A 55,293-nucleotide genomic window follows, 5' to 3' on the forward strand; every position below is an offset into this window, starting at 1 on the left:
TGCGCCAGATGGTCAGGCGGATCGAGCGGGCCGGCTACGAGACCCGCGTACGGCGCGTCCGTGATCTCGGCGACCAGGAACTGGACCGGATCCGGAGAGCCGTCGACGACTGGCGCGGCACCGACACCGAACGCGGGTTCTCCATGGCCCTCGGACGCGTCGGCGACGCCGCCGACGGCGACTGCCTGATCGCGACGGCGCACAGAATCGAAGGGGCGGCGCGATGGGGGTCCCCCCAGGCTTTCGGCTCTGGGGGAGCCTCGGGCAGGGCGGTGGTGGGAGACGGGCGGGACGACCCGGCACCGGGGTCGTACGGCGACCTGAAGGCCGTACTCCACTTCGTCCCCTGGGGTACGGACGGCGTCTCGCTCGACCTCATGCGCCGCGACCGCGCCGCGGATCCCGGCATGAACGAACTGCTCATCGTGGCGGCACTGCAGGCCGCCCCGAGGTTCGGCATCGAGCGCGTCTCCCTGAACTTCGCCATGTTCCGCTCGGCCCTCTCGCGCGGCGAGAAGCTCGGCGCGGGCCCGGTCCTGCGCGCCTGGCGCGGTCTGCTGGTGTACCTCTCGCGCTGGTTCCAGATCGAGTCGCTGTACAGGTTCAACGCGAAGTTCCACCCGCGCTGGGAGCCGAGGTTCGTGGTGTTCCGCAGCACCCGCGACCTGCCGCGCATCGGCTTCGCCGCGCTGCAGGCGGAGGGCTTCGTGACACCGAGGCTGACCCGGCTCACCGGGATCGGCGCGCAGGCGCGGCGGCAGTGCGCGCATGGGGCGGGGGTGGAGCGGAGGCGGGGTGTCGAGGCGGCCCATTAGGGGCGCGGAGTTTCGGGCGCGTTCCGCCGGGCAGGCCGCGGAGCGGCCGGACACACCCCGCCGGAGGCGGGCAAAAAAAGGGCGAGTGGGTGGAAACCGGCCACGGAGCGGCCGAAATCCCCCGCCAAAGGCGCCAAAGGCAGAAAAGCCCCGCCACAGGCGCATCGGGGCGCCCCGCCCCTGGCCGCAACGGTGATCCCCCGCCAAGGCGGGGAGACCCAAGCACCCCGCCCCCGGGCCTAGGCTGGAAGCCATGAGTACGTTGCGTAGCCACCGCCAGGTGACGGGTCTGCCCAAGTGGGACCGCTGCGCGGTCATGGGCGTCGTCAATGTGACCCCCGACTCGTTCTCGGACGGCGGCCGCTGGTTCGACACGACGGCCGCCGTCAAGCACGGCCTCGACCTCGTCGCGCAGGGCGCGGACCTGATCGACGTCGGCGGCGAGTCGACCCGTCCGGGCGCGACCCGCGTGGACGCCGACGAGGAGCTGCGCCGGGTCATCCCCGTCGTCCGCGGCCTCGCCTCCGAGGGCGTCACCGTCTCCGTGGACACGATGCGCGCCTCCGTGGCGGAGCAGTCCCTTGCGGCCGGTGCCGCGCTCGTCAACGATGTCAGCGGCGGTCTCGCGGATCCCGCGATGGTCCCCGTCGTCGCCGAGGCCGGCGCGCCGTTCGTGGTCATGCACTGGCGCGGGCTTCTGGAGGGCCGGAACATCCCCGGGACGTACGACGACGTGGTCGCCGAAGTCGTATCGGAGCTGCACGCGCGCGTGGAGGCCGTCATCGGGGGCGGCATCGCCCCGGACCGGATCGTCGTCGACCCGGGCCTGGGCTTCTCCAAGGAGACCGCGCACGATCTGGCGCTGCTTGCGCACCTGGACCGCCTGCACGCGCTCGGCTACCCGCTGCTCGTCGCCGCGTCCCGCAAGCGGTTCCTCGGCCAGGTGCTGAGCGGCCCCGACGGCGCCCCGCCGCCCGCCCGGGAGCGGGACGCCGCCACCGCCGCGGTTTCGGCCATCGCCGCCCACCAGGGCGCGTGGGCGGTACGTGTCCACGAGGTCCGGGCCACCGCGGACGCGGTCCGCGTCGCCCGTGCCGTAGAAGGAGCCCGGTGACCGGCCCCCGTACCGACGTCGAGCAGGTCGAACGCGCCAACACCGCCTTCTACGAGGCGATGGAGCGCGGCGACTTCGACGAGCTGTCGGCGCTGTGGCTGACAGCGTCGGACACCGAGGACGGACCGGGTGCCTCGGTCACGGCGGACGAACTCGACGAGACCGACATCACCGACGGGGAGGACATGGCGGACGCCGTGGTCTCCGCGCGGCCCGAGATCTCCTGCGTACATCCCGGCTGGCCGGTGCTGACGGGCCGCGGTGAGGTCCTCAGGTCGTACGCGCTGATCATGGCGAACACCGAGTACATCCAGTTCTTCCTGACCGATGTGCACGTCTCCGTCAGCGGTGACACCGCGCTGGTGACCTGCACCGAGAACATCCTCAGCGGCGCCCCCGCCCCGGACGGCGGGCCCGAACCCGGCCCGCTCGTCGGCCAGCTGGTCGTCGCCACGAACGTGTTCCGCCGCACATCCGCCGGCTGGAAACTCTGGTCCCACCACGCCTCTCCCGTACTGGCCGAATCCAACGGGGACGAGGACGACGAGACCCCCGCCTGAGTGGGTAGGGGCCTGGCAGGGACGAGGAGTGGTTGGAATCACGTCGGCCCGGGTATGGACGGCTACCACCCCGGTCGTGGCCACGTCCGGCCGCCCGGAAGGCCCATGATCCAGCCCGCCCTGACCCTCGTGGGCTGGGATTGTCGGTGCTCACGGGTAGATTCGACCGTGCTGGTGAGCCGACCGCTCTCGGACGAGGCGGTTCGGATCACGGGCGATGACCCCACCCCGGCCGGGCGCCCCGGCCGTGGGGAACAGGTCGTGTCCGCCAGATGAAAACCGTCCGATGACTGCAGGAGTGATTCGCGTGGATCGTGTCGCGCTGCGCGGCCTCAAGGCCCGTGGGTACCACGGCGTCTACCCGAAGGAGCGCGAGGAGGGCCAGGTCTTCATCGTGGACCTGGTGCTGGGGCTCGACACGCGGCCTGCCGCGGCCGACGACGACCTGGCGAAGACGGTGCACTACGGCATCGTGGCGGAGGAGGTCGTGGCCGTCGTCGAGGGCGAGCCGGTCGATCTCATCGAGACGCTTGCCGACCGCATCGCGCGTACCTGCCTGAAGCACGACGGGGTCCAGGAGGTCGAGGTGTGCGTCCACAAGCCGGACGCCCCGATCACCGTGCCCTTCGACGACGTGACCGTCACGATCAACCGGAGCCGAGTATGACTTCGTTCGTCAGCTGGGGACAGAGCGACCCGACCGTCCAGCCGGTTCCCGTTTCGGTGGTGGAGCAGGTGGACGCCGCCGACACGACCCTGAGCAATCCGAAACGGGCCGTGATCTCGCTGGGGTCGAACCTCGGCAACCGCCTGGAGACGCTGCAGGGCGCGATCGACGCCCTGGAGGACACGCCGGGCGTCCGCGTCCGCGCCGTCTCGCCGGTCTACGAGACCGAGCCCTGGGGCGTCGAGCCGGGCAGCCAGCCCGCCTACTTCAACGCGGTGGTCGTCGTGAAGACGACCCTCCCGCCCTCCTCGCTCCTGGAGCGCGCGCACGCGATCGAGGAGGCCTTCAGCCGCGTACGGGACGAGCGCTGGGGCCCGCGCACGATCGACGTGGACATCGTCGCCTACGCCGACGTGGTCTCGGACGACCCGACGCTGACGCTCCCCCACCCGCGCGCCCATGAGCGCGCCTTCGTCCTCGCGCCGTGGCACGACGTCGAGCCGGAGGCCCAGCTGACCGGCCGCGGCCCCGTCGCCCAGCTGCTGGCCGGCGTCACCCAGGCGGGTGTGACGCCGCGCGCCGACCTGGAACTCCGGCTGCCCGAATAGTCGTCAGGGTCGAGCGGACCCACGTTAGGGTCGAGCGGACCAAGCTTTCGCCGAGGGCGGCGAAGGCCGGTGGCGACGAAGGGACGACGTGAAACAGCTGCGCATCAGGGTGCTGGCCGGCCTCTTCGTGGTGGCCGGGGTGCTGTCCTGGGCAGGCGCCCGGCTGTGGGACTCGGTCGGCACCCTGCCGCGGGTTCCGCTGGCCGCGCCCATCGTGCTGGCGCTGATCGCCGTCGTCCTGCTGGCGACGGCGCTGTCCATCCGGACGCGGCTCCGGGCCCAGCGCGAGCGCCGCCCGGGTGCGAAGGGCGTCGACCCGCTGATGGCGGCCCGCGCCGTCGTCTTCGGCCAGGCCAGCGCGCTCGTCGCGGCTCTCGTCTCCGGGATGTACGGCGGGGCGGGCGTCTTCCTGCTGGAGTCCCTCGATGTCCCGGCCCGCCGCGACCAGGCGATCTACGCGGGCTTCTCGGTCCTCGCCGGTATCGCCGTGATCGCTGCCGCGTTCTACATGGAGCGTGTGTGCAAGCTTCCCGAGGACGAGGACACCCCCGGCCAGGGCGCTACCCCGGCGACGTAAACCGCCGCGCGGGCCCCGGAACCGAGCGGCACCCGGCACCCGGCACCCGGCACCCGAGCGGCACCGGACCAGGTTCCTCGGTGCGATGGGGAGACGCCTCTCACGAGGCACCTGCAAGCGTGCTCACTTCGCCATGATCAGGCTCATCGCCTCAGCGCGCGTGGCCGGATCCCGCAGCTGGCCACGGACCGCCGAGGTGATCGTCTTGGCCCCGGGCTTGCGTACGCCCCGCATGGTCATGCACATGTGCTCGCACTCGATGACCACGATCGCCCCGCGCGGCTCCAGGATCTCCATCAGCGAGTCGGCGATCTGCGTGGTCAGACGTTCCTGCACCTGCGGGCGGCGCGCGAAGACATCCACGAGCCGTGCCAGCTTCGAAAGCCCGGTGATCTTGCCGTCGTTGGACGGGATGTACCCGATGTGAGCGAACCCCACGAAGGGCACGAGATGGTGCTCACAAGAGCTGAGCACCTCGATGTCCTTCACCAGGACCATCTCGTCATGCCCCAGGTCGAACGTCGTCGTCAGGACGTCCTCGGGCTTCTGCCACAGACCGGCGAATATCTCCTTGTACGCGCGCGCCACGCGCCCCGGCGTATCGCGCAGGCCCTCCCGGTCCGGGTCCTCGCCGACCGCGATCAGCAATTCGCGTACGGCGTTCTCGGCGCGCTTCTCGTCGAACTCGCCGATGGTGCCCTCGCCGTCCAGCGTCACGGGGTCGGTCATGTGTGCCTCGTTCCTGTGGTGTCGCATACGGGCATACGACAATGCCGCGCCCCCCAAGGCTAAAACCTTGGGGGGCACGGCATCATTCCGGTACAGCTGTGAGCTGCGCGACCACCGAGGTGATCACCCTCGGTGCGGCCGAGGCGGTCAGCTGTCGGTGCGCTCCTCCGGGGCCGGAGCGATCTCGGTCGGCGACACGGGTGCCGCCTCCGATGCCGCGCCTGCCGCCGTCACCGCGGGCGTGGCGCCGTTCGTACCGGTCGTCAGCGACAGCTCCTTCGGGGAGAGCACCGGCGGACGGGTCGAGGGCGTACGCCGGGAGGAGCCGGTCCACGCGGGACGGGCCGGACGCTTGACGATGGGAGCGAAGATCTCGGCGATCTGCTCCTTGTTCAGCGTCTCCTTCTCCAGCAGCGCGAGGACCAGGTTGTCGAGGACGTCACGGTTCTCGACGAGGATCTCCCAGGCCTCGTTGTGCGCGTTCTCAATGAGCTTCTTGACCTCTTCGTCGACGAGCGCCGCGACCTCTTCCGAGTAGTCCCGCGGGTGCGACATCTCGCGGCCCAGGAACGGCTCGGTGTTGTCGCCGCCGAACTTGATCGCGCCGAGCCGCTCGGTCATGCCGTACTGCGTGACCATGGCCCGCGCGGTCGCGGTCGCCTTCTCGATGTCGTTGGCCGCACCCGTGGTCGGGTCGTGGAAGACGAGCTCCTCGGCCGCCCGGCCACCCAGCATGTATGCCAGCTGGTCGAGCATCTCGTTGCGCGTGGTCGAGTACTTGTCCTCGTCCGGCAGGACCATCGTGTAGCCCAGCGCGCGGCCACGCGACAGGATCGTGATCTTGTGGACCGGGTCGGAGTTCGGCGAGGCCGCCGCGACCAGGGCGTGACCGCCCTCGTGGTACGCGGTGATCTTCTTCTCCTTGTCCGACATGATCCGGGTCCGCTTCTGCGGGCCCGCCACGACGCGGTCGATGGCCTCGTCCAGCATGTGGTTGTCGATCAGCTTCTTGTCGCTGCGGGCGGTCAGCAGCGCCGCCTCGTTCAGCACGTTGGAGAGATCGGCACCGGTGAAGCCGGGGGTGCGCCGGGCGACGGCCGAGAGGTCGACGTCCGGTGCGACCGGCTTGCCCTTCTGGTGGACCTTGAGGATCTCCAGACGGCCCTGCATGTCCGGCCGGTCGACGGCGATCTGCCGGTCGAAGCGGCCCGGGCGCAGCAGCGCCGGGTCGAGGATGTCGGGCCGGTTGGTGGCGGCGATCAGGATGACGCCGCCCTTCACGTCGAAGCCGTCCATCTCGACGAGCAGCTGGTTCAGCGTCTGCTCGCGCTCGTCGTGGCCACCGCCGAGGCCCGCACCGCGGTGGCGGCCGACGGCGTCGATCTCGTCGACGAAGACGATCGCCGGGGCGTTCGCCTTGGCCTGCTCGAAGAGGTCACGGACACGGGAGGCACCGACACCGACGAACATCTCGACGAAGTCGGAACCCGAGATCGAGTAGAACGGCACGCCCGCCTCGCCGGCGACGGCGCGCGCGAGCAGCGTCTTGCCCGTACCGGGCGGGCCGTACAGCAGCACGCCCTTGGGGATCTTGGCGCCGACGGCCTGGAACTTCGCCGGCTCCTGCAGGAACTCCTTGATCTCCTGGAGCTCCTCGACGGCCTCGTCCGAGCCCGCGACGTCGGAGAACGTCGTCTTCGGGGTGTCCTTGGTAATGAGCTTGGCCTTGGACTTCCCGAAGTTCATGACCCGGGAGCCGCCGCCCTGCATCTGGTTCATCAGGAACAGGAAGACGACCACGATGAGGACGAAGGGGAGCAGAGAGAGCAGGATCCCGACGAACGGGTTCTGCTTCGACGGCGACACGGTGTAGCCGTCGGGAATCTGCTTGTCCTCGAACTTGGCCTGCAGGTCCTTGGCGAGGTCGACGCCCTGGTCGCCGATGTAGCTCGCCTGGATCTTGCCGCTGTTCTCGACCTTCTGGCCATCCTTCAGCTCGACCTTGATGGTCTGCTCGTCACCGGTGGTCAGCTTGGCCGACTTCACCCGGTTGTCGTTGATGGCCTGGACGACCTGACCGGTGTCCACTGTCTTGTAGCCGCCGGACGAGCCGACGACCTGCATCAACACGACCACGGCAAGGACGGCCAGCACGATCCACATGACCGGCCCACGGAAGTATCGCTTCACGTCCATCCATACGGAGCGGTGCCGCTCCGTCCCTCCTGCCATAGTGAGTTTGATAAAGACTGTTCTTCGGACGGTACCCCAGGATCGTCACCCGACGCTGCGGAGAAGACCGGCAATACCGCCTCGGATGGTCCAACGGCGGAAAACGCCTGGGGGTTCCCGAATGTCCTGTGGGCCCGGGCACACCCGGACCACCGGCTGGGGGGAACACCCGTCGCCGCTCAGGAACCGCCGTAGACGTGGGGCGCGAGCGTACCGACGAACGGGAGGTTGCGGTACTTCTCGGCGTAGTCCAGGCCGTACCCGATGACGAACTCGTTGGGGATGTCGAAGCCGACCCACTCCACGTCGATCGCGACCTTGGCCGCCTCCGGCTTGCGCAGCAGCGTGCACACCTTCAGCGACGCCGGCTCGCGCGAGCCGAGGTTCGAGATGAGCCAGGACAGCGTCAGCCCCGAGTCGATGATGTCCTCGACGATGAGGACGTGCTTGCCCTTGATGTCGGTGTCGAGGTCCTTGAGGATCCGCACGACACCGGACGACTGGGTGCCCGCGCCGTACGACGACACGGCCATCCAGTCCATGGTGACGGGGGTGGACAGCGCACGGGCCAGATCGGCCATGACCATCACCGCGCCCTTGAGGACACCGACGATCAGCAGGTCCTTGCCCGCGTACTCCGCGTCGATCTTCGCGGCCAGCTCGGCCAGCTTCGCGTCGATCTCTTCTTTGGTGATGAGCACCGACTTGAGATCGGCACCCATGTCTTTCGCGTCCACCCGCATCACTTTCGGTCGTGTCCGCCGACGTCCCGGTCGTCTGCCGTACCAGGCGTACCGGGGCTCTTCGTCAGCCTTGCCGAATCACCAGTCTGCCACCCTGCCGCTGGGCGACGACGCGGCCGGGGAGATTGATGGCGCCCTGACCGCGCCACCCGGTGATCAGCCGGTCGACTTCCTCGATGTGGCGGGCGAACAGCGAACCGGCCGGGGCGCCCGCGGCGATGGCGGCGCGGCGCAGGATGCGGCGGCGTACGGCGGGCGGCAGCGCGTAGAGCTTGGCGCATTCCAGCAGGCCGGAGGCGTCGCGGACGGAGGCCTCGGCCTCGGCGGCCCAGGCGTCGAGCGCGTCGGCGTCGTCGCGGGAGAGCTGGGCCGTGCGGGCGAGGGCCTCCACGACGCCCTTGCCGAGCGCCTTCTCCAGGGCGGGCAGGCCTTCGTGGCGCAGGCGCGAGCGCGTGTACGCGGGGTCTGTGTTGTGCGGGTCGTCCCAGACGGGCAGCGACTGGACCATGCAGGCCTTGCGGGCGGTCTGCCGGTCGAGGTGCAGGAAGGGGCGGCGGTAACGGCCGGCGGCCCCGGGTCCCCCGGAAACAGCAGCCATTCCGGACAGGGAACGGATGCCGGAGCCGCGGGCGAGGCCCAGCAGGACGGTTTCCGCTTGGTCATCGCGGGTGTGGCCGAGCAGGATCGCCGCGGCGCCGTGGCGCTCTGCGGCGGCGTCCAGCGCGGCGTACCGGGCCTCGCGGGCGGCAGCCTCGGGACCGCCGTCGCGGCCGACCGACACGACGACGGAGTCGACGGGGTCCAGGCCGAGGGCGGTGAGCCGCGCGACGACTTCGGCGGCGCGGAGGTCAGAGCCGGGCTGCAGACCGTGGTCGACGGTGATGCCACCGGCGCGGATGCCGAGTTTGGGGGCTTCGAAGGCGAGGGCGGAGGCGAGCGCCATGGAGTCGGCGCCGCCGGAGCAGGCCACGAGTACCAGGGCGTCCCCGGGCGCGCGCTCGGTGTGGGCCGCATGGGGCTCGGGAGTGCGCTGGGCGCTGAGGTCGATGAGGACGTCGTGGAGGACGCGGCGGACCGCCAGGCGTATCGCCGCGACCGCTGGATGGGGACCCATGTCCGGTTCCCTTCGGGAGTTCGGGAGTGTGCCTCGGAATCTGTCACTCGGTCACCGAGTGCCTGCGCCGGCCGCCCGTCTCGCACGGGCCGTTCAGTCACTCAGAGTGGTTCGATGGTGACAGAGCCGAGCCGTTACCCGAGCATTGCACGCCTTCTCAAGCCTCACGGTCCCTCGGACGGGTGATAACGGGCGTTCTTCGCGGTCGGTGCATCCAGATCGTCGCTGCCCGGCTCATCCCAGCTCACGACTCCGCTTTGCGGTGCACCCGCGCGACCCAGTCCGCCGGTTTGGAGATCTCGGACTTGGTGGGGAGCGTGTTGGGCGAGGTCCAGATCCGGTTGAAGCCGTCCATGCCGACCTCTTCGACGACGGACCGTACGAACCGCTCGCCGTCCTTGTACTGCCGCAGTTTCGCGTCGAGGCCCAGCAGCTTGCGCAGGGCCACGTCCAGGCGGGAGGCGCCTCGGGCGCGGCGCTGCTGGAACTTCTCGCGGATCTCGCCCACGGACGGCACGACCGCCGGGCCGACGCCGTCCATCACGAAGTCCGCATGGCCCTCGAGGAGCGACATCACGGCGGTCAGCCGGCCGAGGATCTCCCGCTGGGCGGGGCTCTGCACCAGCTCGACGAGGGAGTGGCCGCCGTCGTCCTCCTCGCCCTCCGGGCGGCCGCCGGCCAGCGACTGCGCGGCCTCCCTGATCCGCTCGAGGACGGTCATGGGATCGACGTCCGTCTCGGCAAGGAACGACTGGATCTCGCCCTCGAGGTGGTCGCGCAGCCAGGGAACGGCCGTGAACTGGGTGCGGTGCGTCTCCTCGTGCAGGCACACCCACAGCCGGAAGTCGTGCGGGTCCACGTCGAGCTCGCGCTCCACGTGGACGACGTTCGGCGCCACGAGCAGCAGCCTGCCCCCGCCGTTGCTGCCGGCCGGGAGCTCGCGCGTCGCCGGGGCGAAGGTCTCGTACTGGCCGAGGACCCGCGAGGCGAGGAAGGACAGCAGCATGCCCAGCTCGACGCCGGTGACCTTGCCGCCGACGGCGCCGAGGACGGCACCGCCCGGGCCGCCGCCGCGGCGCTGCTGCATCTTGTCCAGGAGGGGCTTGAGGAGTTCGCGGAACCCGGCGACGTTGGCCCGGACCCAGCCGGGCCGGTCGACGACGAGTACGGGGGTGTCGTGGGCCTCGTCGGTGCCCAACCGGGTGAAGCCCCGGACGTGCTCCTCGGAGGCCTTGGCATGCCGACGCAGCTCCGCGACGACGGCGCGGGCCTCGTCGCGGGTCACCTCCGGGCCCGGCCGTACGAGCCGGGTCGCGGTCGCCACCGCGAGATTCCAGTCGACCATCTCGGCACCACCGATGCTCGTCATGCGTCAACGGTACGTGAGCATGTCCGGCTGCGGAGGTTGTTGGAGCCCCCAGCCTTGGCTGGACCTCCGGGTCGACGGCACCGTGCGCCGTGGTGCTGTGCCCGCCCTCCCCCATTGCCTTAAGGGCATGGGAGGTACCCCCATCGTCTGGGGCACCTCCTGGGGGCCCCAGCGGTAGCTGGGGGAGGAACGATTGCCCACAGCGGTATCGGTCAGTTGCAGCCGCAGGCCGCCAGTGCTGACGCTGCTCTGTCCAGCGTTGACTGGGCCGTCTTCGGGTCTGTCGTGCCTGTCGTCAGGAAAGCGAATGCCAGGAGGCGGCCGTCTGTGTCGACCACTGTGCCTGCGAGGGTGTTCACGCCGGTCAGGGTGCCGGTTTTGGCGCGGACGAGGCCGGTGCCAGGGGCGTCCGCGTCGTCGGCGTAACGGTTGCGCAGTGTGCCGGTGAAGCCTGCGACGGGCAGGCCTGTCAGGACCGGGCGGAGCTCCGCGTGGTCCGGGTCGGCGGCGCGGGCGAGGAGCGCGGTGAGCAGGCTCGCGCTGAGCCTGCCGGCACGGTTCAGGCCACTGCCGTCGGCGAACTGAGCGCCGGACAGGGGGAGTTTCAGCTTCTTCAGCTGCGTACTGATCGCCTTCGCTCCGCCGTCGAAGCTCGCGGGTTCGTCCGTGGCGAGCGCCGTCTGCCGGGCCAGCGCCTCGGCGATGTCGTTGTCGCTGTTCGTCAGCATCCGCTCGACCAGCGCCGCCAGGGTCGGGGACTGCACCGAGGCCAGTGACTCGGCATGGTCCGACGCCTTGGCCGAGGACGGGTCGGGCGTCTCGGTCTTGATGCCGCGGTCGCGCAGCAGCTCCGCGAACGTACCCGCCGCATCCGCCGCCGGATCCCCGCTGCGCGGCGCCGGACCGCTTGCGGAGTCGTCGAGGCGGCCTTCGTCGGCCATCAGCGCGCTGACCGGCGCGATGTTCCAGTTCGGGCCGATGGGGTGCAGCAGCGGCCCCGAGTACAGCGACGTGTCGTAACCGAGGGAGATCTTCTCCACGCCCTTGGCCTTGAGCGCGCGGGCGGTGTCGTCGGCCAGAGTGCGCAGGCTCGCGTTGCCCTCCGCGTCCTTGCGGGCAGTGAGCGTCGGGTCGCCACCGCCGACCAGCACGACTTTCCCGACCTTGTCGGAGCCGGGCTCGACGACCGCCCGCGTCGTGATGCGGTGGTCCGGGCCCGCCGCGGTCAGCACCGCCACAGCCGTCGCGATCTTGGTGGTCGACGCGGGCGTGAGGGCCTCGCCCGCCCCCTTGCCGTACAGCTGCTTGCCCGTGGCGGCGTCGACGACGGCGGCCGTGCGCTGGGCGCCCAGGGAGCCGCTGTTCAGCAGCGGGGCGAGCACCTTGGCGAGTGCGCGCTCATCGGGGACCGGTGCGGAGCCCGTGCCCGTGGGTGCCGCGAGCGCGGCCAGTACGGATGGAGCGCTCGGGGCGGCCGCCGGTGTCTTCCGGGCTCGCGTGTCCTTCCCGTTGCCGTCCTTCCGGGAGGCAGGGCTGCCGTGATCTGTGCCACCCCCGTCCTCCAGTGCGGCGGCCCGGTCCCGCTCGGCCGTACGCTGGCCGGAGTCCCAGGGACCGGCCGCGGCAACCGAGCCGACCGCGAGGGCCAGGCCGACCACGGCCGCGCCCCCCGTGAGCTGCCAGGTTGTGAGTTTCGCGAACCGTACCCCGCACCGCCTCGCGAAGCGCCCAGCCGTCAGCTCTGGCACGAGCACCAGCCCCTTTCGCGATCACACACTTGCGTGAGGGACACTTAATCACTGCGTCTTGCCGCGGGACCGCACCACGGCAGGCCCGGCCACACGTCCGGCCGGGTGTCCGGGGGCCCTGCGGCGGAGCCGTTGACACATACGGCCCCGGGAGGATGCAGCACCACCCGATGTATGTGCATGTATGTGCTGATCATGGAGGAGCCACCGGTGGAGTTCGACGTCACGATCGAGATTCCGAAGGGATCGCGGAACAAGTACGAGGTGGACCACGAGACCGGTCGGATTCGCCTGGACCGTCGGCTCTTCACCTCGACCAGCTACCCGGCGGACTACGGCTTCGTCGAGAACACTCTCGGCGAGGACGGCGACCCGCTGGACGCCCTGGTCATCCTGGACGAGCCGACGTTCCCCGGCTGCCTCATCCAGTGCCGCGCCATCGGCATGTTCCGGATGACGGACGAGGCGGGCGGCGACGACAAGCTGCTGTGCGTCCCGGCGCACGACCCGCGCGTGGAGCACCTGCGTGACATCCACCACGTGTCGGAGTTCGACCGCCTGGAGATCCAGCACTTCTTCGAGGTCTACAAGGACCTGGAGCCCGGCAAGTCGGTCGAGGGTGCCAACTGGGTCGGCCGCACGGACGCCGAGGCCGAGATCGAGCGTTCGTACAAGCGCTTCAAGGAGCAGGGCGGTCACTGACCCCCGCGTTCCCGAACGGGCCGCGTGATCCCTTACGGGACCGCGCGGCCCGTTCGTGCGTCCGCACCCATCCGGGGACGCCCGTAATAGTGCGCATACTAGGGCGTACTGGTTGTGCAGACGAGACGTACGAAAGGCGGGGCAAAGGTTCGTGGCTCACCCCGAGGCGGAGGACCGCAAGCCGCAGTCGGACGAGGCGAGGAGCGCCTTCACACAGCCGATCGGCGTGGTGTCCCAGGCACCGGCGGCCGAGGACGAGTCGCAGACGACGTCCGAGTTCGCCATTCCGGACGGGCTGGCCGCTCCTCCGGCCGCCACGCAGGAGCCGGAGGGCTCGGCGTTCAGCACACCCGACACGTACAGCGTCCGGCACAGCATCCCCACGTTCACACCGCCGTCGGGCATCCCCATGGTCCGGCTGACCAAGGAGGCTCCCTGGCAGGACCGTATGCGCACGATGCTGCGCATGCCGGTAGCCGAGCGCCCGGCGCCGGAACCCGTACAGAAGCACGACGACGAGTCCGGGCCTGCGGTACCGCGTGTGCTGGACCTGACCCTGCGTATCGGCGAACTGCTGCTCGCCGGCGGTGAGGGCGCCGAGGACGTGGAGGCGGCGATGTTCGCCGTCTGCCGCAGTTACGGCCTGGACCGCTGCGAGCCGACCGTCACGTTCACGCAGCTGTCGATCACGCACCAGCCGTCGCTCGTGGACGATCCGGTGACGGCCTCGCGAATCGTCCGCCGCCGGGGCACCGACTACACGCGGCTCGCGGCCGTCTTCCGGCTGGTCGACGACATCAGCGACCCGGACACCGAGATCTCCCTGGAGGAGGCCTACCGACGCCTCGCGGAGATCCGCCGAAACCGGCACCCGTATCCGGGCTGGGCGCTGACCGCGGCGGGCGGCCTTCTCGCGGGTGCCGCGTCGATTCTGGTCGGCGGCGGCTTCATCGTCTTCGTGGCGGCGGCGGTCGGCGCGATGCTGGGCGACAGGCTCGCCTGGCTCTGCGCGGGGCGTGGGCTTCCGGAGTTCTACCAGTTCGTGGTGGCCGCGATGCCACCCGCCGCGATGGGCATCGCCCTGACGCTGGCACACGTCCCGGTGGCGGCCTCCGCGGTGGTCACCGGTGGCCTCTTCGCACTGCTGCCGGGGCGGGCCCTCGTGGCGGGCGTGCAGGACGGGCTGACCGGTTACTACATCACCGCTTCAGCGCGTCTGCTGGAGGTTCTGTACCTGTTCGTCGGCATCGTCACCGGCGTCCTGGTGGTGCTCTACTTCGGCGTGAAGTTCGGCGCCAAGCTCAATCCGGACGTGGCGCTGCTCACCGTCGAGCGCCCGGTGTGGCAGATCGCCGCGTCGATGCTGCTGTCACTCGCCTTCGCGGTGCTTCTCCAGCAGGAACGGTCCACCGTTCTGCTGGTGACGCTCAACGGCGGCGTGGCCTGGGTGGTCTACGGCGCGCTGCACTACGCGGGGGGCCTCTCGCCCGTCGCGTCGACGGCGGTCGCGGCGGGCCTGGTGGGCCTCTTCGGCCAGCTCCTGTCGCGCTACCGGTTCGCGTCCGCGCTGCCGTACGTCACGGCCGCGATCGGCCCCCTGCTGCCCGGTTCTGCCACGTATTTCGGCCTTCTGGCGATCGCTCAGAACAACGTCGACAAGGGCATGGTCTCGCTCACCAAGGCCGCCGCGCTCGCGATGGCCATCGCGATCGGCGTGAACCTGGGGTCCGAGATCTCCCGGCTGTTCCTCCGAGTGCCGGGCGCCACAGCGGAGGGCCGCCGCGCCGCCAAGCGAACCAGAGGTTTCTGAGACCAAGGTCGCATCAGCCATCAATTGAGGAACCACGACGGCGAGCAACCAGGTCCGCGAGAGCGGCGCCGGCTTAGGCGCAAAAAGGGCCGTCAGCGCTTGGCGTGGCGGCCGCGCTCCCGATCCCTGTTCGCCCACGCCGGTGTGGTCTCCGCCCCGGCCGCCGGGGCCTCGGCGGCGAGGCGCTTCTTCTTGGCCCGCTCGCGCAGGTACTCGATGGCGATCGGCACCACGGAGACCAGCACGATCAGGATGAGGATCGCCTCGACGTTCGTCTTGATGAACTCGATCTGACCCAGCCAGTAGCCCGCGACCGTGACGCCGGTGCCCCAGGCGATACCGCCGATGACGTTGTACGTGATGAATGTGCGGTACTTCATACGGCCGGCGCCCGCCACGATCGGGGCGAACGTGCGCACGATCGGCACGAACCGGGCAAGCACGATGGCCTTGGGGCCGTACTTCTCCACGAACTCGTGCGCCTTCTCGAGGTTCTCAGGCTTGAAGACCTTCGAGTTCGGCCGGTTGAAGATCTTCGGTCCGAAGAACTTGCCGATGAGATAGCCGACCTGGTCACCGATGACGGCCGCCAGCACGATCAGGAAGCAGACCAGCCACAGCGGCTCGCTGATGTACTTCCCCTGGGCCACGAGGAGGCCCGCGGTGAACAGGAGCGAGTCACCAGGCAGGAACGCGAAGAGTCCCGACTCGGCGAAGACGATCAGCAGGATGCCCGGCAGGCTGAAGGTCTCGATCAGGTAGTCCGGGCTGAGCCACTCCGGGCCGAGGGCAAGCGTGTTCACGGGTTCCGGGCTCCTGGGGCGTCATGGGACAGTCGGGCGTCCTGGCGGGCGGTCTTGCCGCACAAAGCTACCAACGCGCGGTGACTCCGCCAGGTTCCACCGGCAGCCTCGGGGTGCACTGTGAGCGAACTGGGGCACACCTGTGGTTGCCCCAGTTCGCATAGTCTGCCCGTTACATCCCCTCCGTGCGCCGGGCCGGCAGTCTGCCGGCAGCCCCCGACCCGGTACGGGTCAGGCCTGGCGCCGTGCGGCGTTGGCCAGGATCGCGTCGTGCAGATACCGAGCCGCGTCGGGGCGGAGCTGCTCGTAGTAGCGAGTGAAGCGTTCGTCGGTCACGTAGAGGTCGGCGAGGCCGCAGTGGATCTCGTAGGTGCAGTCGTAGAACCAGCGGACGATCTGCAGCCGGTGCTCCTCTGCAAGGTCCATGGCCCGCTCGCTGTCGGCGGGAGTGCCTTCTGCCATGAGCGAGGCGAGACGGCGGCCCCAATCGACGCTCTCCTCCTTGTATCGCGCCCAGTCCTGCTTCGAGTACGAGGCCGAGCGGCGCTGCGACTCGGCAAAGGGTTCGTTGCCGCCCCAGCGGCGTTCGGCCTCCTCCGCGTACTGGTCGGGATCGTGGTCCCCGAAGACCTCGAACTTCTCCTCGGGCGTGAGATTGATGCCCAACTTCCTCGCCTCCATGGCGTGCTCCACGGCCTCGGCCATCTTCTGCAGCTCGGCGATCCGGGCGGTCAGCAACTCGTGCTGGCGCCGCAGGTGCTCCCGCGGGTCCGCGCCCGGGTCGTCGAGAAGTGCCGCGACCTCCTCGAGCGGAAATCCGAGCTCCCGGTAGAAGAGGATCTGCTGCAGCCGGTCGAGGTCCGCGTCGCTGTACCGGCGGTGGCCGGCGTGACTTCGCTCACTCGGTACGAGCAGCCCGATCTCGTCGTAGTGGTGCAGAGCGCGCACGGTGATCTTCGCGAACCCGGCCACCTGTCCCACGGAGTAGCTCATCGTTCCCGCTCCTTTCTCGGTACGCCTCTCACGATGAGCCCTCACGCGACGTGAGGCGCAAGCCCCATTCCGACGAGCACGGCCACCCGTTGCCGGCAGCGCCGTCCCCCGGTCTGCGACGAACGGCAACTGCCTCTGGTGCGCCGGGGACCGACTCCGGGTTCCCCCCTGGCGGGGACTATTTGCTGAGCGCCCCGAACCTCCGTACCGCCAGCGGGAAGAACACCGCCACCAGCACCAGAGGCCAGGCCACGGCCAGCATTCCCGCATGCTCGGCCGCCCATGACGCCCCCGAGGACCCCGCCGCGCCAGGGCTGCCGAAAAGGTCCCTTACCGCCGTCGCCGTCGCCGACATCGGGTTCCACTCGACCGCCGCGCCCAGCCAGCCGGGCATCGACTCAGGCGTCGCGAACGCGTTGGACAGGAAACCGACCGGCCAGACCAGGATCTGCACTGCCTGCACCATCTCCGGGCGGCCCGCCACCATCGCCAGGTGGATCCCGATCCAGAGCATCGCGAACCTGAGGAGGAGCAGAAGCCCCACGGCCGCCAGAAAGGCGCCGAACGAGGCGTGCGGCCGCCAGCCGATCGCGTAACCGACCCCGATCAGCAGGGCCAGACTCAGCGCCGACTGCAGCATGTCGGCGGCCGAACGGCCGACCAGGACCGCGCCGTTGGTCATCGGCATCGACCGGAACCGGTCGATCACCCCTTTGTTGAGGTCCTGGGTGACGGCCAGCATCGTCGACTCCAGGCCGAACGCCATGGTCAGCGCGAGCATGCCCGGCACCAGGAAGTCGACGTAGTCGCCCTCGACGCCCCGGCCGCCACCGATCAGATAGCCGAACATCAGCAGCAGCATCACCGGGAAGACAAGCCCGACGACGACCTGCACGGGCTGCCGCCCCCAGTGGGCGAGCTCGCGGCGGGTCATGGTCCAGCAGTCGGCGAGCGCCCAGCCCAGTGGCGTGCCCTTCACGCTCGCGTCGACCGTTCCGCTCATGCCGCTCATGCCGCGACTCCCTTCGTGAGGTGCAGGAAGACCTCGTCCAGCGTCGGCCTCCGCACCGCGATGTCCTCCGCTTCGATTCCGGCCTCTTCCAGGGCCCGTACGGTGCCCGTGAGCGCGGCCATGCGGTCGGCGACCGGGGCGCTGAGCAGCCGGCGGTCCGTGTCCACCGAGACGTCGCCCGTCTCCGCCGGCAACAGAGCGACGGCCGCGCCCAGTTGGCCCGCGTCCCTCAGCACCACGTCGATCCGGTCGCCGCCCGTCTTCGACTTCAGCTCGTCCGCCGTGCCGTCCGCGATGACCCGGCCGTGGTCCACCACCGAGATACGGTCGGCGAGCTGGTCGGCCTCTTCGAGGTACTGGGTGGTCAGCAGCACGGTCGTACCGCCGTCGACCAGCGAGCGCACCGCACCCCACACCTCGGCGCGGCCGCGCGGGTCGAGCCCCGTCGTCGGCTCGTCCAGATACAGCACCTCGGGTTCGGTGATCAGCGACGCGGCGAGGTCCAGGCGGCGCCGCATGCCGCCGCTGTACTGCTTGACCGCCTTGCGCCCGGTGTCCGCGAGCCCGAACCGCTCCAGGAGCTCGCCGGCGCGCACGCGCGCGTGGCGCCTGCCCAGGTGGTACAGCCGTCCGAACATCTCGAGGTTCTGCCGACCCCCGAGGTCCTCGTCCAGGGCGGCGTGCTGCCCCAGCAGTCCGATGCGGCGGCGCACCTCGTCGGCACGCGTGCGTACGTCCTGTCCCGCCACTTCGACACGGCCCTCGTCGTGCCGCAGCAGCGTGGCCAGGACCCGCACCAGCGTCGTCTTGCCCGCGCCGTTCGGGCCGAGCACGCCGTGGACGGTGCCGCGTCCGACCGTCAGGTCGAGGCCGTCCAGTGCGCGCTTGTCTCCGTAGTTCTTCCGTACCCCTTCGACGAGGATCGCCGAGTCGGCCACAGAGGCCTCCCTAGATATTAGTCAAACTTGACTACCAGTTTACCAAGCAGGCTAGTACCCGAGCAGTGACTGGTCAAACTTGATTAATCGCACGGATGAACTACGGATGAGCTACCCGCGGCAGCACGCGCCGGAGCGCCGGGAACTACTGGCGGTCTCCCGGATGGGACTCACCCGTCGCATACGGGTTCTCCACACCCTCCGCCAACACGCCCATGAACGGCTCACCCTCGCCCGCGAACGTGTACGCCCCGCCCTTGATGCGCTCGATCAGACCCCGGGTCCACTCGGCCCCCCGGTCCGCCGAGTACACCCAGAAGTTCATGATCTCGCCGATGTGGCCGAGCTGTTCGGGGCCGTCCACCGGGGTGTAGTACTCGGTGACGGACGCGCGCCACTCCTCTATGACGCGCACCCGCTCCTCGAGGAGTTCGAGCGCCTCCTCGCGCTCCAGATCCACCATGAACCCGAGGGCGGCCGACAGGACGTCCGGCTTCTGGTCGTACGCCGTCAGGGCCTCGCGCAGCAGCTTGAGGTATTCCCGGATCCCCTTGTCGGTGATCTCGTACTCGGTGCGCGGCGGGCCGCCGGCCGTGGAGGGCGCGATCTCGTGGGCGAGCAGCAGCCCCTGCTTGGCCATCTGCTTGAGGGCGTGGTAGATCGACCCCGGCTTGGCGTTCGACCACTCGTGGGCGCCCCAGTACTCGAGGTCGTTGCGCACCTGGTACCCATGGGCCCGTCCGTGCTGGCGGACCGCACCGAGCACCAGCAACCGGATCGCCGACATCCCCACGCCCCTCGCTTCCACGCTGGTCAACTTTGACCAGCGTAGCCCTGCTCCACGGCGACCAGCTCGAAGGCCGTCCTGCCGTCGAGCGACTCGCGGATGATGTCGGCGTGTCCGGCGTGCCGGTCCATCTCGCTGATCAGCCGGAGCAGCAGCCAGCGCATGGAGACGCGCTCCTTGGGGAACCAGGGCTGGTCCGGCAGCGCGAACGTGTCGTTCAGACTGGGCACCGCGCGGATGAACTCCTCGGTCTGACCGGCGATCTCCGCCCAGTGCGCGAGCTGCTGCTCGACCGTCTCCTCGCCGACAAGCTGGAAGCACTCGTGCCAGTTCTCCTCGGTGCGATGGACCGGCGGCTCCTCACCCTTGGCCCGGGCCAGCCAGCTCTGCTCGACCTCGGCCACGTGCTTGAGCAGTCCGGACAGCGACAGCTCGCTCGCGCTGGGCTTCTTCGCCGCCTGCTCCTCGGTCAGGCCGAGGAGGGCCCGACGGATGCCACCCCGCGCCTCCTCCAGGAAACCGAGCAGGGCTCCGCGCTCGTCGCCGTGTGCCTCTGCGGAAACGTGCATGACCATGAGGGGCCGCCTTTCGTCGTTGCGTCGCGCTTTGCGTACGTACGACGTTAGGAACCCTTGCGGTCAGCTTCGGTCCGTAACTTCGCGCCGGGCGAAGGAACGTGGACTCTGCGAAAGTACGCAGGATAAGCGAACAGAACGCGGGCTCACTGACGGGACAAGCGAACGGAACACGGGCTCACTGATGGCAATGCGGGTTCAGAGCGGGAACTCGCTCCGCCCGTGCTGCACCGAGATCCACCTCTTCGTGGTGAACGCGTCCACCGTGGACTCGCCGTTCAGCCGCCCCAGCCCCGAGTCCTTCTCGCCACCGAAGGCGACCAGCGGATCGTCGTGCACCGTACCGTCGTTGACGTGGATCATGCCGGTCTCGATGCGCCGTGCGAAGTTCACCGCACGCTCGATGTCGGCGGCGTGCACGGCGCCGCTGAGCCCGTACGGGGTGTCGTTGGCGATACGTATCGCCTCCTCCTCGCTGTCGAACGGGATGAGGAGGGCCACCGGGCCGAAGATCTCCTGGCGCAGCACGGGCGAGTCCTCCGGCAGGCCGGTGAGGACGGTCGGCTCGACCAGGTTGCCCATGGTCCGCCCGCGTACGAGCGCCGTGGCGCCGCCGTCGATCGCCTGGTCGACGAGGGCGGTGAGCGCGTCTGCCTGGAAGGCGTTGATGAGCGGGCCGATGTGGGTGTCCGGATCACGTGGGTCGCCGGTCTTCAGCGCCTTGACCCGGGCGGTGAACTTCTCCGTGAACTCCTGTTCCACGGCGCGGTCGACCAGGATGCGGTTGGCGGCCATGCAGACCTGCCCTGAGTACACGTAGCGGCTGAAGACCGCGGCGTCCACGGCGTAGTCGATGTCCGCGTCGTCGAGGACGACCAGGGCGCTGTTCCCGCTCATCTGGAGGACGACGCGCTTGAGGTGACCGGCGGCCACGGAGGCGATGTGCCGACCCACCTTGTCCGACCCCGCGAACGAGATGACCTTCGCGAGCGGATGCTCGATGAGGGCGTCGCCGATCTCCGCTATGTCGGTGACGATGACGTTCAGGAGCCCGGCCGGCAGGCCCGCGTCCTCGAAGATACGGGCGATGAGTCCGCCGCCGACGACGGGCGTGTTCTGGTTGGGCTTGACGACGACGGCGTTGCCCAGGGCCAACGCCGGCGCGACCGACTTGAGCGTGATCAGGAAGGGGAAGTTGAAGGGGCTGATCACCGTCACGACACCGACCGGCTGCCGGAAGACGCGGCTCTCCTTGCCGGGGACGGGCGAGGGCACGATCTGCGCCTCGGGCCACATCGAGACCTGCACCGCCTCGCGGATGAACTCCTTGGCGAGATGCACCTCGTACCGCGCCTTGGACCAGGTCCCGCCGAGTTCGTCGACGATGGCCTCGACGATCTCGTCCTCGCGGGCCTCGGTGATCCGCAGGGCCTGCTCCAGCACCTGCCGTCTCGCGTAAGGGCCCGCCTCCGCCCAGGACTTCTGGGCCCGCGCGGCCGCACGGAAGGCGTCGTCGACCTCGGAGACGGTCGCCACCGTCAGCGCGGCGAGCTTCTCACCGTTGTACGGATTGAAGTCGATGATGTCCCACGAGCCGCTACCGGTCCGCCACTCGCCGTCGATGTACTGCTGGGCCAGGTCGGTGAAGAAGGACATACGATCCCCAACTGCGAGAGGCAGGCGCCTAATGAGACGTCATCGTACTTGTGTCTTATATGAGTTGGAGCAGTCCTCGGAGAACGTCCCGTGACCGGGCCGGATCCGGACTCTCGCTCTGCAGCCGATCCATGGCCTTTGCGTACTGTGTGACGTCTTCCCGCTTGTCCAGATACAGCGCACTGGTGAGCTGTTCGAGATAGACGACATCGGAGAGATCGGACTCGGGGAAGCTGAGCACCGTGAAGGCACCGCTCTCCCCCGAGTGTCCGCCGAAACTGAAGGGCATCACCTGGAGCTTGACGTTCGCCCGCTCGGACACGTCGATCAGATGCTGGAGTTGTCCGCGCATGACGTCCCTGCTCCCATAGGGCCGTCGCAGCGCGGCCTCGTCCAGTACGACGTGGAAGTCCGGGGCGCGTTCGGACACGAGCAGTTTCTGGCGCTCCAGGCGCAGCGCGACGCGCCGATCGACATCGGCCGGATTCGCGCCCTCCCCCATGCCGCGCTCGACCACCGCGTGCGCATACGCCTCCGTCTGCAGCAGGCCGTGCACGAACTGGACCTCGTAGACACGGATGAGGGAGGCGGCACCCTCCAGACCCACATATGTCTGGAACCAGCCAGGCAGCACGTCCGAGTAACTGTGCCACCAGCCAGCGACGTTGGCCTCTTTCGCCAGAGCGAGGAGCGCGTTGCGCTCGGCCTCGTCCGTGACGCCGTACAGCGTCAGCAGATCCTCCACGTCCCTCGCCTTGAAGCTCACCCGTCCCAACTCCATGCGGCTGATCTTCGATTCGGACGCGCGGATCGAATAGCCGGCCTTCTCGCGCGTGACGCCGCGCGCCTCCCGCAGCTGCCGGAGCTGTGAGCCCAGCAGGATGCGCCGCACCACGGAGCCTCCCCCAGGACTCAACGCCTGGGGAGACCCCCATGACTCGCCTGCGGTCACTTCGTCACCCTTCCCAACGTCTCCAGAGCCCGAAGTCTGCCACTAAAACGCTCCAGCCCGTACTCGTCCGGTTACAGAAATGGAAAGGCTTTCGAGGAGTGACAGAAGTAGAGAGAGGAAGAAATACGCAAGAAGCGGTACTAGAGTGCTCAACTCCGGCGCGTGCACGTGCATCTGCCCTTGCATCTGCCGTACGCATTCGGAACCATGGTCTCGCACCACCGCAGTATCGCCGCGACCGCGAATCCCGGGAGTGCCTCGCATGGGGATGAATGGATCGACCATGCTCGAGCCGTTAAGGCAGGGGCTTCCCCCGATCGACCCCGCAGCCGTCGCCAGCGCGGCGTCCTGCGCACTGCCCGCCCGCTACGAAGCGGTGCGCGAGGCGCGGCAGTTCACCGGTCGAACCCTCAACCAGTGGAACCTGTCGGAAAGATTCGACGACGTCGCACTGGTGGTGTCCGAGCTGGTCACCAACGCACTGCGGCACGCACTGCCGTCCGACACCCCGCGCGACGACGAGCCGCCCGTGCGGCTGCACCTCATGCACTGGACCTCGCGCCTGGTGTGCGCGGTGCGCGATCCCAGCCGCCAGAACCCCGTCGCCCGCGAGACGGAGGAGGACTGCGCGGCCGAGTCGGGCCGCGGTCTTCTTCTCGTGGACTCGTTCGCCGACAGCTGGGGCTGGCATCCCTCCCCAAGCTCTCCATTCGATTCGAGCAGGGCATACCCCAACGCAGGCACGCTGGGCGGCAAGGTGGTCTGGGCGCTGTTCCGCCTGGGGACCGACTAGCCGTACCCGACGGATTCGCGTGTCGGTTGTCTACGCGCGTTGTTACGATGAGTTGCTCCCTGATTGCGGTCAGTTGCCCGCAATCAGATGGTCGAACTCGCCGTCCTTGATCCCCAGCAGCATGGCCTCTATCTCTGCGCGTGTGTAGATGAGCGCGGGACCGTCGGGGAACCGCGAGTTGCGAACGGCCACGTCGCCGCCCGGCAGTTTCGCAAACTCCACGCATGATCCCTGTGAGTTGCTGTGCCGGCTCTTCTGCCAGGCCACCCCGTGAAGCTCTGTGGCCGCCATGCCGTTGTACACGTCGTGCACAGATCGCTCCCCGGTGAGGCTGGGCTGATGACAGCGGTCAACGTTCCGGATCATAGCTGTGTTCACGTGCGGCTGCATGGGCAAATGCACGTGCACGGCGGGTGGTGCTTTGGTTACAGCTGGGGCTGCGTCTGCCCCCGTGGGCGCATTGCATGCGGGAAGGGACCCTTGGCCCCCGACCGTGCGTGGCCCTCGGTCGCATACGTGCTGCACAAGGAAGAGACGTGTGCGGGGGCGTTCTTGTTCCAACGGGCGGGCCGCTGCCGGCCGCGGGGCCGGCCACGCCGCCGCTCCGCGGCGGGTTCTCCCCCACCCGCCCGCAGTTCGTTGACGGCGACCAGCCGTCGGGGGCGCCCGCCCACCATCTGTGCACATGCCGTACACGAGGCACCGTACGTCGTGGGTTGTGCCCACCCTCCCCCAGCTACCGCTGGGAGGTGCCCCCAGCCCTGCGGAACGCCTGCCCACAACGGACAGGAACGGCCTGCCCGCCTGCCCCCACCGGCCGATGGCCGCGTACGTGCCGAAGGGGACGTGCCCCCACCAACAGACGCCGCCGCAGCCCGCGGCAGGTGCGGGCTGCGGCGGCGGCATTCGGCGGCGCCGTCGCTGGGGCTACCGCCCCGAGGTCCCGTACGGCAGCAACGCCATCTCCCGCGCGCTCTTGATCGCGCGGGCCAGCTGCCGCTGCTGCTGCGCGGAAACCCGCGTGACCCGCCGGCTGCGGATCTTGCCTCGGTCGGAGATGAACTTCCGCAGCAGGTCAGTGTCCTTGTAGTCGATGTACGTGACACCGGCCTGGTCCAGCGGATTGGGACGGGACTTGGGGGACTTGGGCCCCCGGTCGCTCTTGCGTCGCATGTCAGACCTCCAGGAGTGAGTCGAAGGCGGGCGGCAGCCGCTTCCAGGCGTCCCGCCCGGCCGCGTACTCCGCATCGGTCAGCAGGCAGGACTCGAGGAGCTGTTCGAGCCCCTCGCGGTCGAGCCCGGGCGAGGTGAAGACGAGGTGCTGGCAGCAGTCCCCGTGCTCCGGGTGCCAGTCGAGCGCGGCGGCTGCCCGGCGCATCGGCGGCACCATGTCCCACGCGGCGTCCGGTAGCGAAGCGAGCCAGGGGCCCGCGCTCTCGACGCACAGGGCGCCACCGGCCGCATCCCAGGCGAGCAGCGTGTCCGGCTTGTCGGCGAGCCAGAACCGTCCGCGGCTGCGTGCCGCCGCGCAGGTCAGGTCCTCCAGAGCCGCGTACAGCCGCTCCGGGTGGAAGGGCCGGTCGCGGTGCCATACGAGGGTGGAGACCCCGCTCGCGTCCGCCTCGGTGGGCAGCAGGGCGCACGACGGGTGCTGCGCGGCCGCGGCGGCCTCCACGTCGAAGCCAGCCAGCGCCACACCCGCCAGGTCCCCATGGCCTATGGAGACATGACGGGCCGTCGGGTGGAGCTGGGCGAGAAGCGCCCGGTCCTCGTCGTCGGCCTCGTCGGAGTCGGCGACGGCGAGCACGGGGGCGTACTCGAGCTGACGGGCCCAGGTGTCGGCGACGGTGCGCTGGTCGGTGGCAGCCGCGGCGAGCCCCGCCTCCATGAGGTCGTCGCCGTTGGCCAGGTAGGGCAGCAGCAGGGCCGGGTCGACCGCGGTGATCACCGCGGTCACGGTGAGGCCGCTCGCGACGACGACTTCGGCCATCGCCTTGGGCTCGACCGAGTCCCACAACTCGACGATCGCCAGCCGCCGGTGGCCACCGGCGGCACCAACCGCGAGCGGGGGCGTACCGCCGGCAGGCTCGTCCGCGAGCCGCTCCAGCTCCGGCACGAGGTCCTCGCGCAGCGCGCAGCACGCGCAGTCGTTGACCAGCGGCGCCTCGCCGGTGGAGTGCACACCGGTCGCGTCGCGGACGGTCCGGAGAACCGTTCCGCCCACGGCCGTCGAGAGGTCGTGATGGAGCGCGACGCTTCCCGGGACGGTGGCGAGCAGCCGCTCGACGGCCGCCTTCCGGGCGTCCGCGTGCAGCCCGCCGACGATCGCGACGGCCGGCGAGCTCCGCCTCTCCATCAGCGGGCCTCGCGGCGGCCGTAGCGGCGCTCGAAGCGCTCCACGCGGCCCGCCGTGTCCAGGACGCGGGCCGTGCCCGTGTAGAAGGGGTGGCTGACGTTCGAGATCTCGACGTCGACGACGGGGTACGTGTTGCCGTCCTCCCATTCGATCGTCTTGTCGCTCGTCATGGTGGACCGCGTCAGGAAGGCGTGGTTCGCGGCGCGGTCGCGGAACACGACAGGGCCGTACGCGGGGTGGATACCGGGCTTCATCTCTCCAGGCCTCCCGTTCAGCGCTCTTCGCGGAAGTCGACGTGCCGGCCGACGACCGGGTCGTACTTGCGCAGGGTCATGCGGTCGGGGTCGTTACGGCGGTTCTTGCGGGTGACGTAGGTGTAGCCGGTCCCCGCCGTGGACCGGAGCTTGATGACGGGGCGGAGTTCGTTACGGGCCATGTGGCTAGTATATGAAAACGAATCCCATTTCCAAATGAGGATCGGGGGCACGTTCCGCCCCTCGCCGACCAGACGACCAGACGACCAGACGACCAGAGAGGTGCATCACCTTGTCCGCCCACTGCATGCTGACCGGCGCACAGCCCGGATTCGGCAACAACATCTCCCACTCGCACCGGCGCACGTCGCGCCGCTTCGACCCCAACGTCCAGCGCAAGCGCTACTGGCTGCCGAGCGAGGGCCGGTACGTCCGGCTGCGGCTCAGCGCGAAGGGCATCAAGACCGTCGACACGATCGGTATCGAGGCCGCCGTGGCCCGTATTCGCGCGCGCGGGGTGAAGGTCTGATGGCGAAGAAGAGCAAGATCGCGAAGAACGCCAAGCGGCAGGAGATCGTCGCCCGGTACGCCGCGCGGCGCGCCGAGCTGAAGGAGATCATCCGGCGTCCGGCCGGCAGCGAAGCCGAACGTCTGGCCGCTCAGCGGGAACTGCGCAGGCAGCCGCGTGACGCCAGCGCGACGCGGGTGCGCAACCGCGACAGTGTGGACGGGCGGCCGCGCGGCTACTCGCGCACCTTCGGGCTGTCCCGTGTGAATCTGCGCGCGCAGGCGCACGCCGGATTCCTGCCGGGAGTACGGAAGTCGTCCTGGTAACGGCCGCAGGGGCTCCTGGTAGTTTGCTGCGGTCTGCTGAGCAAACACCAGTGCCATAGGGGGACACCAGTGACCACCGCCGCTACCGCGTCTGCCGCGTCTGCCGCGCTTGGGCGGATGCGGATCGCCGCTGCCGCGGCAGGAGTCGCGGCAACGCTCGTTCTGACCGGCTGCAGCAGCGACGGAGGTGACGGCGGCGGCGCGGGCAAGAGCTCGGACACCAGCTCCTCCGCGTCCGCGTCCGCGTCCGCGTCTCCGGACTCGGGCGACGGCAGCGGTGGCGGTTCGGGTTCGTCCGGTGGAGGCCTCGAGGGCAGTTGGCTCGCCACGACCGACGGCAAGGCCATCGCACTGGTGATCAACGGCAAGCAGGCCGGCCTCTTCACGAGCGGCGGGACGGTGTGCCACGGTACGGCCGGTGAGCAGGCGGGCATGCAGATGATCGCGCTCACGTGCACGGGCGGCAACGACGACCGCAGCGAAGGCATGGTCGGCTCCGTCACGGACGCGACGCTGAAGGTCACGTGGGAGGGCGGCCTCGGAGAGGAGACCTACCGGAGGGCCGAGGGCGGGAAGTTGCCGGAGGGACTGCCGACGGCTTCGTTGTCGGCGTCCTGACGGCTGCGCCTGTGCTCTGACAACTCGGGCTGCGTCCCGACGGCTGCGCCTGCGTCCTGACGGCTTCGGCTGCGGTCCTGCAGCCGCGCAGATGCCGCGCGCGTGCGGTGCCACGTGGCGCGCGTATCCGGGAGCCACGTGCGCTTCGTCTGTACGGGGCGCGCGTGCCCGACATGACACGCGCTTCATCCGCCGTACGGAGCGCACGTGCTCTTCCGTGCGTCGGCTTGGCCTGCGTCCTGATGACTGCTTGGCCTGCATTGGCAGGCAGGCAGAAGGCCTCAGGCGGACCGGAAGCTCAGCGGGCCGCAGGATTCTCCGGGTTTCGCGGCCCGTCCGCGTTCCCGGGCCCGTTGGGCCGCTGCCGTGTCCCGGTCCCGGTCCCGGTCCCGCTTCCCGTCCCGGTCTCGGTTCCCGTCCCGGAGCCGGTCTCCGTCCCAGACCCGGGCCCGGTCCTCGTCCCGGAGCCGGTTCCCGCCCCGGTCCCCGTCCCAGACCCGGTCCTCGTCCCGGAGCCGGTTCCCGCCCCGGACCCGGTCCCCGTCCCAGACCCGGTTCCCGTCCCGGAGCCCGTCCCCGCCCCGGACCCGGTCCCCGTCCCAGACCCGGTTCCCGCCCCGGAGCCCGTCCCCGCCCCAGACCCGGTTCCCGCCCCTGAGCCCGTCCCCTTCGTCCCAGATCCAGCCCCCGGCCCACCTGTCCCATCGAGCGACATAGGGTTCGCGGTCGTGTCGAGGGCGTTGGAGAGTTCGTCGAGGGTCTCCAGGAGCAGGCCCGCTCCCCTGCGTACGACGCGGTCGGGGACGCCCTGTCCGTCCCACTCGTCGAGGGCGGCGCGGACGGAGTCCCACTTCGGGACGCGGCGTTCGCGTACCGCCTTGGCGCCCTGCTCCGTCGAGGTGCGCAGTGCCTCGGCGAGACGGCCCGCGGCGGGCACCGGCGTCGTACCGCGCTCGGGGAGGTGGGCCTCCATCAGCATCGCGACGCGCGCCATCTGCGCCAGGGCCTCCTCGGCGTCGTCGGCCGCCGCGCGGGACAGGCCGCGGTGGCGTACCGGCTCGGTCCTGGCCCGGGCCGAGGCCTGCTGCCACGCGATACGGGCGTCGCGGGCAGCCAGCAGCGTCTCGCGCACATCCGGGGACGTGCGGCCCGCGGGGGCGGCGTAGCGGCCGACGACCGCGGCGGCGTAGCGGCCGTTCTCGAGCAGCCAGTCGGCGAGGCGCGTCCGCAGCCGCGGGGTCTCCCAGGCCGGGTAGACCGCGTACGCGAGCATCGCCAGGACTCCGCCGAGGAGGGTGAGCAGTACACGCTCGGGGACCGTCTGGGTCCATTCCTCGCCGCCCATGCCGAGCAGGAAGACGACGTACGCGGCCACGCACGCCTGCGCGGCGAACTGGCCGCTGCGCATCAGCAGATACATCAGGCCGGCGCAGACGACGGCGAGTGCGCCCGAGACGTACGGCCCCAGGTCCGCGATCTGCCCGATCCCTGTGGCCACGGCGACGCCGACGAGCGTGCCGGCGAGACGGCCCACCGCGCGGGAGTACGTCTGTGAGAAGTCCGGGCGCATGATCATGACAGAGGTCAGAGGGGCCCAGTAGCCGTGGCCGAGGGGCAGTGCGTCGCCGATCAGATAGCCGGCGCCTGCGACCGCGGTCACGCGGAGCGCGTGGCGCAGTACTGGAGAGCCGCGGCGGAACTCCTTGCGCACGGACTCAAGGGCCTCTGGAATCAGGCCGATGAGGGTGGGCCGGACGAGGACGATCGGGCGGGTGTCGGACTGGCTGCCGTCGGGGTAGGCGCGCTCGGTACTGACGCCCTGGGGGTGGGCGCGCTCGGTACCGATCCCTTTTGCCGGTCGCGGAGGTTCCGTATGCGCGTCCGGACCCGCCGCCTCTGGCGTCGCGGAGGCCGCCGAGGCCGTGGGCGCCGTAAGGGCAACGGGTGTGCGGGACGCGCCTGCCGTTTCGACCACGTCCTCCAGGAGCGCCGCCAGCCGGGTGGCCGCGCGCTTGGCCGGCCCGGACGGGACTGCGCCCGTGTCCGGGGTCCTGAAGGCGTCGGCCGCGGGCGGCGGGAGGTCGACGGGTGCGCCGTGCCGGATGGCATGGGCGGCGGCGTCCAGGATCGCGCCCGAGGCGGCCAGCAGGTCGCGCACCCGGGCCCGTTCGGGGCCCTCCTCCGGGACGCCCACCGCCGGATCGGCGAGGGACGCGAGCACCGGACGGATACGTTCCGCGAGGCCGCGGGTGCCGTGCAGCTCGGCGGGGCGGGTGCGGGCCTGGCGGCGGGTGACGGCGGCCGCGTTTCTGGCCTCCATCAGGGGGCCGGGGTCGAACGGCGCGACCGGGTCGTGGCGGAGCCGCCGGGCGTAGTCGGCCTCGCCGGCCAGTGCGTCGGCGAGGGCGTCGCGGTGGGCGCCCCATCTCCGGACCGGAAAGAGCACGATCAGAGCCGCCTGCACCATGCCTCCGAAGACCATGATCAGGGCGTGGCCCGCGGCCTGGGCGACCGACGTCGGGAGCGTGACGGTGATCACCATCATCGCGACGTTCGACGAGGCGATGAGGCCGACGGTCGGGCCCGCGGCCCAGGCCAGTCCGGCGAGGAAGGACCACAGGACGAGCAGGGCCAGGAACAGGCCCTTGTGGGAGATCGTGAGGTAGCCCAGGAAGGTGGAGACGGCGAGGCTCGTGCCGGAGGCGAGGGCCAGTTCGGGACGGGGGCGCCAGCTGCGCTGGAACGTGGCGATGGCCGCCTGGAACGCGCCGAACGCGGAGCTCACAGCGGCCACGGGGCCGACGGCCCACACGCTCACCGCGATCACGATCGCGAGCCCGGCGGCGCCGCGGAGCGCGACGAGGGGTTCGAGGCGGGTCCGCTCGATCTTCAGCCCTGCACGGGCGGTCTCCGTCAGCGCCCGGAGCCAACTCACTCCGCCAGCGTACGGGAGGGTTCGGAGCAGGTCGGGTAAGCCGCGCACCATGAACCATGGCGTCGACCGGCGCCTGACGATTCGGTGAGCCCTGTCCGGCCTCCGGCCCTCCCGATCCCGGAAGTCACCTGATCCTGGAAGTCACCTGATCCCGGAAGTCACCGCAGACGCGGCCGCGCCTCCACCTGTGCCCGATCGGCCGCCCCGGCCCCCTCTGCCCACCCGGCCGCGTCTCTGACGCCGCGCAGCCGGGTGGTGACCGTCCTCGGGAACATCTGCTCAAGACGGTCCGCGACTGCCACGTCCCTGGCGGCGAGCACGGGCAGCAGGTCCCCTTCGGGCGAGGCCACCTGACTGTCCGCGGCCGCCGACAGCCGGTCGCCGATCCGATGCGCGTATGCGGCTAGGAAGGACTGCCGAAACGTCTTCGTGCGCTTGCGGCCGCCCGTCCGCTGGGCCGCTTCCGCCCTGGCCATGGCGGACGTGCCCTGGACGAGAAGTGAGGTGTAGAGGAGTTCCACGGACTCCAGGTCGGGCGCGAAGCCGACGACCGTCGAGAAGCCGAGCGGCTCGTTCCACACCGCGCGGCAGCGGTTCGCGGTGGCCACCGCGTCGAGCAGGACCGCCTTGGCCGTCTCGTACGGCGGGTCGACACCGATACGGCAGGCGCCGGGCGCGTCCTTGTCCTCCGCGCGGGCGGCGAGCAGCGCCTCGTCGATGCTGTGCCGCGCCATGAGTTCCTGCGCCTTGGCGGTGAGCGCCTCCGCCTCCTCCGGGTAGCCGGTCGCCTCGGCCTTGGCGAGGAGAGCGCGGATGCGGGTGAGCATGCGGGACGCCGCCGACTGGGACCGGTGAGCCCTCCCCCGGGGGTCCGGGGCGGCGTCGAGCGGCTCGATCCCCGGCAGCCGCAGCAGCAGCCGGTACAGCTCCAGGACAGCGGTCGCGTACGAGAAGCGGTCGGTGCGCGCGGCTTCGGCCCCAGGCTCCTCCAGCTGGGCGAGCTGTGCCTCCCAGCGTCCGTCCCGGTTCTGCCCCTTCGGCTGACGCCGGGCTTCGGCGAGGATCAGCGCCGATACGAGGCGTACGTGCGTCTCGTCGAGTTCGCGCCGGACGATGCGTACGACATCCGCGGGCTGCCAGCCGCGCCGCCACGCCCCCGCGACGAGCTCCTCGCCGCGCAGAGCGAGTTCGGCGTCCGTCGTCGGTGACGAATCGGCGGCGAGCAGCGACGCGCCGGTGTCCAGGGCGTCGTCGGTGTCGGCATGGAGCGCGGCCGTGACTGCCCGCTCGACCGTCGTGGGGGTGCTCATGTGGCGTTCGCCTCGTCCCAGGTGCGGCGGGCCTCGGCGATGGCCTCGCGGTGGTCGAGCGACCAGTCGGCGAGCGCCCTGATGAGGTGCGTGAGGCTGTGGCCCATCTCCGTCAGCTCGTACTCGACCTGCGGCGGGATGGTGGGGTGCACGGTGCGGCTGATCAGCCCGTCGCGCTCCAGGCGGCGCACCGTGACGGTGAGCATGCGCTGCGAGATGCCCGGCACAGCGCGCTGGAGCTGCCTGAACCGGCGTATCCCGGCGGCGAGTTCGGACAGCACCATGACAGACCATTTGTCGCCGAGCCGGTCCTGGACGTCGCGGATGCCGCAGTCCTCCGGTGGGCTTCCGCAGCTGACGACGGGGTCGGGGATGTCCCGGCGCGCCGCGTCAGCCGCGACAGGGGCGGTTACCCCGGTGTGCCCCAGTGACATGAAAGTGCCTCCTTACGCGATGGCTCGCGCTTCCACAGGATGGTCGCAGCCGTCGCGACCCGGTCACCCCTCACGAACCACGAGCCGAAGGAGCTGCTTCCCATGATTCTGCTGACCGGCGCATCGGGCGGACTCGGCACACTGATCGCCCAGGGCCTCGCGGGCCGCGACGACGTGACGCTCGGCAGCCGCGCCCCGGCGCCCGGCTCGCCCGCCCGCCCCACCCGGCGCGTCGACTTCGACGACCCGTCCTCGCTGGTGGAGGGATTCGCCGGGGTCGACACGCTCCTGATGGTCTCGGCCGGATACGGCGAGGACGACGTCGTCATCGCCCGGCATGAGGCAGCGGTCTCGGCAGCCGAGCGGGCCGGTGTCGAGCACGTCGTCTACACCAGCGTCTCGGGCAGCGGGGACCACCTCGCCTACGCGCTCCCGCACCGCTGGACCGAGCGCCGCCTGCGCCGGTCCGGCCTGAACTGGACGATCCTGCGCAACGGCCTGTACGCCGAGCTCCTCACCGGACTCGCCGCCCCCGACGCCGACGGCGTGATCACCGCGCCGCTCGGCGAGGGGCGGCTGGCCGCCGTCGCCCGCGAGGACCTGGCCGATGCAGCGGTCCGCGTGCTCGCGGATCCGGCGAAGCATGCGGGACGCGTCCACGAACTGGTCGGTGAGGAGCCGCTGGGCGGCGCGGAACTCGCCGCGGCCGTCTCGGGCACGTACAGGCCGGAGACGCTCGCGGACGCGCGGGCGCGGATCGCCGCGACCGGCGCCGAGCCCTTCCAGGTGCCGATGCTGGTGGGCACGTACTCGGCGATCGCGGCCGGGTTCATGGAGGAAACGGGGAGTGAGCTGAGGGAGCTGCTGGGGGGCGCGCCGCGGCGGGCGGTGGAGGTGTACGCGTCGGGGATCCGGCGGCAACGGGGGTAGGGGGACGCGGACGGTGGCTCCAAGCGCATCGCGGGGATCAACGTCGGGAGCAGGCACATCCGGCCCCGCAAGCAGGCACGGCCGTCCCGCCGGCAGGCACACCCGGCACCCCCTCCGGCCGGCAGCCATTGTCAGTGCCTGCTGCAAGACTCGCGAACATGACCGAACGGTGGGCCCTGGCGGCGACCGAGGACGGCGGGGCAGAGCTCGCCGCCCTCGGGTCCGACGGGCTGCCCGCCGGACCCGTCCGCCGGGAGCACGACCTCGCCGAGTCCGTGCGTTCGCGTCCGGGCGTCACCCGCTGGGTCTGGCGGTCGACCGCCGAGATCTATCCGCGTCTGCTCGCCGCGGGCGTCCGGGTGGACCGCTGCTACGACATCGAGGACGCCGAGACGCTGCTCCTCGGCCATGAGGGCCGGCTCGGGGAGCCCCGTTCCGCGGCGGCCGCCTGGGCCAGGCTGCGCGGCGGTCCCGTACCGCCGGATCCCCCGCAGCGGCCCGCGGAGCCCGGTGCGCAGTCGCCGCTGTTCGAACCCCGGCCTGCGGACATACCGCTGGACGGGCTCATCGAGGTGTACGCCGACCAGCAGCGCCGTCATGAGGCGACCGCGCACCCGGACCGGATGCGGCTGCTGACGGCCGGCGAGTCCGCCGGGATGCTGGTCGCCGCGGAGATGAACGAGGCCGGGCTGCCGTGGCGGGCGGACGTGCACCGCGAGGTGCTGCACGAACTGCTCGGCGAGCGCTATGCGGGCGGCGGGGAGCCCAGGCGGCTGGCGGAGCTCGCCGACGAGGTGTCCGCTGCCTTCGGGCGCCGGGTCCGCCCCGACCTGCCCGCGGACGTGGTGAAGGCGTTCGCGCAGGCCGGGATCAAGGTGCGCTCGACCCGCCGCTGGGAGATCGAGTCACTCGACCACCCGGCCGTGAAGCCGCTGATCGAGTACAAGAAGCTGTACCGGATCTGGGTGGCCCACGGCTGGTCATGGCTGCAGGACTGGGTGCGGGACGGCCGGTTCCGGCCCGAGTATCTGCCGGGCGGGACCGTCACCGGTCGCTGGGTGACCAACGGCGGCGGAGCGCTGCAGATCCCCAAGGTGATCCGGCGCGCGGTCGTCGCCGACCCCGCCTGGCGGCTGGTCGTCGCGGACGCCGACCAGATGGAGCCGCGCGTTCTGGCCGCGATCTCCCGGGACCCCGCCCTGATGGAGGTCGCCGGCCGCGCCACGGATCTCTACCAGGCCGTCTCGGACCGGGCGTTCTCCGGTGACCGGGCCATGGCCAAGATCGCCGTACTGGGCGCGATCTACGGTCAGACGTCCGGCGACGGTCTGAAGAACCTCGCTGCCCTGCGCCGCCGCTTCCCGAAGGCCGTCGCGTACGTCGACGACGCGGCCCGTGCGGGCGAGGAGGGCCGCCTCGTCCGCACCTGGCTGGGCCGCACCTGTCCCCCGGCGGCGGGCTCGGGCGACGCCGCGGAGGAGGCCGGCATCCCTCAGGACGACCCCACCGAAACCACCGCCGGAGGCACCGGATCGGCTGAGGACACCGAGTTCACCCCTGGATACGCGTCCACCAACACCCGCGCCCGCGGCCGCTTCGCCCGGAACTTCGTCGTCCAGGGCAGCGCCGCCGACTGGGCCCTGCTGATGCTCGCGGCCCTCCGCCGCAGCTGCGCCGACCTGGCGGCCGAGCTCGTCTTCTTCCAGCACGACGAGGTGATCGTGCACTGCCCGGCGGAGGAGGCCGAGGCCGTGACCGAGGCGATACGGGAGGCCTCGGAGCTGGCGGGCCGCATCATGTTCGGAGAGACACCGGTCCGCTTTCCGTTCACGACGGCGGTGGTGGAGTGCTATGCGGATGCGAAGTGAACTCCCCGTTCCGTGAGGACCGAGCGCCACAACTTCCGGCCGTCTGTTGCCCCTTCCGGCCTGCCGGTCGATGGTGGAGAGAGCGAGGCGGAAGCGGTGAGGGCCATGACGGGATCGGAAACCGCCGGGCGCGACGACAGAGCGGCATGGCACGAAGATCTCGTCGACGAGACCGCCACGGCCAGGGCCACGGTGGATCCGCAAGGCCGTGTGACCGGCTGGAGCGAAGGAGCCCGTCGGCTGCTCGGATACGAGTCCTCCGAGGTCGTCGGCCGGTCCGCGGCCCTGCTGCTCGCGGACGATCCGCCCGCCGAGCTGCCCCGGTCCCTGGCGGGGTTGAGACGGTGGAGCGGTACGGCGACGCTGCGGCACCGCGACGGCCACCGCCTCGAAGTGGGCCTGTTGGCACACCGGCTGTTGGCACACCGGCGCATACGGAACCAGAGCCAGGACCAACGCCAGAACCAACGCCAAGACCAGAGCCAAGACCCGAATCAGAACCGGCAGCAGGACCGGAATCAGCCCCCGGAGCAGCACAGCCTGGACAGCGAGTGGCTCCTGGTCTCTCCGCTGACCTCTCCAACCGGCCCGTCACGGTCTCCGGGGGACGACGCCCTGGTGATGTGGGGCTTCGCCCAGTCCGCGTGCCTGATGGCCCTCTACGACACCGGACTGCGGCTGCGGCGGGCGAACGCGGACATGGAGCGGGCGATCGGCCTGTCCGAGGACGCCATGCGCGGCCTGCGCCTGCCCGAGATCCTGGCCGACCCCCAAGGGGACCTGACGGAAGAGCGCATGCGCCGGGCACTGGAGACCGGCGAGCGGCAGCATCTCCAGATCGCCGTCCGCCTGCCTTTCCAGGACCGCGCGAGTATCTGGACGACTTCCCTGGCCCCTGTGCGGGACGCCGGCGGAGAGATCCAGGGGGTACTGCTCTCGGCACACGACACCACCGAACAGCACCTGGCCCGGCAGCGGCTTGCCCTGCTCAACGACGCGAGCGTCCGCATCGGCAGCACGCTGGACCTGACGCGCACCGCGCAGGAGCTCGCCGACGTCGCGGTCCCCTCTCTCGCGGACTTCGTCACGGTCGACCTCCTCCCCGCCGTCGAAGGCAGCCAGAATCCGCTTACCGGTCCGCCGTCCAGTCCCGTCATGCTGCGCCGCGTCGCCTGTCAGTCGGTCCTGGAGGGGTCCCCGGAGGCCACGATCGAGCCCGGCGCCGTGACCACCTACCCGGACAGGTCGCCCCCGGCCGAGTGTCTGGCCGTGGGCCGGCCGCTGATCCGCGAGGTGACCCCCGACGCCATAGCCGAGTGGGAGAGCGGGCACCCGGACCGGGCCGAGCGGGTACGACGGTACGGCTTCCACTCGGTGCTGGCCGTCCCGATGGAGGCCCGCGGCATCACCCTCGGGGTGGCCACCTTCTCCCGCCACCGGCGCCCCGAGCCGTTCGAGACCGACGATCTGCCGCTCGCCGAAGAGATCACGGCCAGGGCGGCCATGTGCATCGACAACGCCCGCCGGTACACCACCGAGCGCAGCACGTCCCTCATCCTGCAGAGCAGCCTCCTGCCCCAGCGGCTGCCCCGGCAGGCCGCCGTCGATGTCGCATCGCGCTATCTGCCGGCCAGCGGACAGACCGGCGTCGGCGGCGACTGGTTCGACGTGATCCCGCTGTCCGGCGCCCGGGTCGCCCTCGTCGTCGGCGATGTCGTCGGCCACGGCATCCAGGCCTCGGCCACCATGGGCCGGCTGCGCACCGCCCTACGTACCCTGGCCGATGTCGATCTCCCGCCCGACGAGCTGCTGACCCATCTGGACGACCTCGTCAACCGCGTGTCAGCTGAGGGAGACGACTCGGGCAGCGCCAGCGACATCGGCGCGATCGGGGCGACGTGTCTGTACGCCGTCTACGACCCGGTCTCCCGCTGCTGCACCCTCGCCCGGGCGGCCCACCCCGTACCGGCGCTGGCGACGCCCGACGGCATAGTGGAGTTCCTGGACGTCCCCGCAGGCCCGCCGCTCGGCCTGGGCGGCCTGCCCTTCGAATGCCTCGAACGGGAGATCCCCGAAGGGAGCCTTCTGGCGCTGTACACCGACGGCCTCATCGAGGTCCGCGGCCGCGACGTCGACGAGGGCATCGCCGCGCTGCAGGACGTACTGGCCCATCCGGCCGCGTCCCTGGAGGGCACCTGCGACGCCGTGCTCCACACCCTGCTCCCGGGCCGCCCCGCCGACGATGTGGCACTGCTGCTGGCCCGTACCCGCGCGCTGGGCGCGAACCAGGTGGCGACCTGGGACGTGCCGCCGGACCCCGCCGCGGTCGCCGAGACCCGCCGGCGCGCCTGCCGGCAGCTGGCCGACTGGGGCCTGGACGAGGCGGTGTTCGTCACCGAGCTGGTGGTCAGCGAACTCGTCACCAACGCCATCCGGTATGCCGCGCCACCCATCCGGCTACGGCTGATCCACGACCGCAGCCTCATCTGCGAGGTCTCGGACGCCAGCACCACCAGCCCCCATCTGCGCCGCGCCCGCACCTACGACGAGGGCGGCCGCGGTCTGCTCCTGGTAGCCCAGCTCACCCAGGCATGGGGCACCCGCCAGACGCACCACGGCAAGACGATCTGGGCGGAACAGGCGCTGCCGGTGGCCGTCTGACGGGTCCACTTCCTTGTTCGCGTTCCCCTTTGCCTGCGTTCCGCGGTCAGATTCCGCAGCTGGACGCGGACCAGTACTGGCTCGACCGATGGTCGACGTGGGTGTGGTCGCTGTGTCCGGGGTAGCCGGGGCCGAGGATGCCGCGGAAGCCGTGGTAGCGGGCGCGCTGCGCGAGGGTGCACAGGGAGTGCGGGCCGGCGCCGAGGTCGGCGGCGTCGCCGTAGAGGTGGCGGCTGTCGGACGCGCCGCCCACGGCGCTGTTGCAGGCATACGAGCGGAAGCCGCTGGTGACGGTGATCGGCTGGTCGCCGAGGGCGTGCCGCAGGGCCTCCAGCTTCCACATGGTGCGCAGGGCGTTGGACTTGGCGGTGGCCGCGCTGACGGCGCCGCCCGACCAGTCGCTGTTGCAGTCGTTCAGCTCGCTGTACGAGAAGTGGATGGGCGTGCAGTCGTCGTCCTGGAGGGCGTAGAGCTTGTTGAAGGTCTCCTGGCCGGCGATGCCGTCGGCGGTCAGCCCGTACGCCTGCTGGAAGCGGGTCACCGCGGCCTTGGTGGCCGGGCCGAAGGCGCCGTCGGTCGCGAGCACCCCGCCGTATCCGGCGTAGCCGCCGAGGCGGATCTGCAACTGGGTGACGTCGGCGCCGGACGCGCCCTCGGAGAGGGTTCTGGACCAGGTGTAGCAGCCGTCAGCGTGCGCGGTGCCGGTGGTCGCCACGGTCCCGGCCAGCACGCCAGCCATGATCATGACAACGGAGAGGACGAGTCTTACGGTACGCCGGAGCACGGGGCCTCCATACCGAGACGGATGTCGGGAAGGGTGTCGAGACGAACGTCGAGACGGGTGACACGAAAGGTGCACGGAGCAGAGGGTGGCGGCGTTGTCGACGCGCGTCAACCCCGCACCTACGGCGCAAGGCTCACCCGACCCCCGCGTGAGTACGGCACGTCGTCCTGCCGGTGAGGGTGCCCGGCCTGGTAGCGATGGCCGGGCTCTCCTTCTTGCTACTCGCCGGCTTCCGCCGTGCTACTCGCCGGCTTCCGCGACCCGGCCGCCGGGACGCGCCAGCCCCCGGATCGACAGGCCGCTGTCGGCGGTGACCATGGTCCCCGTCATCGCGGCCGACTGCGACGGCGAGGCGAGCAGGGTGAAGATGCCGTTGTACGCGTCGACGTCCGGGACCTCCTGCAGCGGCAGCACCTCCCGCGTGCCGTCGAGGACCGAGTCGGCGGCCGTCTGGCCGAGGGAGGTCGTGCCGCGCAACCGGGTCGGCGCCACACCCGGTGCCACGCCGTTGACCCGCACATCAGGGGCGAGCTCGTACGCGAGCTGCCGGACGAGCCCCTGCACCGCGTGCTTGGAAGCCGTGTACAGCACACCGCCGCCCGCGGCGTTCGAGCTTGCGAACGAGCCGGTCAGGATGATGCTTCCGCGCGACTTCACGAGATCGTCGACCACGGCTCGGGCGCCGAGCATCGGGGCGAGGACGTTCACCCCGAACAGTTCGGAGAAGGCGTCGGTGAGCCGCTCGCCGGGGATCTCCTCCAGGGGCCGGGCCCCGTCCGTGATGCCCGCGTTGCCTACGAACACATCGATGCGGCCCCACGTCTCCCTGGCCGCGGCGGCCGCCCGGACGTTGCCCTCCCAGGACCGTACGTCCGTGACCACCGGGACGACGGCGTCCCCGAGTTCCTTGGCCAGCTGCTCGACGGTGTCGGCGACGTCCACGGCCACCACGCGGGCGCCCTCCGCCACATAGTGCGTGACGACGGCCCGCCCGATGCCTGATCCGGCGCCGGTGAACACCACGACCTGCCCGTCCAGTACACCCATGACCGACCTCCTCTTTCTGTGTTTGCTCATGGAACCTCGTGTGGGGCGCCGCCCCGCTTCCGGGGGCGGCGCCCGTGGACGGGATCAGGCGCGACGGGCCTCGAAGAACGCTCCATGCAGGGCGTCGAAGACCCGGCCGTTGCGCGCGGCGCTGCCGAGCGTGACGACCTCCAGCCCTGGGGCGGCCTCGCGCAGCGCGCCGGCGAGCTCGGAGCCGCTGTCGTTGCCGATGGCGGCCAGGACGGTGGCGGCGGGTATGACCGTGCCGTCCGCGGCGCGGGCGCCGTCCTCACCGAGTCCGGTCACCTCGGTGTCGGTGAGGACCGCAACGCCCTTCTCGGCGAGGATCTTCGGCAGCACCCCGGCGTCGGTGAAGACCTCGCGGTTGGCGAGGATCGCCGGTCCCGCCTCCACCAGCGTGACGTCGTGTCCGGCGTCGGCCAGCCACAACGCGGTGTCGCCTCCGGTCATCCCGCCGCCGACGACCACGACCGGCGATACGACGTCCTTGGGATCCGCGACGTCCCGGGCCAGGCGCACCCCGGGCAGAGTGCGGGGCACCGCCCCCGTGGCCACGTACACCAGGCCGAAGCCGCCCTCCGCGAGAGCAGAGGCCTCGGCGCGCTCGGCGATGATCTCGACCGGGCGGGAACGCACCTGGTGGACGAGGTGGTCGCGGAGTGCCGCCAGGTCCTGCTTGTACGGCGAGCGGGTCGCGGGCACCAGGGCGCCGCCGAGCTCCCCGGGCTCGTAGAGCGTCACGTCGTGGCCGCGGTCGGCGAGCACTGCGGCGGCGCGCAGCCCGGCGGGGCCGCCCCCGGCCACCGCGACACGGCGGCGGACGGCCGCCGGTTCGACGGGGTAGCGGTACTCCTCCCCCATCGACGGGTTCACCGTGCAGCCGGTGCTGCGGCCCGCGTTGAGCCCCCGGTCGAGACAGCCGTCGTTGCAGCGGATGCACGGGACGATGTCCAGCAGCCGCGCTTCCTGGGCCTTGCGGGTCCAGTCCGGGTCGGCGAGCATCGCCCGGCCGAGAGAGACGAAGTCGGCGCCGCTCTCCAGCACTTCGGCCGCGACCTCGGGGGTGACGAGGGAACCGGAGCCGATGACCGGGATCGTCACCTCGGGCGTGATCTTCTCCCAACCCCAGCGGTGCAGGGCGCGTGGCATGTACCAGGGGCTGACCTCGTACTCCATCAGCGCGTGGTGGCCTCCGGAGGCGTGGATGACGTCCACGCCCGCCGCTTCGAGGAGTTGGGCCAGCCGGACGGTCTCCTCGATCGGAATCCCGTCCTCCTCGTAGTCGGTGACCGAGAGACGGACGCTGAACGGGAAGTCGCGCGGGACGCGTTCCCGGATGGCGGCGACGACCTCCAGAGTCAGCCGAGCGCGGTTCTCGAAGGAGCCGCCGTAGCGGTCGGTGCGCTTGTTGGTGTGCGGAGACAGGAAGTTGGTGAGCAGGTAGCCGTGGCCCGCGTGCACCTCGACCAGGTCGAAGCGGGCCAGCCAGGCGCGCTCGGCGGCGTCCGCGAAGGCGGCGACGACTCCCTGGATCTCCTCCTCGGTCAGGACCTGGGGCCGCTCGCCGTACTGGGACTCGACGTAGTCCCAGGAGACGTCCGACGCGGTCTTGATCGGCTGGGTGCCGAGGAACTTCTGCCGGCCGCAGTGCTCGAGCTGGATGCCGATCTTCGCGCCCGCGGCGTGGACCTCGTCGACGAGCCAACCGAGGCCGGGGATGTGCTCGCGACGGGAGATCCCGAGCTGGGCGTGGATGGACTTGCTGGCGTCGTCGTCGACGTAGCTGTACTCGACGATGATCAGGCCGGGGCCGCCCTCGGCGAGCCGCTTGTAGTGGTTGACCAGCCGCTGGGTGACCGTTCCGTCCTGGTTGGCCAGGGCCGTGGTCTGGGGCGACTTGATGACGCGGTTCTTCAGTTCGAGCGAGCCGATGCGGCCGGGGCGGAACAGGGTGTGCAGAGCCATGGCATCCATCTCCTGGTTCGGTTCCTCAGCGGTGCCGGACGGCTCCGACCGGTTCGGTCGGAGGGGTCCGGGCAGCTCGTGCGGGTGGTACGAAGCCGGCGCCCCCCGCGCCGGAGTCCCCCTCAGTGCTGGTGCATGCAGAAGTGCATGCACCAACAGCGCCAAAAGAAGGGTCAGCCGCGATCGGCCAGCAGCCAGCCCGCGCGCGGCACGACGGGCTCGAGGCCGAGCTCCCCCAGCGTCTTCCAGACCGTGGCCACGGAAGCGGTCACCACCGGGATGTCGAAGGCGCTCTGGATCTGCTCCACCACCGGCAGCGACGGCATCTGCACGCACGCGCTGAGCACCAGGGCGTCCACTCCCGAGGTGTCGACCTTGGCGGCGATGTCGACGAGCTGCGCCGGGTCCAGCCGTCCGACCTCCAGGTTGTCCGGAACCTCCAGGCTGATCGAGTCGTGGACCTCCACGCCCTCGGCCTCGATGTAGTTGCAGACGGTCTGGGTGAGCGGCTTCATGTACGGCGCGATCACCGAGATCTTCTTCGCGCCGAGGTGCTCGAGGCCCTCCACCAGCGCGCCGGCGGACGAGACGACGGGGGTACCCCCCGCGATCTCGGCCAGGCGCCGCTGGCTCTCGCGGTGGTAGCCCGTGGCCCGCGCCATGATCGCGACGAGGCAGGCGTACGCCATGACGTCGACCTCGGCGTCCGCGAGTTCGCGGGCGCACCGCAGCGACTGGTCGTCCATGTCCCGCAGTTGCTCCGGGGTCACCTGCTGCATGCGCATACGGGACGAGTGGAAGGTGAACCGCTCGGGGCGTATCTCCTCGCGGGCCCGGAGCATCGCGGGGATCTCGGTCTCCATCGTGGTGTTCGAGCTCGGCACGATGAGGCCGACCCGGGTCGCGGTCATGAGCTGTCTCCTTCGGTGCGCGGCAGGCGCAGGTTGGACGTGTGCAGTTCGAGGTCGGCGCGTGCGCCGAGGCGCCGCCAGCGCAGCGACGCGGGGCGGTCCACCCGGTTGTCGGCGGTCGTGCCCAGCTCGATGCCGAGCCCCCGGGTCGCGACGAGCAGCGCGTCGAACCGATGGTCCGGATCGCTGTCAAGGACCAGGCCGAGCGCGGCGTCGATGAGGTGGAACTCCAGGATCTGGCGGGCGAGTTCAGTGTCGCGATCACGGACCGCCTCCAGGAAGCGGCGGTCGACGCTGGTGAAGTGCTCGGGAGCGTGCGGGTGCGACAGATAGAGGCGCTGGTGGCGGTAGATCTTCAGGGTCAGCGACTCGGTGAGCTCAGCCAGTGCCTTCGGGTAGCGACGCAACGCGTTCTGGTGGAAGCGGTGGTGTGCCTCCTGGAAGTCGCGGATGCGGTGGCGGGCCGCCTCCATCGCCTCCAGGTCCTCGGTCATCCGCGCCAGGTCGTCCTCGGTGAGCTGGTCGATGATGCCCGAGATGGTCGGCGGCTCCACCAGCAGCCGCAGCACATAGTGCTGTTCGACGTCGGCCGGACTGGTGGGCGCGACCTCCATGCCGCGGTTGGCCTCGGCCACCACCAGGCCGTCGGCCTCCAGGCGGTGCAGTGCCTCGCGCAGCGGCGTACGGGAGGTCTCCAGCTCGGCGGCGAGCGCGCCCTGCGACATACGGAAGCCGGGCATGTACCGGCCCTCTATGATCCGCTCCCGCAGGGTCCGGTAGATCTCCTCGACCGTCGTCCCCGGCCTGGTTCCCGTTGCCATCAGACGCTGCCCTCCCCCGGCGCCGGCTCCTCGGCTCCGAACGAGATGGCGAACAGCTCGCTGAAGCGCTCGGGTTCCTGGGCTGCGATGATCTCCAGCTGCATGGCGTCGAGCAGGATGCGGTAGTCCCGCTTGGGCACGTGGAGCTCCAGCCTCTCGCCCTGCCGCGTCCACACCTTGCGCACGCGCACGCCGGTGAACTCGTTGCCGATGCCGAAGCTCTCACCGGCCCGGACGATGCCCTCACCCAGTGGCGGTTCGGTGCTCATGTTCCCTCCCTCGCGTCTGCCTCAATGATCTCAGGAGAGACCCCGTAGACGCCGGTCTTCACACCGCTCAGTACCGGCAGGGACTGGCGGCGCGCGGCCACCTGGGAGAGGTCCAGGTCGACGATCTGCCAGGCCGCCGCCTGCTCCCCGAGGTCGGCGAGCACCTCGCCCCAGGGGCCGACAGCGAGGGCGTGCCCATAGGTGGGGAAGGCATCCTCCGCGTCGTCGCCCTGGCCCCGGATCGTCGCCGAGGCCACCACGTACGCGGCGTTCTCGATGGCGCGGGCGCGCAGCAGCACCTCCCAGTGGGCCTCGCCGGTCCGCTGTGTGAACGCCGCCGGGACCAGGAGGACTTCGGCGCCGGCCAGGGCGAGCGCCCGGTAGAGCTCCGGGAAGCGGACGTCGTAGCAGATCGTCAGGCCGACCGTGGTGCCGCCGATGCGGAGCAGCGCCGGGCGGTCGCCCGCGGTCTCGACTCCGGACGCCTCGAACGACTGGCCGTCGACGCGGGCGTCGAACAGGTGGATCTTGTCGTAGCCGCCGACGATCTCGCCCTGGGCGTCGATCACCAGCGCGGTGTTGCGGATGCCGTCCGGGCCGCGCCGCTTGAAGCCGCCGAGGACGACCACTACGCCCGCTTCCTTGGCGGCCTGCCGCAGGCTGGTGATCTCGAGTGAGTCCACCGCGAGGGCGGCCTCGCGCATCTCGGTGTTGGTACCGAGCATCAGGCCGTTCTCGGGCAGCAGCACCAGATCGGCCCCCGCGGCGGCGCACTCGCAGACCATCCGGGCGCCGGTGGCCGTGTTGGCGGCCAGGTCACGGGTGGCGTGCCACTGGGTGAGGCCGACCCGCAGCGTCCGGTCAGTCACGGCCACCCGCCTCCGACGGCTCTCGCTCCGGCAGGAGCATGTCGACGACCGTCCAGCCGCCGCCGGACGCCTCCATGGGCTCGTACGCGAGCACCTCGCCGCGTACGCCGGGGCCGGTGAGGCCGAGCATGATCAGCCAGTTGGGGAACTCGTACTGGCCGTGGTCGAGCAGGGCGTACGGCTCGAGGTTCGCCAGGTCGGGGCCCCGTCCGGCCTGCAGCATCTCCAGGATGTACGTGTCGAACTCGACGTCCACTCCGCCGAACTTGCCCGGGTCGAGCCAGTGCGACAGACCGCCGGTGGCCAGCATCGCCACCTTCAGGTCGCGTCCGTCGACCACGCAGCGCAGCACCTCGCCGAAGGCGCGGGCGCCGAACGGCGAGAAGGAGCGGGCCGGCTGCGTGATGATCGGGATCACCGGCAGGTCCGGGCGGGGCAGCAGTTGCCGCAGCGGAACGATCAGGCCGTGGTCGAGGTCGATCTGCTCGGACTCCTCGACCTCCATGCCCTCGGCGCGGATCGCGTTGACCATGGCGCGGGCGTAATCGGGCGCGCCGGTCAGCGTGAGGTCCAGGTCGGGGCGCTTGAAGAACTCCATCGACCCGACGTGCTCCTTGCCGGTGCCGATGACGAACGCGCCGGTGCGGAAGGACTGGAAGTGGCAGTCGGCCGTCACGATCAGGACGTCGGGGTCGGCGGCGGAGATCCGCTCGGCCAGCCGCTGGTAGCCCTCGGTCAGGCGGGCCACCGCGTCGGCGGGGTCCACCTCGGGCCGGGCCAGCAGGTCCGGTACGTGCGAGCAGCCGCCGGCGAACACCAGGTTCTGCGGTACGTCCGGGTCGGGCAGCGGCGTCGACGTCTCGACGTGGAAGCGGCCGGAGCTCGTCGAGTCGCTGAGGTCGTCGGCGAACCAGCGGCTGACCAGGATGGTGATGCCGTCCACCACCCCCGCCGAACGCAGCCGGTCGCGGTCGCCTCCGGCGATCACGGCGGCCCATTCGGCGTCCAGACCGAGCTCGGCGGCGCCCACGCCGGCCGGGTCGGCGCGGAACCGGCCGAGGAGACCGGTGTCCTTGCCGAGCGCGAGGATCGCGCGCTCGAGTGTGCGGGTGTCCATCTACGCTCCCTCGCCGGTCAGCTTGCCGTCCCGGACGACCGCCGTGCCGTCGATCTCGACGGTGCAGCCGCGCATCGGGATGTCGAGGTGCGCCGGGGTCTCGCGGTTCGCGAAGCGGTTCGGGCCGGTGGACCACATGAAGTTGCCCGCGGTGGAACGCAGTTCCTGCCCGTACAGGGAGCGCGGCTCGTACACCTCGAAGGCCGACCAGCGGGCGATCGGGTGCACCCCCCAGCCCATGTGGGAGACCGCGAACACCTCCGGGTCCTCCCAGGCGTCGAAGTAGTCCTGCAGGACGAACGCGTCGTTGCCCTTGCCCTCGACGCCGGTGATGAAGCCCTTCTCGACGGTGAGGGTGACGGTGTCACGCACGGCGCGCTGCCACGGGATCAGCACGTCGCCCGGCTGCAGCACGATGGTGCCCTCGGCCGTGCGGTCGTGCGGGAAGCAGGCGACGAAGCCGCTCGGCCAGTGGTCCCAGCGACCGGGCTCGTCCACGTAACCCCACTGGTGGGTGATCGGGAGGTCCTCGCCGGAGATGTCGGCGGTCAGGTCGGTGCCCGCGGCGCTGGTGACGCGCAGCGTGCTGCCCGCCTTGAGCAGCCGGCCGCCGGCCTCGACCGTCTTGCGGAGGTCTTCGTCGCCCATCAGGCGCTCGAGCACGTCGGCGGGCTCGGCGACGAACAGCATCCGCTTGCCGTTGCCGGTGATACGGGTGCGCACGTCGGAGTGGATGAGGCCGCCGACGGTCACGTCGATCACCAGGTCGCACTCCGCGGCTGCGGCCAGCAGCGCGGCGACCTCGCGGCCGTCGGCCTCGTACGGCGGCAGCATCGGGTTGGACAGGCTGGAGGCGGTGAGCACCAGGGCGCCCGCGCCGATGTCACGGGCGGCGGCCACCGCGGCTTCGGCGTACTCGGTCTTCTGGCCGAGTTCCTGGATGACGGCGACCGTCTCGTTCGGGGCGAGCTTGCACAGCCGGTACTGGTCGACGAACAGTTCACGCAGGGTCTTGGGCATGACTTCCTACCAATCTTGTCGGTGGTCAGAGGGTGGAGCGGATGGCGCCGCCGTCGACGGCGAGCGTCTCGCCCGTGACGAACGCGGCGGCCGGGGAGACCAGATACGCGGCGGCCCGCGCGATCTCCTCCGGTTCGGCCCAGCGGCCCAGCGGAATGGCGGAGACGACCTTGCGGATCTCCTCTTCGCGGGTCGTGCCGTTGGCCGCCGACTTGGCCGCGACGATGTTCTCCATACGGTCGGTGCCGGTGGCGCCGGGCATGAGCTGGTTGACGCGCACGCCGTGCTCCGCGAGTTCCAGCGACATCTGCTTCGCCAGGGCCGAGAGCAGCGAGCGCATGGACGCCGACAGGGCGCCACCGACAGCGGGCTGCTTCACCCAGGTCGAGGTGATGAAGAGGATCGAGCCGCCGCCGTTCGCCGCCATGGCCCGAGCCCCGGCGGTGGCCAACTGAACGGCGGGCCTCACGAGCTGGTCGTATGCGGTGTCCCAGTCGGCGCGCTGCGTCTCGAGCACCGGCATGATCTTCGGTCCTGGTGTGTTGACGACCAGGATGTCCAGAGCGCCGTGGACGGCGATCACATCGGGGATCAGCCTCTCCACGGCTTCGGGGTCCATCAGGTCCGTGGGATACGGGGTCTGGCCTTCCGCCTCGACCGGCGTCCGGGCACTGACCGCCACGACCGCGTCCTCGGCGACGAGCTGTCGCGCGATCGCCTGGCCGATGCCCTTGCTTGCGGCTGTGACCAGCGCCACCTTGCCCTTGAGTCCGAGATCCATGTCGCCCCCGCTCAGTCGTGGAGGGTGATGGCGCGCTCGGGGCAGCCCTCGGCGGCACGGCACGCGGCGTCCTTGTCGGTCACCGTGCCGTCGCCGATGACGCCGGCGTAGCCCCACTCGTCGAGCTGGAAGACGGTGGGCGCCTCGTCCGCACAGGTGCCGTATCCGTTGCATTTGGTGGAGTCGACGGTTGCTTTCATGGTGTGTCTCCTTCGGAGGTCGCTGGTGCCGGGGTCGCTCGTACCGGCGCAGCCGTGCCTGTGTCTCAGTTGCCGCTGTCGTCGGCGTTGGCGGTGCCGTCGGCGCCGATGTGCTCCGGGAACTCCGTCAGCACGGTGCGCGCCCAGGTCGCGGCGCCGTCGAGGAAGGCGCAGGCGCCCCGGCCGGGCAGGGTCTGCCCCCAGCGGGCCAGGTTGTCGCGGTCCTTCGCGGTGGCCGTGCCCGCGTCGAGCGAGGCGAAGGCGTCCCGGATGGACGCGGTGCCCTTGACGCACACCCCGCACTGCTGCGCGGACTCCGCCGCGTACCAGGCGGAGACCTCGGCCGCGACGGCGAGCGGGTCCTGGTCGGCGTGGAGCGCGGTGATCGCCCCGCAGCCCAGTCCCGATCCGGCCGCCCGGACGTCCTCATACGTGCAGACGGTCTCCGCGTGCGCCGGGCCGAGCAGCCCGCCGAACCAGCCGCCCATCAGGAACCCGGCCGGGCGCGAGGTGAACCCGCCTGCGATCTCGAAGAGTTCGGCGACGGTCAGCCCATAGGGGACCTCATAGACACCAGGCCGGCCGCACGCGCCGCTGAGGGTGACGAGGGTCGTGCCGGGCGACTCGGCGGTGCCGTGGTCGCGGTAGGCGGCCGCACCGTTCCGGGCGATCCAGGCGGCGTGGGCCAGCGTCTCGACGTTCGATACGAGCGTCGGCAGACCGTCGACCCCCTTTTCGCCGACCCGAGGCGGGCGGGCCGTCGGCAGTGCCGGGCCTCCGCTGATCGACCGGCAGACCGCCGTCTCGTCGCCCGCCACATACGTCGGCTCCACGACGTGCACGTCCAGGCGCACCCCGGCCGCCGGGGTCGCCGGCGCCGCCGAGTCGAGTTCGGCGATGGCGGCGCGCACGGCGGTCTCGGTCTCCGGGTGGGAGAGGTAGACGACGGCGCGGTCGGCGCCGACGGTGCGGGCGGCGAGCAGCAGCCCGTCCAGCACCAGATGCGGCCGGTACGTCAGCAGCCAGCGGTCCTTGTACGAACTCGGCTCGCCCTCCTCGCCGTTGGCCACGACCACCCGGAGCCCGTCCGCTTCCGCGACCCCGCGCCACTTGATGTGCGCGGGGAATCCGGCGCCGCCGCGGCCGCGCAGTCCGGCGGCCTCCAGTTCGGCGATCACGTCGGGGCAGGTAGGCAGTCCGTACGTGCCGCGTTCGCGTTCGGCGGCGAGGTCGAGCGGGCGGTCGACGGCCAGGCGGGGCTCGATGCCGGGGGCGTGCCCGGCGGTCGCTGCAAGGGCGCGGCTCGTGTCGAGTGCGAGGCTCGTGTCGAGTGCCGTGGTGGTGGTCAGCGTCATCGGGCCATCACCACGCCCGGCAACTCGTCCAGCACCTCTTCCAGGCCCACCACATCCGCGTACTTGGCGTCGATGTCGAACAGGTTGGCCTCATGCGGCCCTTCGGCCCGGTCACCCACGCACTCGCGCGGAACGCGCACGAGGTAGTTCTCCGCGCACGCGTCGATCACGGTGGCCCGGATGCAGCCGGAGGTGGTGGCGCCGCAGACGATCAGGCTGTTCACCCCGGCGGCTGCCAGCCGCTCGGCGAGATCTGTGCCGTGGAACGCCGAGGCCGCCTTCTTGACGATCACCGGCTCGGTGTCCCTGGGCGCCAGCCGCCCGTCCACCTCCACCCACCGCGAACCCGCGGTGAGCGCACGGAGCGCGGGCATCTTGCGCAGCCAGACGAGTTCGTCCAGGTCGCGCGGCTCGTACGAGATCGTGGTGAAGAAGACCGGCAGCCCGGCCGCGCGGGCGCGTTCCAGCAGCTCAGCCGTGCGTTCGACGACCGCGTCGAGGTCGGAGCCGGGAGGGCAGGCGGGGTCGGTGAAGCCGTTGATGAGGTCCACGACCACGATGCCGGGCCTCCGGCCCGCGGCCAGCCGCTCCCCCACTCCCCGCCCGCGGTACTGCTCCCGCACCGCCTCCATCCAGTCACCCGCCGACTCACTCATCGAAGCTCGACTTCGGCCAGGTACCGGGCTCGGCACGCATCATGTCGGCGTAGTGGCGGTAGAGGTTGCGCTGCACGCCCTCCTCGTAGCGGGTCCAGAAGGCGATGCCCGGGCCCGGCCAGTCCTCCACCTGCTTGGCGATACCGACGCCCGGCATGCCCATCTGGTAGTTGAGCTTGAAGTCCAGGAGGTCGGCGGCAACGGAGCGTCCCGTGCGGCTGACAGTGATCCACGGCTCGGTGTCGTCCATCTCGAACGCGCCGCCCATGGAGAACGTGCCGAGCCCGGCCTTGTAGGCCCGGTCCTTCTGCTCGGGCGTCATGTTCTTGTAGACGCAGAACCAGTTCCAGATCTCGACCTGGCCGACTCCGTGCGGCTGCCACATGCGGATGGTGACGACGCCGGTCGGCGCGTGGTTGGCGCCGTCCTCGGTCATCGGCAGGGCCAGCATCGAGAAGTTGGGGAAGACGTTGGCGACCATCACACGGGAACGCCGCGCGATCTCGAGCTGGTGGTCGCTGATGCGGCTGGTGTCGAAGGTCTCGGCGAGCTCCTCGGGGAACCCGAAGAACTTCGGACCCGGCTCGTCCTCGGTCGGCGCCATCGAGAACGACAGCGAATGCCCGGGCGCCGCCTGGATGTGATAGCCCATCATGTTCTCGCGGAACGGCACCGGGAAGGCGCCGATCTCCCACACCGACCGGTGCAGCGTGCCCAGGTGGTAGTCGTCACCGGCGAAGTTCTCGCTGCCCGACTTCCAGTTGGCGTCGATGACGAACCGCTGCGGCGGCCCGACGACCTCCATGCCGTGCTCGTTGAGACCGAACAGCAGGTCCAAGTACCAGGCCATGCCGCCCAGATACTCCTCCAGCGGCGGAGCCGACGGGTCCAGCGTCGCGAAGATCAGCCCGTGGTACGACTGCACCCTCGCGGCCTTCGACAGCCCGTTGCCCTCCTTCGGCATCCCGCCGAACGCGTTACGCCACAGCGGCGCCCCGACCAGGTCGCCCTTCGCGTTGTACGTCCAGCCGTGGTACGGACACCGGAAGTGCGAGGTGTTGCCCGAATCCGCGCGACACACCTGCACACCGCGGTGCCGGCACGCGTCGAACAGAACGTTGATCCCGCCCTCCTCATCGCGGATCACGATGAAGTTGTCCTCGCCGATCTTGCGCAGGACGTAGTCGCCCTTCGCCTCGATCTCCGACTCGTGGGCCAGGAACACCCAGCACCGGCCGAAGATCGACCGCAGCTCGCGGTCGTAGATCTCCTGGTTGCCGAACAGCCCCGCGGGAAGCTCGCCTTCGGCCAGCCCCGTATCGAGTTCGTCGAGAAGCGCGTCGGCTCTCGTGCTCTTCGCCTGCGTCATCGCCGCGTTCCTCTCAGAAGAGTCAGAAGAAGATGGAAAGGTTGTGCGTGCCGATCACCGTGAGATCCAGCAGGACCTCGCGGCGCAGCAGGCGCAGCGCGCCGTCCTCCCTGCGCAAGCGGTCCTGCCGCTCACCCGAGAGCAACTGCGGCTGGGTCTGCTCCTGCCGTGTGCGGAAGATCAGCAGATTGCTGCGCACGCTCACGAGGTCCGCGTCCTCGGCGTCCTCGGTGACCCTGACGCCGGTCACGAAGTGGCGGATACGGGACGGCGGGTCCTCCGCCCAGGCGTACGCGGTCTCGTTCCGCGCCACCCGGCTCTCCAGCGACCCGTACGTCTCGTCCAGGTGGAACGCCCCCGCGACGAACCCGGTCCCGCGCGCCCGCTCCACGGTCTGGCGGATCGGCACCTGGTACACCACATCGCGGCTGACCATCGCCTCCAGCCACTCGCGTTCCCGGTATGCGTCCAGCAGCTCGGCCTCGGTGTCCATCCACTCGACGACCTCGTTGTAGAGTGCGCTGCCCACCCTCACCCTGGCTCCAGTCCCGACCACGGGATCCCTCCCTTCCAAGATGAACACACTTTTGCATGCACTTTTGCCCACGGCAATAGGTCGCAGTTAATTGCCAGTTACATCCATCGGAGCCTGTCGCAGGGGGCCAGTGTCGGGAGCCCCTCGGGGGGTGGCGTCACCGCTGGCGCGGTGCTGCGAGCACGGCCAGAAAGCGCTCGCGTACGTACGGGTCCACGCCAGCGACGTCGGCCGCGATCAGCAGGCCGGCCAGGCCGGCGACGCTCCGCCACAGCGCGAGGGCCGCGCGGCACCCCGGACATCCTTCGAGGTGCTGGTCGAAGCCCAGAGCGCCAGGTTCTGGCAGGAAGACAGCCCCGTACAGCGGCATCAGCCGACACCGCACGGCCACGGCCGGCGCCCGCCGCTGCACTGTCGGCCGAGCCGACCGGCGCGGTGCCCGCGCGCATCATGGCCCCCCTCTCAGCCTCCCGAACGACTCACCTGCCGTCCAGAGGGCCGCGCCCAGCAGGACCAGGTCCTTGATCAGGAACTGCCCCGCCCCCGACAGGAACGGGAAGCCGAGGCCCGGCTGCCACACCCCGGGCGTGCTGAACACGAAGCTCAGCGTGGTGAGAAACATCAGGACGGCCCCGGTGCTGCCGAGCGCCGAAACCCGCGGCGCCAACGGCCCGACGGCGATCAAACACCCGAGGACGATCTCGATCACACCGATCACGCCCGCGACCGTGGGCGGACTCGCCATGCGGTACGTCCACGACAGCAGCGGCGAGTTCCCGACGAGGCCCTCGATCGCCGCGGCCTCATAGCTGGCGAACTTCAGGGCGCCGATCCACACCAGGATCAGGGCCAGCCCGTAACGGATGACAAGGCCGCCGACCCGCCCGAGCCGCTGAGCCGTGCTCGCAGGGTGCGCCGTGTGAGATCTGGCCATCGTCGGCTCCCTCTCCGCAGGAACGGGACGACAGAAGAGACCATGCGGCGGCGCGGAACTCATCGCTCCGGCATTCCCGGCCGAAACCCTCGCCTGCAACCGGAACTGAGACCACCGACAGCCGCGCGGCCCGCGCCGGCTTCGCCGCCGCATCCCCAGAACGAGAAACCCCAGCTCAGACACCGTCCGAGCTGGGGTTCAGATGGAGCCGCCTTCGGGATTCGAACCCGAGACCTACGCATTACGAGTGCGTTGCTCTGGCCATCTGAGCTAAGGCGGCTTGTCGTGATCACTATGGTGCGATCAGCGGCGTCGCCAAGTCTACACAGTTTCCGGGGGTGCTCCGCACACCCCCGGAGTCCACCGCCCCTCCGGGTTAGGAGCAGCGAGTCCCGTCCTTCGGGGCGGTTCCCTCGATCAGATAGCGGTTGATCGCGGAGTCGACGCACTCGCTCCCCCGGCCGTACGCCGTGTGGCCGTCGCCCTCGTACGTCAGGAGCCTGCCGGAGGAGAGCTGGTCGGCCAGGGCCTCGGCCCAGCGGTACGGGGTCGCGGGGTCGCGGGTGGTGCCGACGACCACGATGGGGGCCGCGCCGTTCGCCTCGATGCGGTGCGCCTTGCCCGTGGGCGGCACCGGCCAGTACGCGCAGTTCAGGGAGGACCAGGCGAGTCCCTCGCCGAAGACGGGGGACGCCTTCTCGAAAGCGGGGAGCGACTGCTCGACCTGCTCGGGCGAGGTGAAGGCGGCCGGAAGGTCGAGGCAGTTCACGGCGGCGTTGGCGAACATCAGGTTCGAGTACGAGCCTTTCTCGCCCCTCTCGTAGTAGCTGTCCGCCAGTGCCAGCAGGCTCGTGCCGTCCTTCTCCTTCATTGCCGCGGTGAGGGCACCGCGCAGCTGGCCCCAGGACCCCTCGTCGTACATCGCCGCGATTACGCCGATCGTCGCCAGTGACTCCGTGAGCCTGCGTCCGTCCGTGGATCCGCCGGCGAGAGGGGCGGCGTCCAGCTGCTGGAAGAAGGCCTTGAGGTTCTTGCCCGCGGCCTCCGCCGTCGTGCCCAGGCCGCCGAGGGGGCAGTCCTGGTGCTTCACGCAGTCCTCCGCGAAGGAGCGGAACGCGGTCTCGAATCCGGCGGTCTGCTCCTCGTTCAGCTGGCGTGCGGCCAGTGTCGGGTCCATCGCGCCGTCCAGCACCAGGCGGCCGACCCGCTCGGGATACAGCCCCGCGTATGTGGCACCCAGGAAGGTTCCGTACGAGGCACCGACATACGTCAGCTTCTTGTCACCCAGCACCGCGCGCAGGATGTCCATGTCGCGGGCCGCCTCGATCGTGGAGACATGCGGCAGGATCGTGCCCGACCTGCTCTCGCAGCCGCCCGCGAACTTCTTGAACGCGGCGGCCAGCTGGTCGGTCTCGCGCTGGTCGTCCGGAGTGATGTCGGTCTGCGTGTACGCGTCCATCTCGCGGCCGTCGAGACACTCGACGGGCTCGCTGCGCGCCACGCCGCGCGGGTCGACGGCCACCATGTCGTACCGCGCGCGGACCTCGGCCGGATAGCCGAGCGCCGCGTACGACTGGAGGTAACCCACCGCCGAGCCGCCCGGGCCGCCCGGGTTGACCAGCAGCGAACCGAGGCGTTTGCCCGGGCCCGTGGCCTTCTTGCGGGCTACGGCCAGCTTGATGTCGCCGGAGTCCGGCTTCTCGTAGTCGAGGGGGGCCTTCATCGTGGAGCACTCGAATCCGGGGACGCCGCAGTCGCGCCAGCGCAGCTCCTGGCCGTAGTACGCCGAGAGCGCGGTCGGCGTGGACCTGGGCAGCGCCGCCAGCGCGGCATCGGTCGTCGATCCGCCCGGCGAGCAGCCGGTGGCGAGCAGCCCGGCGGCGACGAGAAGGGCACCGGACGACCGGAGCCCGTTTGCCTGGATGTGACGCATGGTGTTCATCAGGCGAGCCTAACTGTCCGCGATGCGATGAATGCACTCCGTAGCCATCGGTGTCTTGCGAGTTGCTTCGGTCGGCGCCTCTCGTCTGTCGGGTCCCGTCGGCGGACGGTGGGTGCCGTCGGCGGACGGGTCACGCAGCCCGCTGGCTCGCCCGGCGGCCGAGCATCAGCTCGGTCCCCGGTCAGCCCGGTCAGCCCGCCCGCAGAGCGACCGTCATCGCCTCCACGGCCAGCAGCGGCGCGACGTTGCTGTCGAGGGCCTCCCGGCACGCGACGATCGCCTCGATGCGACGCAGCGTCGACTCGGGCGAGGTGCTGCGGGCTATCCGCTCCACCGCGTCCTGCACCTCCGTGTTGGCGAGAGCGACACGGGAGCCGAGCTGCAGGGCGAGCACATCGCGGTAGAAGCCGGTCAGATCGACCAGGGCGAGGTCCAGGCTGTCGCGCTGGGTGCGGGTCTTGCGGCGTTTCTGCCTGTCCTCGAGCTCCTTCATCACACCTGCGGTGCCGCGAGGCATCCGGCCGCCCTGTCCCGCGCCGAGGGCCGCCTTCAGGTCCTCGGTCTCCTTTGCGTCGACCTCTTCGGCAACCTGCCTGGCGTCCTCCGCCGCGGCGTCGATCAGCTCCTGGGCGGCCTTGAGGCAGCCGCCGATGTCGCCGACACGGAGCGGCACCTTCAGCACGGCGGCGCGGCGCTCCCGCGCCCGCTCGTCCGTCGCGAGGCGCCGGGCTCGCCCGATGTGCCCCTGCGTGGCGCGGGCCGCGGCGGCCGCGACGTCCGGCTCGATGCCGTCACGCCGTACGAGCACGTCGGCCACCGCGTCCACCGAAGGCGTGCGCAGCGTGAGGTGGCGGCAGCGCGAGCGGATGGTGGGCAGGACGTCTTCGAGGGACGGCGCGCACAGCAGCCACACCGTGCGGGGGGCGGGCTCCTCCACGGCCTTCAGCAGGACGTTGCCCGCACCCTCGGTGAGGCGGTCGGCGTCCTCCAGCACGATGACCTGCCAGCGGCCGCCTGCCGGCGACAGCTGGCACCGGCGCACGAGATCGCGGGTCTCCTTGACACCGATGGAGAGCAGATCGGTGCGGACGACCTCGACGTCGGCATGGGTGCCCACCAGGGCCGTGTGGCAGCCGTCGCAGAACCCGCAGCCGGGGACGCCGCCGAGCGCCCGGTCGGGGCTGACGCACTGGAGCGCGG

56 protein-coding genes and 1 tRNA gene (2 of these 57 running past the window's edge) are annotated in these 55,293 nt (G+C 70.7%); 15 read left to right on the forward strand and 42 right to left on the reverse strand.

Annotated elements, in window-relative coordinates; translation table 11 throughout:
- The 6 genes from H1D24_RS03970 to H1D24_RS03995 form a co-directional block, all read left to right on the forward strand.
- Window positions 1-815 carry the 3' portion of a phosphatidylglycerol lysyltransferase domain-containing protein gene (locus H1D24_RS03970; RefSeq protein WP_181655963.1) on the forward strand. It extends 1,045 nt beyond the left edge of the window, so 815 of the gene's 1,860 nt are visible here — the last part of the coding sequence; its start codon lies off the left edge, out of view; it ends in the stop codon at window positions 813-815.
- A gap of 253 nt (window positions 816-1,068) precedes the next feature.
- Window positions 1,069-1,929: a dihydropteroate synthase gene (folP, locus tag H1D24_RS03975; RefSeq protein ID WP_181655964.1), complete on the forward strand. Its 861-nt coding sequence runs from the start codon at window positions 1,069-1,071 to the stop codon at window positions 1,927-1,929.
- Window positions 1,926-2,489 (forward strand): nuclear transport factor 2 family protein, encoded by a 564-nt coding sequence (locus H1D24_RS03980; RefSeq protein ID WP_181655965.1) that lies wholly within the window; start codon window positions 1,926-1,928, stop codon window positions 2,487-2,489. Before folP ends, H1D24_RS03980 begins: the two co-directional genes overlap by 4 nt.
- Window positions 2,490-2,796: 307 nt before the next feature.
- Window positions 2,797-3,156 carry a dihydroneopterin aldolase gene (folB, locus tag H1D24_RS03985; protein WP_181655966.1) on the forward strand — a complete coding sequence of 120 codons (360 nt, stop codon included), beginning with the start codon at window positions 2,797-2,799 and terminating at the stop codon, window positions 3,154-3,156.
- Window positions 3,153-3,764: a 2-amino-4-hydroxy-6-hydroxymethyldihydropteridine diphosphokinase gene (gene folK / locus H1D24_RS03990; protein ID WP_181655967.1), complete on the forward strand. Its 612-nt coding sequence runs from the start codon at window positions 3,153-3,155 to the stop codon at window positions 3,762-3,764. The genes folB and folK overlap by 4 nt, the downstream gene beginning before the upstream one ends.
- A gap of 88 nt (window positions 3,765-3,852) precedes the next feature.
- Entirely contained in the window at window positions 3,853-4,341 is a 489-nt protein-coding gene (locus tag H1D24_RS03995) for a DUF3180 domain-containing protein (protein ID WP_181655968.1), read from the forward strand.
- Between the two features lie 123 nt (window positions 4,342-4,464).
- Here H1D24_RS03995 and folE read toward each other — a convergent pair whose 3' ends face one another.
- The 6 genes from folE to dacB form a co-directional block, all read right to left on the reverse strand.
- Complete coding sequence (gene folE / locus H1D24_RS04000) at window positions 4,465-5,070, reverse strand: GTP cyclohydrolase I FolE (protein ID WP_181655969.1); 606 nt, start codon at window positions 5,068-5,070, stop codon at window positions 4,465-4,467.
- Window positions 5,071-5,217: 147 nt separating this feature from the next.
- Window positions 5,218-7,266, reverse strand: a complete 2,049-nt coding sequence (gene ftsH / locus H1D24_RS04005) for an ATP-dependent zinc metalloprotease FtsH (protein ID WP_181656382.1) — start codon at window positions 7,264-7,266, stop codon at window positions 5,218-5,220.
- A 215-nt stretch (window positions 7,267-7,481) separates the two neighbouring features.
- On the reverse strand, window positions 7,482-8,045 hold the full coding sequence (gene hpt / locus H1D24_RS04010) for a hypoxanthine phosphoribosyltransferase (RefSeq protein ID WP_181656383.1): 564 nt from the start codon (window positions 8,043-8,045) through the stop codon (window positions 7,482-7,484).
- 64 nt (window positions 8,046-8,109) lie between these two features.
- Window positions 8,110-9,159, reverse strand: a complete 1,050-nt coding sequence (gene tilS, locus H1D24_RS04015; protein WP_181655970.1) for a tRNA lysidine(34) synthetase TilS — start codon at window positions 9,157-9,159, stop codon at window positions 8,110-8,112.
- Window positions 9,160-9,403: 244 nt separating this feature from the next.
- The gene (locus tag H1D24_RS04020) at window positions 9,404-10,528 is read right to left on the reverse strand and encodes an Rv3626c family coenzyme F420 biosynthesis-associated protein (RefSeq protein ID WP_181655971.1); all 1,125 of its coding nucleotides are present in this window, start codon (window positions 10,526-10,528) and stop codon (window positions 9,404-9,406) included.
- 212 nt (window positions 10,529-10,740) lie between these two features.
- Window positions 10,741-12,276, reverse strand: a complete 1,536-nt coding sequence (gene dacB, locus H1D24_RS04025; RefSeq protein ID WP_374064139.1) for a D-alanyl-D-alanine carboxypeptidase/D-alanyl-D-alanine endopeptidase — start codon at window positions 12,274-12,276, stop codon at window positions 10,741-10,743.
- A 210-nt stretch (window positions 12,277-12,486) separates the two neighbouring features.
- On the opposite strand from dacB, the gene H1D24_RS04030 reads away from it, so the two are divergent.
- On the forward strand, window positions 12,487-12,978 hold the full coding sequence (locus tag H1D24_RS04030; RefSeq protein ID WP_003991985.1) for an inorganic diphosphatase: 492 nt from the start codon (window positions 12,487-12,489) through the stop codon (window positions 12,976-12,978).
- Window positions 12,979-13,129: 151 nt separating this feature from the next.
- Window positions 13,130-14,788, forward strand: coding sequence for a threonine/serine exporter family protein (locus H1D24_RS04035; protein WP_181655972.1), 1,659 nt, complete (start codon window positions 13,130-13,132; stop codon window positions 14,786-14,788).
- 92 nt (window positions 14,789-14,880) lie between these two features.
- On the opposite strand, the gene H1D24_RS04040 is transcribed toward H1D24_RS04035, so the two are convergent.
- From H1D24_RS04040 to H1D24_RS04075, 8 genes are all read right to left on the reverse strand, one after another.
- Complete coding sequence (locus H1D24_RS04040) at window positions 14,881-15,591, reverse strand: DedA family protein (RefSeq protein ID WP_181655973.1); 711 nt, start codon at window positions 15,589-15,591, stop codon at window positions 14,881-14,883.
- 231 nt (window positions 15,592-15,822) lie between these two features.
- A complete protein-coding gene (locus H1D24_RS04045) occupies window positions 15,823-16,584 on the reverse strand; it encodes a MerR family transcriptional regulator (protein ID WP_181655974.1) in 762 nt (253 codons plus the stop codon).
- 178 nt (window positions 16,585-16,762) lie between these two features.
- Window positions 16,763-17,596, reverse strand: coding sequence for an ABC transporter permease (locus tag H1D24_RS04050; RefSeq protein WP_181655975.1), 834 nt, complete (start codon window positions 17,594-17,596; stop codon window positions 16,763-16,765).
- Entirely contained in the window at window positions 17,593-18,534 is a 942-nt protein-coding gene (locus H1D24_RS04055) for an ATP-binding cassette domain-containing protein (RefSeq protein ID WP_181655976.1), read from the reverse strand. Before H1D24_RS04055 ends, H1D24_RS04050 begins: the two co-directional genes overlap by 4 nt.
- 145 nt (window positions 18,535-18,679) lie before the next feature.
- The gene (locus H1D24_RS04060; RefSeq protein WP_181656385.1) at window positions 18,680-19,321 is read right to left on the reverse strand and encodes a PadR family transcriptional regulator; all 642 of its coding nucleotides are present in this window, start codon (window positions 19,319-19,321) and stop codon (window positions 18,680-18,682) included.
- A 26-nt stretch (window positions 19,322-19,347) separates the two neighbouring features.
- Window positions 19,348-19,896: a DinB family protein gene (locus H1D24_RS04065; protein WP_181655977.1), complete on the reverse strand. Its 549-nt coding sequence runs from the start codon at window positions 19,894-19,896 to the stop codon at window positions 19,348-19,350.
- Between the two features lie 198 nt (window positions 19,897-20,094).
- Entirely contained in the window at window positions 20,095-21,552 is a 1,458-nt protein-coding gene (locus tag H1D24_RS04070; protein WP_181655978.1) for an aldehyde dehydrogenase family protein, read from the reverse strand.
- Window positions 21,553-21,607: 55 nt separating this feature from the next.
- Window positions 21,608-22,504 carry a Sco1979 family transcriptional regulator gene (locus H1D24_RS04075; protein WP_374064140.1) on the reverse strand — a complete coding sequence of 299 codons (897 nt, stop codon included), beginning with the start codon at window positions 22,502-22,504 and terminating at the stop codon, window positions 21,608-21,610.
- A gap of 262 nt (window positions 22,505-22,766) precedes the next feature.
- Between H1D24_RS04075 and H1D24_RS04080 the strand changes: the two genes are divergently transcribed.
- Window positions 22,767-23,297, forward strand: a complete 531-nt coding sequence (locus H1D24_RS04080; protein ID WP_181655979.1) for an ATP-binding protein — start codon at window positions 22,767-22,769, stop codon at window positions 23,295-23,297.
- Between the two features lie 69 nt (window positions 23,298-23,366).
- Here H1D24_RS04080 and H1D24_RS04085 read toward each other — a convergent pair whose 3' ends face one another.
- From H1D24_RS04085 to rpmG, 5 genes are all read right to left on the reverse strand, one after another.
- Window positions 23,367-23,588 carry a DUF397 domain-containing protein gene (locus H1D24_RS04085; RefSeq protein WP_181656387.1) on the reverse strand — a complete coding sequence of 74 codons (222 nt, stop codon included), beginning with the start codon at window positions 23,586-23,588 and terminating at the stop codon, window positions 23,367-23,369.
- 636 nt (window positions 23,589-24,224) lie between these two features.
- Window positions 24,225-24,470, reverse strand: coding sequence for a 30S ribosomal protein S18 (gene rpsR / locus H1D24_RS04090; RefSeq protein WP_181655980.1), 246 nt, complete (start codon window positions 24,468-24,470; stop codon window positions 24,225-24,227).
- Window position 24,471: 1 nt separating this feature from the next.
- Window positions 24,472-25,653 (reverse strand): CobW family GTP-binding protein, encoded by a 1,182-nt coding sequence (locus H1D24_RS04095; RefSeq protein WP_181655981.1) that lies wholly within the window; start codon window positions 25,651-25,653, stop codon window positions 24,472-24,474.
- The gene (locus H1D24_RS04100) at window positions 25,653-25,907 is read right to left on the reverse strand and encodes a type B 50S ribosomal protein L31 (protein WP_181655982.1); all 255 of its coding nucleotides are present in this window, start codon (window positions 25,905-25,907) and stop codon (window positions 25,653-25,655) included. Before H1D24_RS04100 ends, H1D24_RS04095 begins: the two co-directional genes overlap by 1 nt.
- Window positions 25,908-25,924: 17 nt before the next feature.
- Window positions 25,925-26,089: a 50S ribosomal protein L33 gene (rpmG, locus tag H1D24_RS04105; RefSeq protein WP_003999141.1), complete on the reverse strand. Its 165-nt coding sequence runs from the start codon at window positions 26,087-26,089 to the stop codon at window positions 25,925-25,927.
- A gap of 110 nt (window positions 26,090-26,199) precedes the next feature.
- Between rpmG and rpmB the strand changes: the two genes are divergently transcribed.
- The 3 genes from rpmB (at window position 26,200) to H1D24_RS04120 (ending at window position 27,359) form a co-directional block, all read left to right on the forward strand.
- The gene (rpmB, locus tag H1D24_RS04110; protein WP_067282906.1) at window positions 26,200-26,436 is read left to right on the forward strand and encodes a 50S ribosomal protein L28; all 237 of its coding nucleotides are present in this window, start codon (window positions 26,200-26,202) and stop codon (window positions 26,434-26,436) included.
- The gene (rpsN, locus tag H1D24_RS04115) at window positions 26,436-26,741 is read left to right on the forward strand and encodes a 30S ribosomal protein S14 (RefSeq protein WP_181655983.1); all 306 of its coding nucleotides are present in this window, start codon (window positions 26,436-26,438) and stop codon (window positions 26,739-26,741) included. Before rpmB ends, rpsN begins: the two co-directional genes overlap by 1 nt.
- 117 nt (window positions 26,742-26,858) lie before the next feature.
- Window positions 26,859-27,359 carry a hypothetical protein gene (locus H1D24_RS04120; RefSeq protein WP_181656388.1) on the forward strand — a complete coding sequence of 167 codons (501 nt, stop codon included), beginning with the start codon at window positions 26,859-26,861 and terminating at the stop codon, window positions 27,357-27,359.
- A 298-nt stretch (window positions 27,360-27,657) separates the two neighbouring features.
- Here the strand turns inward: H1D24_RS04120 and H1D24_RS04125 are convergent, their stop codons facing one another.
- The 3 genes from H1D24_RS04125 to H1D24_RS04135 form a co-directional block, all read right to left on the reverse strand.
- Window positions 27,658-30,294 (reverse strand): FUSC family protein, encoded by a 2,637-nt coding sequence (locus H1D24_RS04125; RefSeq protein ID WP_309484194.1) that lies wholly within the window; start codon window positions 30,292-30,294, stop codon window positions 27,658-27,660.
- Between the two features lie 158 nt (window positions 30,295-30,452).
- Complete coding sequence (locus tag H1D24_RS04130; RefSeq protein WP_181655984.1) at window positions 30,453-31,604, reverse strand: DUF2786 domain-containing protein; 1,152 nt, start codon at window positions 31,602-31,604, stop codon at window positions 30,453-30,455.
- On the reverse strand, window positions 31,601-32,038 hold the full coding sequence (locus H1D24_RS04135) for a winged helix-turn-helix transcriptional regulator (protein WP_181655985.1): 438 nt from the start codon (window positions 32,036-32,038) through the stop codon (window positions 31,601-31,603). Before H1D24_RS04135 ends, H1D24_RS04130 begins: the two co-directional genes overlap by 4 nt.
- Before the next feature lie 102 nt (window positions 32,039-32,140).
- Here H1D24_RS04135 and H1D24_RS04140 point away from each other — a divergent pair, with 102 nt between their 5' ends.
- The 3 genes from H1D24_RS04140 (at window position 32,141) to H1D24_RS04150 (ending at window position 37,497) form a co-directional block, all read left to right on the forward strand.
- Window positions 32,141-32,968, forward strand: a complete 828-nt coding sequence (locus H1D24_RS04140; protein WP_181655986.1) for an NAD(P)H-binding protein — start codon at window positions 32,141-32,143, stop codon at window positions 32,966-32,968.
- Between the two features lie 158 nt (window positions 32,969-33,126).
- Window positions 33,127-34,836, forward strand: a complete 1,710-nt coding sequence (locus H1D24_RS04145; protein ID WP_181655987.1) for a bifunctional 3'-5' exonuclease/DNA polymerase — start codon at window positions 33,127-33,129, stop codon at window positions 34,834-34,836.
- A 105-nt stretch (window positions 34,837-34,941) separates the two neighbouring features.
- A complete protein-coding gene (locus H1D24_RS04150) occupies window positions 34,942-37,497 on the forward strand; it encodes a SpoIIE family protein phosphatase (RefSeq protein WP_181655988.1) in 2,556 nt (851 codons plus the stop codon).
- Between the two features lie 46 nt (window positions 37,498-37,543).
- On the opposite strand, the gene H1D24_RS04155 is transcribed toward H1D24_RS04150, so the two are convergent.
- From H1D24_RS04155 to H1D24_RS04250, 20 genes are all read right to left on the reverse strand, one after another.
- On the reverse strand, window positions 37,544-38,281 hold the full coding sequence (locus H1D24_RS04155; protein WP_309484195.1) for a D-Ala-D-Ala carboxypeptidase family metallohydrolase: 738 nt from the start codon (window positions 38,279-38,281) through the stop codon (window positions 37,544-37,546).
- 240 nt (window positions 38,282-38,521) lie between these two features.
- Window positions 38,522-39,328: an SDR family NAD(P)-dependent oxidoreductase gene (locus H1D24_RS04160; protein WP_181655989.1), complete on the reverse strand. Its 807-nt coding sequence runs from the start codon at window positions 39,326-39,328 to the stop codon at window positions 38,522-38,524.
- Between the two features lie 84 nt (window positions 39,329-39,412).
- On the reverse strand, window positions 39,413-41,314 hold the full coding sequence (locus H1D24_RS04165) for an oxidoreductase (RefSeq protein WP_220136371.1): 1,902 nt from the start codon (window positions 41,312-41,314) through the stop codon (window positions 39,413-39,415).
- A 173-nt stretch (window positions 41,315-41,487) separates the two neighbouring features.
- Window positions 41,488-42,225: a maleate cis-trans isomerase family protein gene (locus H1D24_RS04170; protein WP_181655991.1), complete on the reverse strand. Its 738-nt coding sequence runs from the start codon at window positions 42,223-42,225 to the stop codon at window positions 41,488-41,490.
- Window positions 42,222-43,046 (reverse strand): GntR family transcriptional regulator, encoded by an 825-nt coding sequence (locus H1D24_RS04175; protein ID WP_181655992.1) that lies wholly within the window; start codon window positions 43,044-43,046, stop codon window positions 42,222-42,224. Before H1D24_RS04175 ends, H1D24_RS04170 begins: the two co-directional genes overlap by 4 nt.
- The gene (locus tag H1D24_RS04180; RefSeq protein ID WP_181655993.1) at window positions 43,046-43,315 is read right to left on the reverse strand and encodes a hypothetical protein; all 270 of its coding nucleotides are present in this window, start codon (window positions 43,313-43,315) and stop codon (window positions 43,046-43,048) included. The genes H1D24_RS04175 and H1D24_RS04180 overlap by 1 nt, the downstream gene beginning before the upstream one ends.
- Window positions 43,312-44,184, reverse strand: coding sequence for a nitrilase-related carbon-nitrogen hydrolase (locus H1D24_RS04185; protein ID WP_181655994.1), 873 nt, complete (start codon window positions 44,182-44,184; stop codon window positions 43,312-43,314). Before H1D24_RS04185 ends, H1D24_RS04180 begins: the two co-directional genes overlap by 4 nt.
- Window positions 44,177-45,301, reverse strand: coding sequence for a DODA-type extradiol aromatic ring-opening family dioxygenase (locus H1D24_RS04190; protein ID WP_181655995.1), 1,125 nt, complete (start codon window positions 45,299-45,301; stop codon window positions 44,177-44,179). The genes H1D24_RS04185 and H1D24_RS04190 overlap by 8 nt, the downstream gene beginning before the upstream one ends.
- The gene (locus H1D24_RS04195; RefSeq protein WP_181655996.1) at window positions 45,302-46,321 is read right to left on the reverse strand and encodes a 2,5-dihydroxypyridine 5,6-dioxygenase NicX family protein; all 1,020 of its coding nucleotides are present in this window, start codon (window positions 46,319-46,321) and stop codon (window positions 45,302-45,304) included.
- A gap of 25 nt (window positions 46,322-46,346) precedes the next feature.
- Window positions 46,347-47,102, reverse strand: a complete 756-nt coding sequence (locus tag H1D24_RS04200; protein WP_181655997.1) for an SDR family oxidoreductase — start codon at window positions 47,100-47,102, stop codon at window positions 46,347-46,349.
- A gap of 11 nt (window positions 47,103-47,113) precedes the next feature.
- On the reverse strand, window positions 47,114-47,302 hold the full coding sequence (locus H1D24_RS04205) for a ferredoxin (protein ID WP_181655998.1): 189 nt from the start codon (window positions 47,300-47,302) through the stop codon (window positions 47,114-47,116).
- Window positions 47,303-47,367: 65 nt separating this feature from the next.
- Window positions 47,368-48,657, reverse strand: a complete 1,290-nt coding sequence (locus H1D24_RS04210) for an NADH-ubiquinone oxidoreductase-F iron-sulfur binding region domain-containing protein (RefSeq protein WP_181655999.1) — start codon at window positions 48,655-48,657, stop codon at window positions 47,368-47,370.
- Window positions 48,654-49,313 (reverse strand): isochorismatase family protein, encoded by a 660-nt coding sequence (locus H1D24_RS04215; protein ID WP_181656000.1) that lies wholly within the window; start codon window positions 49,311-49,313, stop codon window positions 48,654-48,656. The genes H1D24_RS04210 and H1D24_RS04215 overlap by 4 nt, the downstream gene beginning before the upstream one ends.
- Window positions 49,306-50,682 (reverse strand): aromatic ring-hydroxylating oxygenase subunit alpha, encoded by a 1,377-nt coding sequence (locus tag H1D24_RS04220; RefSeq protein WP_181656001.1) that lies wholly within the window; start codon window positions 50,680-50,682, stop codon window positions 49,306-49,308. Before H1D24_RS04220 ends, H1D24_RS04215 begins: the two co-directional genes overlap by 8 nt.
- A 22-nt stretch (window positions 50,683-50,704) precedes the next feature.
- Window positions 50,705-51,211 carry an aromatic-ring-hydroxylating dioxygenase subunit beta gene (locus H1D24_RS04225; protein ID WP_220136372.1) on the reverse strand — a complete coding sequence of 169 codons (507 nt, stop codon included), beginning with the start codon at window positions 51,209-51,211 and terminating at the stop codon, window positions 50,705-50,707.
- A 163-nt stretch (window positions 51,212-51,374) separates the two neighbouring features.
- Complete coding sequence (locus tag H1D24_RS04230) at window positions 51,375-51,587, reverse strand: cupin domain-containing protein (RefSeq protein ID WP_181656002.1); 213 nt, start codon at window positions 51,585-51,587, stop codon at window positions 51,375-51,377.
- A gap of 78 nt (window positions 51,588-51,665) precedes the next feature.
- Complete coding sequence (locus tag H1D24_RS04235; protein WP_181656003.1) at window positions 51,666-52,151, reverse strand: YkgB family protein; 486 nt, start codon at window positions 52,149-52,151, stop codon at window positions 51,666-51,668.
- Window positions 52,152-52,354: 203 nt separating this feature from the next.
- Window positions 52,355-52,431 (reverse strand) — tRNA-Thr (locus tag H1D24_RS04240).
- Between the two features lie 96 nt (window positions 52,432-52,527).
- The gene (locus H1D24_RS04245; RefSeq protein ID WP_181656004.1) at window positions 52,528-54,093 is read right to left on the reverse strand and encodes an alpha/beta hydrolase; all 1,566 of its coding nucleotides are present in this window, start codon (window positions 54,091-54,093) and stop codon (window positions 52,528-52,530) included.
- 190 nt (window positions 54,094-54,283) lie between these two features.
- A protein-coding gene (locus H1D24_RS04250; protein ID WP_181656005.1) for a DNA polymerase III subunit delta' crosses the window boundary here: on the reverse strand, window positions 54,284-55,293 show its 3' portion. The gene runs 196 nt beyond the window's last position; the window shows 1,010 of its 1,206 coding nt (coding positions 197-1,206); its start codon lies beyond the right edge, outside the window — the gene reads right to left on this strand; its stop codon occupies window positions 54,284-54,286.

This window comes from Streptomyces himalayensis subsp. himalayensis (assembly GCF_013778455.1).
Taxonomy (GTDB): domain Bacteria; phylum Actinomycetota; class Actinomycetes; order Streptomycetales; family Streptomycetaceae; genus Streptomyces; species Streptomyces himalayensis.

Excerpts from the sequence above, each read along its gene's own strand:
- H1D24_RS04080 (WP_181655979.1), top strand. The coding sequence starts at position 22,767 with ATGGGGATGAATGGATCGACCATGCTCGAGCCGTTAAGGCAGGGGCTT.
- H1D24_RS04085 (WP_181656387.1), bottom strand. The coding sequence starts at position 23,588 with ATGGCGGCCACAGAGCTTCACGGGGTGGCCTGGCAGAAGAGCCGGCAC.
- H1D24_RS04070 (WP_181655978.1), bottom strand. The coding sequence starts at position 21,552 with ATGTCCTTCTTCACCGACCTGGCCCAGCAGTACATCGACGGCGAGTGG.
- H1D24_RS04095 (WP_181655981.1), bottom strand. The coding sequence starts at position 25,653 with ATGGAGAGGCGGAGCTCGCCGGCCGTCGCGATCGTCGGCGGGCTGCAC.
- folK (WP_181655967.1), top strand. The coding sequence starts at position 3,153 with ATGACTTCGTTCGTCAGCTGGGGACAGAGCGACCCGACCGTCCAGCCG.
- H1D24_RS04220 (WP_181656001.1), bottom strand. The coding sequence starts at position 50,682 with ATGACGCAGGCGAAGAGCACGAGAGCCGACGCGCTTCTCGACGAACTC.
- hpt (WP_181656383.1), bottom strand. The coding sequence starts at position 8,045 with ATGCGGGTGGACGCGAAAGACATGGGTGCCGATCTCAAGTCGGTGCTC.
- folE (WP_181655969.1), bottom strand. The coding sequence starts at position 5,070 with ATGACCGACCCCGTGACGCTGGACGGCGAGGGCACCATCGGCGAGTTC.
- H1D24_RS04145 (WP_181655987.1), top strand. The coding sequence starts at position 33,127 with ATGACCGAACGGTGGGCCCTGGCGGCGACCGAGGACGGCGGGGCAGAG.
- rpsN (WP_181655983.1), top strand. The coding sequence starts at position 26,436 with ATGGCGAAGAAGAGCAAGATCGCGAAGAACGCCAAGCGGCAGGAGATC.
- H1D24_RS04150 (WP_181655988.1), top strand. The coding sequence starts at position 34,942 with ATGACGGGATCGGAAACCGCCGGGCGCGACGACAGAGCGGCATGGCAC.
- rpsR (WP_181655980.1), bottom strand. The coding sequence starts at position 24,470 with ATGCGACGCAAGAGCGACCGGGGGCCCAAGTCCCCCAAGTCCCGTCCC.
- H1D24_RS04215 (WP_181656000.1), bottom strand. The coding sequence starts at position 49,313 with ATGAGTGAGTCGGCGGGTGACTGGATGGAGGCGGTGCGGGAGCAGTAC.
- H1D24_RS04205 (WP_181655998.1), bottom strand. The coding sequence starts at position 47,302 with ATGAAAGCAACCGTCGACTCCACCAAATGCAACGGATACGGCACCTGT.
- H1D24_RS04135 (WP_181655985.1), bottom strand. The coding sequence starts at position 32,038 with ATGTCACTGGGGCACACCGGGGTAACCGCCCCTGTCGCGGCTGACGCG.
- H1D24_RS04235 (WP_181656003.1), bottom strand. The coding sequence starts at position 52,151 with ATGGCCAGATCTCACACGGCGCACCCTGCGAGCACGGCTCAGCGGCTC.
- H1D24_RS04130 (WP_181655984.1), bottom strand. The coding sequence starts at position 31,604 with ATGAGCACCCCCACGACGGTCGAGCGGGCAGTCACGGCCGCGCTCCAT.
- H1D24_RS04195 (WP_181655996.1), bottom strand. The coding sequence starts at position 46,321 with ATGCCCAAGACCCTGCGTGAACTGTTCGTCGACCAGTACCGGCTGTGC.
- H1D24_RS04045 (WP_181655974.1), bottom strand. The coding sequence starts at position 16,584 with ATGAGCTACTCCGTGGGACAGGTGGCCGGGTTCGCGAAGATCACCGTG.
- H1D24_RS04175 (WP_181655992.1), bottom strand. The coding sequence starts at position 43,046 with ATGGCAACGGGAACCAGGCCGGGGACGACGGTCGAGGAGATCTACCGG.
- H1D24_RS04190 (WP_181655995.1), bottom strand. The coding sequence starts at position 45,301 with ATGGACACCCGCACACTCGAGCGCGCGATCCTCGCGCTCGGCAAGGAC.
- tilS (WP_181655970.1), bottom strand. The coding sequence starts at position 9,159 with ATGGGTCCCCATCCAGCGGTCGCGGCGATACGCCTGGCGGTCCGCCGC.
- H1D24_RS04100 (WP_181655982.1), bottom strand. The coding sequence starts at position 25,907 with ATGAAGCCCGGTATCCACCCCGCGTACGGCCCTGTCGTGTTCCGCGAC.
- H1D24_RS04230 (WP_181656002.1), bottom strand. The coding sequence starts at position 51,587 with ATGCCGCTGTACGGGGCTGTCTTCCTGCCAGAACCTGGCGCTCTGGGC.
- H1D24_RS04140 (WP_181655986.1), top strand. The coding sequence starts at position 32,141 with ATGATTCTGCTGACCGGCGCATCGGGCGGACTCGGCACACTGATCGCC.
- H1D24_RS04245 (WP_181656004.1), bottom strand. The coding sequence starts at position 54,093 with ATGAACACCATGCGTCACATCCAGGCAAACGGGCTCCGGTCGTCCGGT.
- H1D24_RS04120 (WP_181656388.1), top strand. The coding sequence starts at position 26,859 with ATGCGGATCGCCGCTGCCGCGGCAGGAGTCGCGGCAACGCTCGTTCTG.
- H1D24_RS04060 (WP_181656385.1), bottom strand. The coding sequence starts at position 19,321 with ATGTCGGCGATCCGGTTGCTGGTGCTCGGTGCGGTCCGCCAGCACGGA.
- H1D24_RS04210 (WP_181655999.1), bottom strand. The coding sequence starts at position 48,657 with ATGACGCTGACCACCACCACGGCACTCGACACGAGCCTCGCACTCGAC.
- H1D24_RS04050 (WP_181655975.1), bottom strand. The coding sequence starts at position 17,596 with ATGAGCGGCATGAGCGGAACGGTCGACGCGAGCGTGAAGGGCACGCCA.
- H1D24_RS04160 (WP_181655989.1), bottom strand. The coding sequence starts at position 39,328 with ATGGGTGTACTGGACGGGCAGGTCGTGGTGTTCACCGGCGCCGGATCA.
- H1D24_RS04065 (WP_181655977.1), bottom strand. The coding sequence starts at position 19,896 with ATGGTCATGCACGTTTCCGCAGAGGCACACGGCGACGAGCGCGGAGCC.
- H1D24_RS04200 (WP_181655997.1), bottom strand. The coding sequence starts at position 47,102 with ATGGATCTCGGACTCAAGGGCAAGGTGGCGCTGGTCACAGCCGCAAGC.
- H1D24_RS04170 (WP_181655991.1), bottom strand. The coding sequence starts at position 42,225 with ATGACCGCGACCCGGGTCGGCCTCATCGTGCCGAGCTCGAACACCACG.
- H1D24_RS04020 (WP_181655971.1), bottom strand. The coding sequence starts at position 10,528 with ATGACGAGCATCGGTGGTGCCGAGATGGTCGACTGGAATCTCGCGGTG.
- folP (WP_181655964.1), top strand. The coding sequence starts at position 1,069 with ATGAGTACGTTGCGTAGCCACCGCCAGGTGACGGGTCTGCCCAAGTGG.
- ftsH (WP_181656382.1), bottom strand. The coding sequence starts at position 7,266 with ATGGACGTGAAGCGATACTTCCGTGGGCCGGTCATGTGGATCGTGCTG.
- rpmG (WP_003999141.1), bottom strand. The coding sequence starts at position 26,089 with ATGGCCCGTAACGAACTCCGCCCCGTCATCAAGCTCCGGTCCACGGCG.
- H1D24_RS04165 (WP_220136371.1), bottom strand. The coding sequence starts at position 41,314 with ATGGCTCTGCACACCCTGTTCCGCCCCGGCCGCATCGGCTCGCTCGAA.
- H1D24_RS04180 (WP_181655993.1), bottom strand. The coding sequence starts at position 43,315 with ATGAGCACCGAACCGCCACTGGGTGAGGGCATCGTCCGGGCCGGTGAG.